Genomic DNA, 44,420 nt, shown 5'->3' with positions numbered 1-44,420 from the left:
GCTAGCAGACCACCCGGCGCTTCAAAAAATGGCGTCGAAACCGAAGGTATGGCGGCAAATTTCAACAGCCTGCTAAACCGACAAAAGGTTATTGCCGGGGTCGGTGGCCGGTGGTGTTGCCTGGATGCCTGGCCAAGATTGCATGGCGATTGGTGGCTATGCCTGATCCATTCAACTAAGCCAGAGCCGAAGCGGTGGTATTGGTTGAATGGTGTTGATGGTCGGTGTTGCCGGTGCTGATCCACTACCAAATAAAACACGGGCCACCCCTACCGACAAAACTGACAAAACCGACAAAAGGCAGTGATTGGGATCGGTGCCGGGTGGTCATGCCTGAACTGATCCCATGCAATCAACCAAGCCTAAGCCGTGGGCGCTGGTAGCCGTCGAACTGGTGGTGGTACGGTTGGCTTCGGTGTTGCTTGGCTAAGCTGTGGCGCTGATCCTGATTGCCTGGATCGGGATCGATGGCCGATGGTAGGTGGTCATGGTGCCAACCGGCTACCGCATTAAATAAAAACAATGGCTTAATCTGATCGAACCGAACGCATAAAAAAAGCCGGTGGCCTTGTTTGGCTTACCGGCTTTTTTGTTGTCTGTTTTTTTGTAATTTTATTTTTTAGTGCCCCATGAGTGCCCCACGGCGCTTTTTATACGTCCGTTGTTTTATATTAACTAATTGATTTATATGGCGTCCCGGAGACGATTCGAACGTCCGACCTGCCCCTTAGGAGGGGGCTGCTCTATCCAGCTGAGCTACCGGGACTTTAAAAAGGGGGTGAATTTTAACACAAAGGCCGGCTATGCTTTTTGTTTTCTAATCTCCTCCCGTTCTAAGGATGCGATGAAATAAGACAGTTTGGTGCGGCTTTTTTTGGAAAGGTTTTCGTAGAAGCCGCCTATTTGCACTTTTGATGTGTTGACACCGCCTTGTTTTACAAAGCGTACGGAAAAGTCGAAATCCATGGTGTAATCGTCGAATTTGATTTGGCAGTTTTTAATGCTGTCGCCTCGCTGAATCCTAGCGCGGTTTGCCGGTAAGTCGATACCGGCTCCGCCTCGGGATAAGTCGAACAAATAACCACTCACGGAGATGCCCGTGCGTTCAGATACGCCGCTGAACGCAATATCAATGGAGCTGATTTCTATGCGAGGCGAGCGTCTGCGCTGGGGATAAAAAATACGTTCAGGCAAGGGCGCCTTGTAATAAATTAAGCCGTTGGAGTAGCCGACTTCGACTTCTGATAGGTTAAGCGATAAGTGAATGCCTTTATGAAAGGTCGACAGCTTTAGGGATTTGATGTTTTGTAAGGCGACATTGCCATCTTTCGGGATTAGTTCGTCAAGAACGACAAGATCTTTATCGGCTTTTAAACCCAGGATAGACGAGTTGTACTCTTCGGGAACGTCATCGATTTTAATCGTGCACAGAGGTGAGCTTGTTTCGATGTCTGATAGTATAGCGATAATCCTGTCGCGGTCCGTGATGAAATTAGGGTTTTCGAATAGAGAAAGCTCGTCGTTCTCCTCCTTAACAGTAATTTTTTCTTCTTTGGCAAACAAGCCCTTAAGTTTATTTAACATGCTGAAGTAGTCCGGGTATTTCGTGCTGGACTCAGTCTACACCGAAATAAGCGTATGAGAAAACAACACGCTCCGCGTGCTGCCGTCCGGGCCGTAGGTTGAAGCGAGTTGTGATTTTCCTCTTAAAACTTGCAACGAGCGTTGAGTATGACGGCTAAGTAAATGGATACTCGCACCGTTTTGTTCGTTTAACGATCGGCATTTCTTGGACAGGGTGGTGATATCTAGCCAACATTGCGACGCATCGGTGGTATCGAGGCTGGCTGCTTTTGCTTTTTCCAAGTAATTTGCCATGCCATCTTGGTCGATCAAAAGCTTCTCGGTAGCGAGAACTTGGCTCAGTTGTTTCGAAAATTGTTCCAGCTGAACGACTAATTCTTTTTTATGGGTAGCGACAGACGATAGCACGGACGGGTCGGTTTTTTGTTTTAGATGCTCGTGCTCCTTGTTCAGCAGTTCGAACAGTTTTTCCGTTGAGCTGCGACCGGCTGTCAATAGCTTTTCTGCGATTGGAAAGGTTTTTTCTATCATAGGATCATGTCGAATTTGAAAATAGTTGTTGTTCTAAATCCATCATCTTTTCTGCAATTATTTCGGGCTTAATCTGGTAACTGCCCGTCCGCAACGCCTCTTTAATGGCGTCCACTCGGTTTCTGTCTACGACCGGGGCAGAGGCGTCTGTATCCGACGCGTTTTTTATATTGTTAGTGATACTGACAGTGTCGGATTTGGGAACGGAGCCCACAGTCTGGTTATTGGTTTCGGTAGCGCTCTTGTTAGCCAATTTTGTTTTTGCTGCGGGGCCGCCGAGGTTTCCAGCATTAACGGATTGAATAGTCATGACGTCATTCCTGTTGTGATTTTGCTGATTAACATAGCGGCATTATGACTCAATCCTTTAGACATTTTCTAAAAATAGACTGTTACCAAGCCGTGGCCGGCGACTGTGGCTTGAATTACCCGTTTCGACGAAATATTTTTTACGCTGATTTGTTGACCTTTGCTGCCGTCCATCATGGCAATTCCCGTGGCGCTGATTAGAAAGCCCGGTTTGCCCGATTGAATGCTCACTTGTTCGCCGCGTTTGACCAGCGTCGGTTCGGTGTAGTGTAGCCTGTTGAGCACCGTGCCGGCGGCAATAGCGCGTGTGGCCTGTTTGTTAACGATATCTTCGGGATTCGTGAGGTAGCCTTGTTGTAGCGTGGCAACGTCTCGCGATTCGCTCCTTAAATGTTCGATGCCGATTAGGTCGTTTCTGCCCAACTGTTTTGCCAGCACTATGACGTCTTTGAACGATTTGACCGAGACGGTACTGTAGATCAACCAGTTGTTTGTGCCGTTACATCGGACGCCGATCGTATTTCTGCCGGGCTCTATTGAGCCGGATTGGGAAAAGATGGCCAAACTTTGATCGCACGCAGGCAATTGCAAACGCGGGTCGATTTGTGTTTCGCTGATTTCGTATTGGCCGTCTGCAGCCAGTGATGATAAGACGAAATTGTGTACGGCTTCGTTTATGTCGTTTAAAGACTGGGTCGAAGAGGCAAAGCATGCTTGGCTGGCAATGAACCATATGCAGAATATTTTGACTGTTTTCATAGTAAATGCCGGTTTTTTGACTTTAGGCGGATTGCTGCAGAATGTGTGCCAGAAAATTATTAAAGTTAATTGATCTAAAGCCGCTATACTTTGGCCGGTTACTTTTTGAGGGGGGGGCTTATGGCGGGAGTCTTAGAAGGGGTTGATCAACGCACCAAGCTGGCAGGTCACAATCGCTTTGAATTATTGCTGTTTAAGCTGGGAAGCCGTCAGCGATTCGGGATTAATGTATTTAAAGTACAGGAAGTGATTCAATGTCCGCCATTAACCCAAATCCCGAATTCGCATCACGTTGTGCGCGGTGTTGCGCATTTGCGCGGCAAAACCATTCCGGTAATGGATTTGTCGATGGCGATCGGAATGCGGCCGTTGTCGCGTGAAGAAGGCGGTTACGTTATTGTTACTGAGTACAATCGCTCTATTCAAGGATTTTTGGTCGGATCAGTCGATCGCATCATTAACATAGGCTGGGAGCAGGTCAAAGCACCGCCCTCCGGCGCCGGAAAGGAAAGCTATTTGACCGCAGTCACCGACGTCGACGGCGAATTGATTGAGGTGATTGACGTCGAGAAGGTCATGAAAGAGGTCATCGGTGGCCGCGAAGAGGCTTCCGCAGAGGCAATCGATAGTGAGGTGACTGGTCAAAACGATTGCGTCTTGATCGTGGACGACTCATCTGTGGCTCGTAATCAAGTTAAACGCGTTTGCGAGCAAATTAGCCTGGATTGTACCGTTCTAAAAGATGGACAGGAGGCCTGGGATCATTTATCCGAGCTGATAGCCGACGGTATTAAAATCACCGATCGCTATGCGATGATTATTTCGGACGTGGAAATGCCGAGGATGGATGGTTATACCTTGGCAAGCAAAATTAAAGCTGACCCGGCGATGCGCGACGTTTACATTATTCTGCACACTTCGTTAAGCGGGGTATTTAATACCGCGATGGTGCAAAAAGTCGGAGCAAATGAATTCCTGGCTAAGTTTGATCCGGATTTGTTATTAAATGCCATTCAGAAGCGCCTAAAGACTCAGCGTCAAGGCTGATTAACCCGAGCGTAGGTTTCGACGGTTCGGGCCAGCACCTATTCTCAAGCGCTAGTTCAATCTTCATCCCGCATCAATTTCTGAACGAGGCGATACTGCTGCGTACTCGAAAAAATCGTCAGAAATTTGACTATTCAGAGGGGCGGCAATAGGCGGAAATTTTTTGCCGCTTTCCTAGCAGTGACGTCAATTGACGTATTTTCGACGACATAAGATAGCTTTCATATTGAATTATAATAATTAAATATTGTTGGCATGGCCTCTGCTAATTTTTTTGCAAACTGGAGGTGGCAAACATGGCAATCAATTTTAATAATGCGTTAGGTATACATCCGCAAGCGCTGATTCTGCGCGAAAAGCGAAGTGAAATTCTTGCAGCGAATTTGGCTAATGCCGATACGCCGGATTATAAATCCCGCGATCTGGATTTTAAGTCTGTCCTTTCAAACGCGATGCAGCATGACGCTCAAGCCGGTTTGGAACGCACCCGGGCCGGACATCTGCAGCGTCAAGGCATGACGCTCGGAGCCGACTTGCTCTATCGTAACCCGCAACAAGCGTCTTTGGACGGAAATACCGTTGAAACCCACATAGAGCAGGCCAAATATGCGGAAAATGCCGTGCAGTACCAGGCTAGCTTGCAGTTCATCAATAACAAGTTTGCCGGTTTGAAGTCAGCCATACGAGGAGAATGATGATGTCGTCCTTCGATATTTTCAATATTGCCGGTAGCGGCATGAATGCCCAAAATCTCCGGCTTAATTTAGTTGCAAGTAACCTTTCCAATGCTAATAGCGTCAGTAGTAGTCTCAGTGAGGTCTATAAATCAAGACAGCCGGTATTTGCGGCCGAATTGAAAAATATTCTTGATCAAAAGAATGCCGCTAGCGGCGTTGACGTTGTCGGAGTGGTCGAAAGCCAGGCACAGCCGATCATCGAGTATGCGCCGAATCATCCAATGGCCGACGAACTAGGTTACATCTATAAACCCAACGTGAACACCGTTGAAGAAATGGCCAACATGATGTCGGCTTCCAGAACTTACCAAAACAATGTCGAGGTTTTGAATACAGCGAAAAACCTGATGTTGCAAACGTTAAAAATGGGTCAGTAAGAGGAATAACTTATGGATACTTCTACGTTAAATAGTCTTTCTTCATTAGGCTTGGCCACCGTCGATACGGCGGCTACACAAAAGAAACAAAGCCTGGGCCAGGAACAGTTCTTGAAATTACTGACCACGCAATTAACCCATCAAGACCCGATGAAACCGATGGAAAATGGAGAATTCCTTGGGCAGATGGCCCAGTTCAGTACGGTGTCCGGCATACAGGACTTACAGGCGTCCTTCAAGGATTTTGCTAACTCCATTAGTTCGGATCAAGCCTTGCAAGCCGCCGGTTTGGTGGGTCGCTATGTGTCTGCGCCAAATCAGGAAGCCTTACTTTCAGCGGGGGGTAGTGTGGTCGGCGATTTCGAAATGCCGGCTAGTTCGAACGATGTGACTGTCAAGATTATCAATCCCAAATCCGGCGAAGTGGTCAGGACTCTGGCTCTGGGCGCTCAAGCGGAGGGTAAGGTCGAGTTTGAGTGGGACGGAGTCGATCAGAACGGTCAATTGTCGAACCCCGGCGTGTACAAGATCGAAGCGAGCGCCCAAATCGACGGTATCAATACCCAATTGGCCACGAATATAAAATCCTTAGTGCAAAGTGTCACCATGGGCTCGGGTAACGCGGGTTTGCAAGTGAATTTAGCCGGGGTTGGCTCGGTCAAGTTCAATCAGCTTAAACAAATTTTATAAGTAAGGAGGGCGTTATGGCCTTTAACACAGCACTCAGCGGATTGAATGCCGCCACCAGCAACATCGCCGTAACAGGGAATAACATCGCTAACGCCAATACCACGGGCTTCAAGCAGTCGCGAACCGAATTTGCCGATGTCTACGCAACCAGCATAGGCGGTGTTAGCAACATTCAACCGGGTGTAGGCGTCAAAGTCGCGAATGTCGCGCAGCAATTTAATCAGGGTAATCTGGCCTTTACCGAGAATAATCTGGATTTGGCGATTAGTGGCGAAGGTTTTTTTACGCTGGCGAAAAGCCCGAGCGAAGTTAACGATTTATCCTATACCCGCGCGGGCGAATTTAAGCTGGATAAAGAAGGCTACATCGTCAATAACCAAGGCAATGCCTTATTGGCTTACAAGCCTAACGGCACCACGATTTCCGACGGCTTTAGTGTGGGTGTGACTCAACCCATACAAATCAATACTTTGACCGGCTTACCTGCCGCATCCGATTCAGTCAAAATGGCCATTAACGTCAATTCGACCGATTCGGTGATTTCAACCCCGCCGTTTAGTCCTAGCGTCAGCGACAGTTATAATAGCCAAACTTCGGTAACCGTTTATGATTCGCTCGGTTCGCCGCATATTCTGTCGACTTATTTTCGCAAAGTCGATGCGGACAATAATGAATGGCAGGTTTATCACATGATGAGCGAGCCGGATTTGCCCGATGTAAAGAATCTGGTGAAGGTTGGGGGTGTGGATTATCAGACCTTGACCTTTGACACGACCGGTAAATTGACCTCGCCTTTGGCGCCCTATGCTTTGGATAGCTACACGATCGATCCTCCGACCGGTGCCGATCCGATCACGATCAGCTCGATGGATTTTAGCGGATCGACCCAGGTAAACCAGAAGTTCAGCGTGAATGAAATGACCCAAAACGGCTTGCCGGCGGGGCGCCTGACCGGCGTCGATATCGACGATGAAGGCGTGATATTCGCGCGTTTCAGCAACGGCGGATCGCAAACCGTGGGTAAAGTTGCCCTGACGCGTTTTCCGAATGTCAACGGCTTGACCAAATTGGGAGATACTCAGTGGGGGCAGGGGGCTAATTCCGGCGAACCGATACGCGGCGAAGCGGGATCTAATAATTTCGGCGGCATCCAATCCGGCGCGGTGGAGGGATCCAATGTGGATTTGTCGGCGCAATTGGTCAATTTGATCGTCGCGCAGCAGCATTATCAAGCCAATGCGCAGACGATTTCTACCGAAAACACCATTATGCAAACCATACTCAATATTTAATTGAGGGAGAGCGGCCATGGATCGAAGTCTTTACATTGCGATGAATGGCGCCAAGCAAAACTTGTTGGCGCAATCGGCTAACGCCAATAACTTAGCCAATACGCAAACGGTCGGATTCAAGTCCGACTATGATCAATTTCGGGCGATGCCTACCTTCGGACCCGGTTACCCGTCTAGAGTCTATGCGATGACCGAGCGGCCCGGAACGAATTTATCGACAGGCAATTTGCAAACGACAGGTAGAGACTTGGATGTCGCCATCGATGGAGACGGCTGGTTTGCGGTAAGAGCGAAGGATGGCAGCGAAGCCTATGCCCGGGCGGGCGATTTGCGTATTACCCCTCAAGGTTTATTGGAAAATGGCGCCGGTTTACAGTTGATCGGTGAGAGAGGGCAACCCATCGCCATTCCCCCTGCACAAAAAGTGGAGATAGGACGTGACGGAACCATTAGTATCGTTCCGCAAGGTTCAAACGCGGCGACACTAGCGCAGATCGATCGCATCAAGCTGGTGAATCCGGGTAACGATAAGCTGGAGAAGCGTGAAGACGGTTTGATGCACTTAAAGCAAGCAGGCGGGCCGCCGATACCGGCGGATGCTAACGTCAAGCTGGTTCAAGGTACGCTCGAAAGCAGCAACGTGAATGCCTTATCCGCCATGGTTGAAATGATTGAGTTGGCGCGTAATTTCGAGCTGCAAACTAAATTCATGAAAAGCGCTGACGATAACGCAAGTGTCTCCGCTAAGCTGATGCAAATGGCATAGTTGCTGCTTCCTTCTAAGTAAGACAAAAAATTGTCACTAGGAGGTTATCATGACAGAGCGCGCATTATGGGTGGCGAAAACAGGACTCGACGCCCAACAGACTAGAATGGCGGTTATTTCCAATAATCTGGCCAACGTCAACACCACCGGATTCAAAAAATCCCGACCATTATTTGAAGACCTGATTTATCAAAATATACGTCAGGTCGGTTCACAAACCACCCAAAATACCGAGTTACCGACCGGTTTGCAGTTGGGTACCGGCGTGCGAACGGTCGCAACGGAGAAAATTCACAGCCAGGGCAACGTCCAGCAAACCGAAAACCCGCTGGACATAGCTATTAACGGCCGCGGTTTTATCCAAATTCTGATGCCGAACGGCGATATTCATTACACCAGGAATGGTTCGTTGAAACTGGATTCCACAGGCCAAATCGTTACGGCCGGCGGATTGATTTTAGAACCCAATATCACCATTCCGCAGGACGCGACCAGCATCAGTATCGGTCGCGACGGTTCGGTTAACGTCGTTCAACCCGGCTCGGCGGCCGCTACTAGTGTCGGCCAGCTTCAATTGGTGGACTTCATCAATCCGACAGGGCTGGAACCGGTAGGGGAAAACTTTTTCCGTGAATCGGTCGCCAGCGGTCCGCCGATTATCGGTACGCCCGGAGAGGACGAATTCGGCTATGTCATGCAGGGGGCCTTGGAAACGTCTAACGTCAACGTGGTGGAGGAGCTAGTCAATATGATAGAGACCCAGCGCGCTTACGAAATGAACTCCAAAGCCATTTCGACGACGGACGAAATGTTGTCGTTCGTCACGCAGCAGCTTTAACGTAGGACGGCTACCATGAAGACTTTTGTATTGCTGGGTGTATCCGTTCTGTTGTTGACGGGGTGCGATACCTTGCCGAAACGCGACCCCGATTTCGCTCCCGTGCTACCCTCGGCTTTGAATCCGCCGGTACAGAATAACGGTGCTATTTATCAAGGCGGTTACGACTTACGTCTATTTGAAGATCACGCGGCGCGGCGCGTCGGCGATATCGTGACGGTCACGCTGACAGAAAACACCAATGCCAAGAAAAATGCCGATTTGGGCACTTCCAAGGATACGTCGATTAGCGTTCAGGCTCCCTATTTGTTGGGCGTGAGCCCGGGCACTGTTTTCGGTCAGGATGTAAAAACCGAGATAGAAACCGCGCAAAGTTTCGACGGCAGCGGCGATGCCCGGCAAAGCAACTTGCTTACCGGTAATATCAGCGTGACCGTGGTCCAGGTGCTGCCGAACGGCAATTTAATGGTGCGCGGAGAAAAACGGGTTACGTTGAACGACGGCAACGAATACATCCGCCTTTCCGGGATCATTCGTCCTATCGATATTGATGTTGCCAACACCGTGCCGTCTTCCAAAATCGCCGATGCCACCATCATGTATACCGGCGACGGCGCTGTGGCCGATTCGAACAAAATGGGTTGGATAGCAAGGTTCTTTAATAGCCCGCTTTTCCCATTCTAGCGGAGAACGCATATGAACAAGATCATACTAGCCGTCATGTTGGCGCTGAGCGCAAGTTCGGTTCAGGCCGAGCGCGTCAAAGACATTGCGAACATTGCCGGCGTCCGTACCAACCAATTAGTGGGTTACGGTCTGGTAACCGGCCTGGACAAATCCGGTGACAAAACCCGAATTACAGGTCAAGCGATGCGTAATATGGTGGGCAAGCTCGGCATGTCGCTGGTGCCCGGTTTCGATCCCAGAGCCAGAAACGTGGCATTGGTTAGCGTGCATGCCGAACTGCCGCCTTTTGCCAAACCCGGACAAACGATCGACGTGACCGTTTCCTCCCTAGGGGACGCGAGAAGTTTGCGCGGCGGTTCGTTGGTTCTGACGCCGTTGCGAGGCGTCGACGGCAACGTTTATGCCGTCGCGCAAGGCAGCTTGGTGGTAAGCGGCTTAAGCGCAGCCGGTCTGGACGGTTCTAAGGTCACCGTCAATAGTCCGCTGGTCGGGCGCATACCCAGCGGGGCAACGGTAGAAAAGGTCGTACCTACGCAGTTCGATCAAGGAAACGACTTGGTTTTTAATCTGAATAGCGCAGATTTTACCACGGCGACGCGTATGGTCTCGGCAATCAACAAACAGTTTGGCGCCGGCACGGCGGAAGCGATCGATGCCACGTCAGTCAGCGTAAGGGCGCCTGTCAAGACCGACCAGCGCGTGGAATTTGCGTCGATGGTAGAAAATATTGACATCACTCCGGATGACGCGCCGGCAAAGGTCGTGGTCAATTCCAGGACGGGTACGGTCATCGTCAACAGTAAGGTTAGGGTGCAGCCGGCAGCGGTTTCGCACGGCAGTTTAACGGTGACGATCAAAGAGAATTTGCAAGTGAGTCAGCCAAATGCGTTTTCACGCGGTAGAACGAAAGTCGTGCCGGATTCGGACATTTCGGTTAAGGAAGAAAATAACCATATGTTTGTATTCAATCCGGGTGTGACGTTGGATGAAATTGTTCAGGCTGTCAATAGCGTAGGAGCGGCGCCGAGTGACTTGGTCGCAATCTTGGAAGCCCTTAAATCCGCCGGCAGCCTGCGAGCCGAGCTGATTGTTATCTAGTGTTGGAATCGGAGGGCGTTTTATGATCCGGATCCAACTGGGAGGTTTTCATGTTAAATACTGATGCCGCGTCCGTTTATACCGACTTTAACGGTCTGGGAAAACTGAAACAAAGCGCGCGAGAACAGTCGCCGGAGGCCATCAAAGAGGTGGCGAAGCAATTTGAATCCGTGTTTTTATCCATGGTTTTAAAAAGCATGCGCGAGGCGAAATTGGCCGATAGCGTGATGGACAGCAAACAGAGCGAATTCTATCGGGATATGTATGATCAGCAAATGGCGCTGCATTTGGCCGGTAAATCCGGTACCGGTTTGGCGGATCTGATTGCCAAGCAATTGTCTCCGAAACAAAAGGCCGACGACGAGGAGAAGATGCAAGCGGGCGATTATTTAAATCGTGCGCTCGGCTCCAGCGCTCAGGTGGTTCGCCGACAGCATCCGACCCCGGTCAAAACGAGCGTTGACACCGATTCGATCGAAGCGCTGGATGCGTCCGGGTTGAGGCGTTTACAAGAAAGTCTGGATCGTCTGGAACAACGTCAAAAGTCTCTGGAAGAACAATGGCGTACGGAAACCGGTGGCGACGAAATTTCTGCGAATAAGCAACTATTCATGAGTCAACTTCTTCCGTATGCTAGACAAGCGGCAAATCAATTAGGCGTCGATGCCAATGTGTTGCTAGCCCAGGCGGCCTTGGAAACCGGGTGGGGGCAATCCGTGATCAAAAACGCGCGCGGCGAAAGTAGTTTTAATCTTTTCAATATTAAGGCCGATAAGAGTTGGCAGGGCAAACAAACGCGGGTATCGACACTTGAGTACGATGGCGGAGTCAGCAAAAGGGAAATGGCCGGATTTAGGTCGTATGCTTCGTTTAAGGAGAGTTTCGACGATTATGTCGACTTCATCAAGTCCAATCCCCGTTATGGCGAAGCCTTGAAAAAGGCGGGTAATGCGGCGCAATACGTTCGAGAGTTACAAAAAGCCGGCTATGCCACCGACCCCCGTTATGCGGAGAAGATTCTGAGCATATATCAAAGCCAAATCGCCAACCCGATACAACAATCTAGCGCCGGTTAGGAGGAAGTATGTCCGTCAGTATTCTGAATACCGCATTATCCGGATTAGCCGCGTTTCAGCGGTCGCTTGAGACCACCAGTAACAATATCAGCAATGTCAATACCGAAGGGTATAGCCGGCAAAGAGCCGAATATGCAACCCGGCCGGAACAGTTTTCGGGTGGTAACTATATCGGGACGGGCGTGAATGTTTCCAACATCGCGCGAAGCTACGACCAATTCATTACCGGCCAGGTACGCTCCAGTAATTCCGCGTTCGGCGAGGTCGACCGCTTTCATAGTCTGTCGGCCCAGATCGACAGGCTGCTGGCGGAAGAGAGCACCAGCATTGCGCCGGCGATGAAATCTTTTTTCGATGCCGTACATGAGGTTGCCGACGATCCCTCGTCGATTCCGGCTCGGCAGGTCATGCTATCGGAAGCGGAAAACATGGCGGCCGGTTTTAACACGATGAATGCGCGTTTTGTCGAGATTCGCGACCAAGTGAATTTCGATATGGGGAATATGCTGCAAGATTTAAACTCTTATGCCAAAGAAATTGCCGACCTGAACGTCAAAATCGTGGCCGATATCGGGCGGGCACGCGGCGAGCAAATGCCCAATGAGTTACTCGATCAACGCGATTCTCTATTGAACAAAATCGCCGGACTCGTCGATGTTTCCGTGGTGGGTCAAAAAGACGGCTCGGTGAACGTGTTCATAGGAAAAGGGCAGTCGTTGGTGCTGGGCGGTAATGCGGCAACCTTGGAGCTAAGAAGTTCGGATACGGATTTTTCACATAAACAAATCTTCCTGGACGGCCAAAATATTTCGAATCAGCTTTCCGGTGGTAGCTTATACGGGAGTTTGCGGTTTAGGGATGAAGTGTTGGATCCTGCCCAACGGCAGCTGGGCATGTTGGCGGCTGGCATCGCGGTGGAATTCAATCGCGTGCATGAAGCCGGTTACGATTTGAACGGTGTGCCAGGCACAGCGTTTTTCGATTTGGATGCGTTTAATCAACCGGACCAAGTCCCGGTGACGGCTAATCCGAACAACCCGTCCGGCGCGTCGATCGGGGCTAGCTACCAGCCTAATAACGTAGCCAATCTTACCGCCGACGATTATCGGCTGGACGTGACGGCGACCGGTTATACCCTGACGCGGCTAAGCGACAATCAAGTGACATCCGGTGCCTTGGGCGGCAACCCAACCCCCACGAATTTCGGATTCGATCTGGATCTATCGGACGGCGCATTGGCCAACGGCGATAGCTTTTTGATCCGGCCGGCTTTCGAGGCAGCCGCAAAAATCAAATTGGCAATCACAAACCCGGAGCAAATCGCGGCCGCCCAAGCGAATGTCACCAATCCCGGGCCGCCGCCGACAGTGTCCGGTTTGCCGGGCGATAACCGCAACGCGTTGGCGTTGGCACAGTTGGAAACCGCAAAAACATTGTCGAAGGGGAATGCGACTTTCGACGACGGCTACGGCCAACTGGTTTCCAAAGTCGGTACCCAAACCCATAGCGCCGAGGTCAGCCGTTCCGCACAGGACACGTTGCTGAAACAGGCCACGGCGTCATGGGAATCGGTTTCGGGTGTCAATCTGGATGAGGAAGCGGCAAACTTAATCAAATTTCAGCAGTCTTATCAGGCGGCGGCACAGGCAATTTCAGTGACGAACACTTTATTCGACAGTTTGATTGGCGCTGTTCGTTAGGAGTTTATCATGCGTATTTCAACCTCATGGAATCACCAGTTGGGCGTTAATGCCATACTGGATCAACAGGCTAAATTGTCGGAAACACAGATGAAGTTGTCGACCGGCAAGAAAATTCTGACGCCATCGGAAGATCCGGCTGCGGCGGTTCGTTTATTGGATTTGGACCAAGTGACCAAACAAACGCAACAGTATCAAGACAATATTGTGATTGCCAGGCAGCGTTTATCCTTGGAAGAAGCCAATATACAGGATGTGGTCGATACCTTGTTTCGGATTAAAGAATTGACCGTGCAAGGCTTGAATGACACTAATACTCAACCCGACAGAGCTGCAATTGCGGCGGAAATAGATCAATTAAAGGAGCATTTGCTCGGGATCGCAAATACCAAAAACGCGAACGGCGAGTATATCTTCGCTGGATACGCTACCGACACCCAGCCCTACGCGAAAGGACCCGCGTTCGATTCGACCGTCGTGCCCGGTAGTCCGGTCGATTCCTATCCTTATTTCGGCGACAATAATCAACGCAGTCTCCAGATAGGGCCTTCGCGTTTCATTACCGATGGCAATTATGGGGAGCAGGTTTTCGGTGCGAGCGATGTTTTACCAACGGATACGGCCCCTCTCGACCCTGCTAACGCGCAGTCGCCTAAAAATTTATTTGAAATTGTCAGCAAACTTTCGGTGTCGTTGACGGACAATAACCCGCAAGACATATCGTTAACCGAATTGGACACGGCTTTAGAGCGCGTCGTTTCGGTACAAACCACTATAGGCGCTAGGATAAATGCGTTAGACGGCCAAGAAAATACCAACGACGGCTATATTCTCGACATGCAATCGCTCACATCGGAAATCGGAGACTTGGATTATGCGGACGCGATTAGCAAATTCAATTTACAAAATGTTTCTTTGCAAGCGGCACAACAAGCCTTTACCAGAGTACAAAATCTGTCTTTGTTCAATTACTTGTAATCGAGTCGGCGTTCGATTTTGGTCATGACTCCCGCAAAATTGGGCCAAATAGCGCCGTCCCTATCCGTATCGGCATGGGTACAGGGCGAGGCGACCAATTTTGATCGATTGCGGGGACGGGTTGTGTTAGTTGAAGTGTTTCAAGTCAATTGTCCGGGCTGCTTTTTATATTGTTTGCCGCGTGCAATTGATTTGTACCGGCGTTATTCGCCGCAGGGATTGGTAGTGCTGGGGTTGGCGACAGCGTTTGAGGATTTTGATAAAAACACCTTGTCCAATCTGCGTCTACTATTGGAAACCGGCGAGGTGATCGGCGAAACGTTGCGGACTTTGACCGCATACGGTCAAGTTGAAAATGGTCGCTGGGCGCAGAAGGTGCCATTCCCGGTGGCCATGGATCGTTTGATTGAAATGGAAAAACCGGTTTCGGAACAAGCGGTCCAGGAATTTATCCGACAAAAATGGCCGGCATTTTCCGGGCAGTCGGCGGACTACCGGAAACAGCTCACGCGACGCGTTTCCGACTATCTGCAAACGCTGGACTATCGCGCGGAAACCTTTGAACGTTTCGATCTGCAAGGAACGCCTTCGCATATACTGGTCGATAAGCGCGGTATGTTACGCGCCTGCCGCTTCGGCGAGTTTCCCGAATTGGAAAGCGGGATCCGGCAATTGATTGCCGAGTGAAGGTATGAAACGGCTGTTTTTTGCCTTATGGCCTGATGAAGCGACCCGGCAAAAATGCCGAAAGGTATTACGAGCTATTCGAGGCCATGGTAGGCCGGTGTCGCCCATGAATTTGCATATAACCCTGGTCTTTTTGGGTAGCGTCGACGAAGCCCGGCAAATAGCGATGAGCCATGCGGCGGCCGATATTATCGTTGCGCCCATGACGCTGAGTTTTAACCGCTTAGCCTATTGGAAAAAACCGGCCGTGGTGTGTTTGACCGCGGAACAAACCGATCCGGCCATGCTGAACCTGGTCGATCAACTGACGGCTGCCGCCGTTAAAAACGAGATTTCAATCGATCAAAGACCTTACAAGCCGCATGTCACCTTGTTGCGAAAAGCCAGTGCCTTACCCGAAATCGAAATCAAGCCTATTTCTTGGCGGGCCGACGGCTTTTGTTTGGTGGAATCGTGCTCCACGCCGAAAGGCGTGGAGTATAGGGTCATAGCGCGGTGGCCGTGCGCAATCGCGCCGGCTCCGGAGGATTTGAATTAGCTGCGTTGTTTTTGCTCTAAAATGGCGCGGCTAAGTTGATAGACCGCCATCGCATATAGGGGGCTATGGTTGTATCGGGTAATCACGTAAAAATTGTGCAGGCCCAGCCACAACTCTTCGCCGTCCACTAATGGATAGCTCAGCAGTTTCGCATTTTCGGTATCGGCCAATTTGGCCGGCGGGACAACGCCCAGTTTACGCAGTTGTCCGACGGTTATATCCGGTTTGACGCCTTGGCTTAGGGCTTTTTTGTAGGAGGTGCCGTCGGCATTGACTTGGTAAGTAATCGGTTCGCCTCGGCGCCAATGATTGGCGACGAAATAATTGGCTACGCTGGCAATCGCGTCGCCGTCGTTATGCCAGATGTCGCGTTTATGATCTTGGTCGAAGTCGGCCGCATAGGCCCGGTAACTGCTGGGCATGAATTGGGAAAGTCCCATTGCGCCTGCATAAGAACCCAAGGGTTGCAAGGGATCCATTTTTTCTTCCCGGCTCAACAATAAAAAGTTTTCCAGCTCTTTCAGAAAAAACTCGCTGCGTTTGGGATAGGCAAAACCCAGCGTGGATAAGGCATCGATTACCCGGTACTTTCCGGTGAACGCGCCGTATTTGGTTTCCACACCGATGATCGCAACGATGATTTCCGCGGGTACGCCGTATTGTTGCTGGACGGCTTGCAAAGCGGCTTCGTTTTTGTTCCAAAACTCCACGCCGCCGGCGATACGCGATTCGGTCATGAAAATCTCGCGGTATTTATACCAGGGTTTGGCTTCGGCAGGTTTTGCCATTGCATCCAAAATGGGCTGCTGAATTTCTACCGATTTAAACAATGCTTGGAGTTCGCGTTCGTTGAAACGATGTTGTTTGACCATCTGGTTAATGAAGCGATTCAAACCGTCGCTGTTAGGTATTTCCGCGGCGGCCGGGCCGGTGCACAATAAGCTGATGGCAACCGGGCTAAAGGATAAGATTTTTTTCAGTTTCATAAGCGTAAGCGAGGATTAGACGGGTAATAATTTACGATGCGTATGTATCGACATCAGGATACCGAAACCGGCCATCAGCGTCACCATCGAAGTGCCGCCGTAACTGATTAGGGGTAGCGGAACGCCAACTACGGGCAGTATGCCGATCACCATGCCGATGTTGACGAACACGTACACGAAAAAGGTAAAAGTCAGGCTGCCGGCCAACAAGCGGGAATACGTGTCCTGAGCTTGCACCGCGATATAGAAACAGCGGCTAATGACCAGCAAATATAAAAACAGCAAACCGACACAGCCGAATAAACCGAATTCTTCGGCGAATACCGCGAAAATAAAGTCGGTGGAGCTTTCGGGTAAGAAATCCAGCTTGGCTTGCGTACTGCCCAGCCAGCCTTTGCCGTTGACGCCGCCGGAGCCGATGGCGATTTTGGATTGAATGATATGGTAGCCGGTTCCCATGGGATCGGCTTCCGGGTTGATGAAAGTCAGTACCCGATTACGTTGGTATTCACGCATGAAATGCCAAAGCACCGGTGTCAACGAGGACAAGATCACTATGCCGCCGAGCATCAGCCACCAGGATAGACCCGCAAAAAACAGGACGGCGGCGCCGGAGCTGGCCACCAGTAACGAAGTGCCCAGATCCGGCTGTTTGGCGATCAATACAACCGGCACTATCAACAAGATGCCGGCCGCTAGTATATTTTTAGGCTTGGGTGGCAGCGAATGCTCGGATATGTACCAAGCGATCATCATCGGTGCGGAAATCTTGGTGAATTCCGACGGCTGAAAGCGAAAAAAGCCCAAATCCAGCCAGCGTTGGGCACCCTTACCGATCTGTCCCATGACCATGACGGCCACCAACAACAAGATGCAGACCGTGAATAAAGCCACCGAAAACGATTGAAACCGGCGCGGATTGACGTGCGCCAGCCCTATCATCAACAGCATGGCCAGTCCCATGCGGCTGGCATGGCGTATTAATAGCGCGGTATCCTGGCCGCCGGCGCTATAAAGGATCACAAAGCTCAACGCGCAAACCATTAACAGAGCGAGGAATAACGGAATGTCGATATGCAGCTTTCTGAGTAAGGTGCCGAGTAGCGACGGTGACTGAAATTGCTCGATACGCATTTCAATTTTCATGCGATGGTTCCTTTTTCGGGCTCAGGTAAGCTTTGATCACTTCTCCGGCGATAGGGGCGGCCACCGAGCCTCCGTGGCCGCCGTGTTCCGCGACTACCGCGACTGCTATTCTGGGGTCGTGTACCGGGGCAAATGCAATAAACAAAGCGTGATCGCGCATTTTGAAGTCGATGGCGTTTTCATTGTATTTTTCTTCCTGTTTGACCGTGAATACCTGTGCGGTTCCGGTTTTTCCGGCGATTTGGTAATTAATACCGGTCGCTAGGCGCCGCGCGGTGCCGCGAGAGCCATGTATCACATTGGTCATCGCATAGATAATTTTGTCTACGTTTTTTTTATCCAGATTGATTTTGCTGTCCGGCTCCAATTCCGGCGGTGTGGCGTAGTCGGGTGTGATGATTTCCTGAACCAAATGCGGCGTAACGATCTTACCGTAATTGGCTAAAGTCGCCGTGGCCCGGGCCAGCTGTAACGGCGTGACTTGGGTATAGCCCTGACCGATACCCGTGATTACCGTTTCGCCGGGATACCAAGGTCGGTTGCGGTGACTTCTTTTCCAATCCTTGGATGGCATCAGGCCGCTGACTTCGCTGACCAAATCGATGCCGCTTCTTTCTCCGAATCCAAAGGAGTGCATGAACTCGGACAATCGATCGATGCCCAGTGCCAGGGCCAGTTCGTAAAAATAGACGTCGCAGGATTGAGTGATGGCCTCGTTCATGTCGACCGTGCCGTGGCCGCCTTTGCGCCAATCGCGATATTTATGGCTGGAATTAGGCAATCTGAAATAACCGGGGCAGTACAAACGGTGCGTGAAATCGATCACGCCGTATTCCAGGCCGGCCAATGCGTAAAAGGGTTTGACCGTCGAGCCGGGCGGATACAAACCGCGTAAGGCACGGTTGTAAAGCGGTTGGTCGGGTGAGTCTTTCAGCGCTTTATAGTCTTTACTGGAAATGCCGGTGACGAAAGGGTTGGGGTCGAATCCCGGTTTGCTGACGAAAACGAGCACGCCGCCGGTTTTGATGTCGATGGCGACCACGGCGCCGTTATATTCGCCTAGCGCATCGGAAGCGATTTTTTGCAGGTCGATGTCAAGCGTTAAATAAATATTGGAACCGGCAATGGGCTCGACGGTGGAGAGCGTGTTGACCGCCCGTGCCTGGGCGTTGGTTTCGATTTCTTCGTAGCCCGCGATGCCGAGCAAATGCGATTCGTAGGACTTTTCGATACCGATTTTTCCGATGATATCGGTGCCGCGGTATTTGGCGACCGGAATGGACTTCAATTCGTGCTCATTAATGCGGCCGACGTATCCTACGACATGAGCCGCTAGCTCCCCGTAAGGGTAATAGCGTACTAAACGGGCGTATACATCGACGCCGGGAAAATAGGGCCTTACTACCGCGAACTTGGCGACATCCTCGTCCGATAGGTTTTGTAACAACGGCGTCGACGTAAAGGATTTATTGCGTTTACGCTGTTTTTGAAATTGCTCGATTTTCTCGTCGGGGATATCCAGCAATCGTTGCAATTTCGCCAGCGTGCCATCCATGTCCTTGATTTGCTCGGGGATAAGCTCCAGGCTGTAGGTCGGCACGTTTTCCGCCAGCATGCGGCCGCGGCGGTCGTAAATAATGCCGCGAGTCGGAGGCAGGGCGGAAATTTTAATGCGGTTGTCTTTGGATAGCGTCGCATAATGTTCGTGCCCGACCACTTGCAAATAAACCAGTCGAACGGTCAGGCCGGCTATCATCAGGATAATCAATACAAAAGCCGCTACGATGCGGCTCAAAAATACCCTGCTTTCGGATAGCGGGTCTTTGAATGCGAATTTTCTGTCCATGTCTAGCCGCTAATACGAGCCATGACCCGGATTGCGCGAAGCACGTGGAACACCAACGGCCATGCCAGCGTGCCGGATAGGACCGGATACCAGAACGACAAGGGCAGCCTATTGGCGGCCTGCATGCTGGCCATGCCGAACAAGAGGCCTTGCCCGCACATCAGGCAAAACAAGACAAATAGGCACTGTTGCAGCAATGGGAATTGGCGCAAACGTCGATGTTCTTGAATGCTTAAGAAGCTGACGATGGCGTAAATCAACGCATACTGGCCCAATAAATGTCCCGTTAACACGTCGGTGAACAAACCGACCCAAAAAGCCGAAAACACGCCGAAGCGGTCGGGCAGGGCTATCGACCAGTAAATCAATACCAGAACCACCCAATCCGGGTTGAATACATCGAGGCTCGGAAAAATAGACATGGCGCGCATTACCATCGCGGCGGCAATGGTGCCGACGAAACAGAAAAAGGCTATCGGGTTAAGGGCTGACATTTAGCTGTTTATTTTCGATAGATTCCGACGTAAGGTTGGTATCGTCTAAAACTATGGGAGTCGAATCGCTCCAAACGATCAAAAATTCCCGGCTGCTTTCGAGTTTGGCTTTAGGCGTCGCATATATATTGGCAAACGATTTGTCGGGCCTGCTTTCGAATTTGTCGACAACCGCTACCGGATATCCGGCCGGAAACACACCGCCTAAACCGGATGTGACCAAAAGGTCGCCCGGTACGATGTCGGCATTTTTGGCTAAAAAAGGCAAGTGCAGACGGTTCGGCTGACCGGTGCCGAAAGCGATGGTGCGCAAACCGTTTCGATTGACTTCCACCGGTATCGCGTGGTCCGGATCGGTGATCAGCATGACTTCGGAACTGGATGGCAGGGTGCGCACCACCTGGCCGACAATGCCGTTGGCATCGAGCACCGGTTGCTCGGGATGCACGCCGAAACGAGAACCTTTGTTCACTATCACGGTGTGCTCGTAAGGCATGAGTTTGACCGACAGCAATTCGGCGATCAGGACTTGTTCGCCTAATTGGAATGAGTTTTCCAACAGCATCCTTAGGCGAATGTTTTCCCGTTCTAAGGCGGCTAGCTTCAAAAGCTTGGCATTGTTAATGAATTGTATGTCCTTCAATCGCTGATTTTCTTTTTGCAGTTCGACGTACGAAGTCACCGTTTCGGAAAACGCTCTGACGCTATCGACCGGAAAACTGGCGATGACTTGCAGCGGATAGGTAACGAACGACAGGATGGAACGCACTCGATTCAAATAGTGTGTCCGAAAATCGGCGACCAACAATGTGATCGAAACTATTACCGCTACTAATAGCCTGGTGTTTAGCGATGGGCCTTGGGCAAATAACAGTTTTATGGCAAAACCTCTAAAAAGAATGTAACGACTTAAGGGTGTGTCGACGAATCTAAATTAACACTAAACATAGCAACAAATTTCCGGATGTCGTTGCGGCTCCATAAAGATTGATGCATAAAAAAAGACAACTCAACCATCGAGCTGCCTTTATTTTACAGATTTGGCGTACTGATTGAGAGGACTAAATCTATTCCAGTGAGAACGCCGACGCTCCTTTTTTATCGAGCATTTCCAATACCATGCCACCGCCTCTGGCCACGCAGGTCAGAGGATCGTCGGCAATATGCACCGGCAGCCCCGTTTCTTCGGCGATCAGGCGGTCTATGTCTTTTAACAAGGCGCCGCCGCCGGTTAACACGATGCCGCGGCTGGCCACGTCGGCGCCTAATTCGGGCGGTGTCTGTTCCAATGCGACTTTGACGGAACTGACGATACCGGATAGAGGTTCCTGCAGAGCCTCCAGAATCTCGTTGCTGTTCAGCGAAAAACTGCGCGGAACGCCTTCGGCCAGATTGCGGCCGGTCACTTGTATTTCCATGACTTCGTTACCCGGATAGGCCGCCCCGATTTGATGTTTGATTTTTTCGGCGGTGGCTTCGCCGATAAGCGTGCCGTAATTTCTACGCACATAACTGATGATCGCATCGTCGAAGCGGTCGCCGCCTATCCTGACCGACGCCGAATAAACGATGCCGTTCAACGAAATGACGGCGACCTCGGATGTGCCGCCGCCGATGTCCAGCACCATGGAGCCGTGAGCGGTATCGACCGGCAGACCGGCGCCGACTGCCGCCGACATGGGTTCTTCGATCAAATACACCTCGCGGGCGCCCGCCATCGCCGCCGATTCGCGAATGGCGCGCCTTTCCACCTGCGTCGAACCGCACGGCACGCATATCAAAATGCGCGGACTGGGGCGCAACAACTTGTTTTCATGTACTTTTTTGATGAAGTAGCGCAGCATGCGCTCGGTGACGGCAAAATCGGCAATCACGCCGTCTTTCAAAGGACGTATTGCCGTGATATTGCCAGGCGTGCGGCCCAACATGCTTTTGGCTTCCGCGCCAACGGCCGCGATGGTTTTTTGTCCGCGTACTTTGTCTTCTTTAATAGCGACTACGGATGGCTCGTTGAGGACGATACCTTGGCCAGGCACGTAAATCAGCGTGTTTGCCGTACCTAGGTCGATAGATAAATCGTTAGAAAATAGGCCCCGAATTCGTTTGAACATGTTTACACCAAAGCGCACAGAAATCCCCATACTTTAACAATCAAGCGGGCAGTAGAGCAAGATATAAAGTATTATATTTGGATTAATTAACATGGAGCTTGAATGATGTCGTTGACGGCTAGTGACGTAAAAAAAATCGCCTACCTTGCCAGGTTGGGCATAGACGAACAACAGATAAACGGTTACGCCAATGATTTGTCAAATATCCTGGATTTAATGACGCAAATGGGCCAGGCCGACACCGCGGGCGTAACGCCGATGGCCCATCCGTTAGACCAAATGCAGCGTCTGCGCGATGATCAAATCACCGAAAGCAACCAGCGTGAACATTTCCAAAGCATCGCGCCGCAAACCGAAGCGGGATTGTATTTGGTTCCTAAAGTTATCGAATAAATAAAGATTATGTATAACAAAACCCTGACCGAACTGGCAGCAGGGCTGCACAGTAAAGACTATTCCAGTGTCGAGTTGACGCAGGTGTTCTTGAATCGTATTCGTCAACACCAAGACTTGAATGCCTTCATCACCGTCAGCGAGGAACGCGCTCTTCAGCAAGCGCAAGCGGCGGATCGGAGCTTGTCTGCAGGCAATGCTTCCGCCTTGACCGGCATACCTATTGCGCAGAAGGATATTTTCTGTACCCTGGGTACCAAAACCAGTTGCGGTTCCAAAATGCTGGACAATTTCATCGCACCTTACGATGCGACCGTGGTCGAGAAATTCAACGAGTCCGGCGCGGTGATGCTGGGCAAATTGAACATGGACGAGTTTGCGATGGGGTCGTCCAACGAAACCAGTTACTACGGTCCGGCGCGTAATCCGTGGGATACCGACTGCGTGCCGGGCGGTTCGTCCGGCGGCTCTGCTGTCGCAGTGGCGGCGCGTTTAACGCCGGCCGCCACCGGCACCGATACCGGCGGTTCGATTCGGCAGCCGGCGGCTTTGTGCGGCATCACCGGCTTGAAACCGACCTACGGTCGGGTATCCCGGTACGGCATGATCGCGTACGCATCGAGTTTGGACCAGGGCGGGCCGATGGCGCGTAACGCCGCAGATGCCGCTTTGCTGCTGCAAGTCATGGCGGGCTTCGATTCCAAAGATTCGACCAGCGTCGATCGGCCGGTTCCCGATTACAGTGCAAGCCTGAACGGCGATCTCAACGGCTTGAAAATCGGCTTGCCCAAGGAATTCTTCAGCGATGAATTGGACGACAATATCGGAGCGGCGATTCACGCCGCCGTAGCCGAGTACGAAAAATTGGGCGCCCAAATCAAGGAAGTTTCGATGCCGAATCTGAAGCTGGCGATCCCGGCCTATTACGTGATCGCCTCGGCCGAATGCTCCTCCAATCTGTCGCGCTACGACGGCGTGCGTTTCGGCTACCGCTGCGAAAATCCGGCCGATTTGACCGATCTTTACACGCGCTCGCGCGGCGAAGCCTTCGGCGCCGAAGTCAAGCGCCGTATTCTGATGGGGACTTATGCGCTGTCGGCCGGTTACTACGACGCCTATTACTTGAAAGCGCAACAGGTGCGCCGTCTGATCAGCGACGATTTCAAGCGGGCCTTGTCCGAAGTCGACGTGTTGATGGGGCCGGTCTCGCCGTCCACCGCGTTCCGCATCGGCGAAAAAACCAGCGATCCGGTGCAAATGTATTTGGAGGATATCTATACGATTGCGATCAACCTGGCCGGCTTGCCGGCGATGTCGATTCCGGCCGGTTTCGTCGGCGGTCTGCCGGTCGGTTTGCAAGTCATCGGCGATTATTTCTGCGAATCCAAATTATTGAACATCGGCCACCGTTACCAGCAGGTGACGGATTGGCATCGACAAATACCTAAAGGTTTTGAATAAGCCTCATTTTCCGAATAACAAAGGAAATACAGCATGAACTCACAATGGGAAGCCGTCATAGGCTTGGAAATTCATACCCAACTTTCCACTAAATCGAAAATCTTTTCCGGCGCATCGACCGCTTACGGCGCGGAACCCAATACCCAGGCCTGCGCGGTCGACTTGGGCTTGCCGGGCGTGTTGCCGGTCTTGAACAAGGAGGCCGTGCGCAAGGCCGTGACATTCGGTTTGGCCATCGATGCCGAGATTGCGCCGCATTCGGTGTTCGCCCGTAAAAACTATTTCTATCCGGATCTGCCGAAAGGTTATCAAATCAGCCAGTACGAACTGCCCATCGTCGGCAACGGCCATCTGGATATCGATGTCGACGGCGAAACCAAGCGCGTCGGCATTACCCGTGCGCATTTGGAAGAAGATGCCGGCAAATCCTTGCACGAAGACTTTCACGGCCTGACCGGCATAGACCTGAACCGCGCCGGTACGCCGTTGCTTGAAATCGTTTCCGAACCGGACATGCGTTCGGCCAAGGAAGCCGTGGCCTACATGCGCAAGCTGCACGAACTGGTGCGGTATCTGGAAATCTGCGACGGCAACATGCAGGAAGGTTCGTTCCGCTGCGATGCCAACGTTTCTGTGCGCCCTAAAGGCCAAGCAGAATTCGGTACCCGTACCGAGATTAAAAACATCAACTCCTTCCGTTTCGTCGAAAAAGCCATCAACTACGAAATCGAACGCCATATAGACATACTGGAAGGCGGCGGCAAAATCGTGCAGGAAACCCGTTTGTACGACGCTAACAAGGACGAAACCCGTTCGATGCGCAGCAAGGAAGAAGCCAACGACTACCGCTATTTCCCCGATCCGGATTTACTGCCGGTGGAAATCGAAGAATCGCTGAAAGATGAAATTCGTGCAACCTTACCCGAATTGCCGGACGCCAAGAAAAGCCGTTTCATAGCCCAATACGGCATGGACGGCGAAAGCGCGGCGACCTTGACTTCTTCGCGCGAACTGGCCGACTTTTACGAAAAAGTCGTCGCCGAATCCGGCGGTGAAGCCAAATTGGCCGCCAATTGGATGACCGGCGACGTGCTGGGCGCGTTGAACAAGGCCGGCCTGGAAATCGGCGATTGTCCGGTCGATGCAGGCCGATTGGCCGGCTTGTTGAAGCGTGTCGCCGACAACACCATCTCCGGCAAGATCGCCAAACAGGTGTTCGACAAATTGTGGAACAGCGCGGCGACGGCCGATGAAATCATCGAAACCGAAGGCTTGAAGCAGATCACCGACACCGGCGCGATCGAAGCCATCGTCGACGAAGTGATCGCTAAGAATCCGGTTCCGGTCGAACAGTACTTGGCCGGCAAGGATAAGGCGCTGATGGCCTTGGTCGGCCAGGTCATGAAAGCGACTCAGGGCAAGGCGAATCCCGGGGAAGTGAATAAGATGCTGGTGGCGAAGTTAAAAGGCTAGGGTGCCTTTTGATCCGGCTTTGTCGAAAATGTAGGTCGGAATAAGCCGTTAGGCTTTTCCGGCATAAGCAGTGTCGCTATCGCGACGGATTGATTTGAAGTCGGTTCTCGGACCGACGGCCGAGGATACTTTCTTTTGCATCGCCAAAAGAAAGTATCCCAAGAAAAGGCGACCCGGATGCCGCGTGACTCACTCGGCACATCCATGTGCCTCGCCCTACGGGTGCGATGCATGCAAATCGGCTATCCTGCCGATTTGTCCTGCGCGCCGAAGGATTTAAACAGGATTTTCCGAAGGGGCTTCCCAGCCCCACGAAAAACGCGATGCATCCCTGCATCGCCCCTAACGGGCTAGTCCGCTCAAACCCTCCGGTGCTCGGCGCGGCATAACGGGAAAAAACTAATCCAGCCTATCGGCTATGCTGGCCAATAGGTTGCTATTCACAAGAACCGCTAGGGGAAATTATGGACTTACAAGGAATATCTTTTGGAGACCGTGTTGCTGAGAATGAGGCAGACAAATTAGCTACTTACTTTGTAAAAACAGAACAATGGGAGTCATTAAAGAATGGTGAAGTAGATGTCGTATTTGGTCCTAAAGGTTCTGGTAAAAGTGCGCTTTATACTTTGCTTTTAAACCAAGATAATTTATTCACCGATAAAAATATTATTTTAATTTCTGCTGAAAAACCAACTGGTAAAACAGTTTTCTCAGACATAACTAGTGAACCTCCGACTAGCGAAAATGAATTCATAACTCTTTGGAAAATATACGTTTGTCAGCTGATTGTCAATAAATTGCTTGAAAATGACCTGTGCAATGACGAGGCTGAATTTGTGATGAATAAATTGAGAGAGGCTGGGTTAATTGATGATCAAAATACTTTACAAAAATTAGTTAACAAGGCTTTGCGTTTTGCAAAAAGACTTATTGATGTAGAGTCGGTTGAAGGCAGGGTTACCCCAGACGGCATTACTGGAAAAATAACTTTTCGCACACCTTCGGATGAACTTGAAAAGAAAGGTTATGCCTCAGTTGATGAGCTTATAGAGAAGTTAAACGTTTACCTTAAAAAAATTCAAATAAATATATGGGTTTTGTTTGACAGACTTGATGTTGCATTTGATGAGTCATTAGATCTTGAGAAAAACGCACTGAGGGCATTATTTAAGGTATATAGAGACATTGAAGAGTATACAAATATCAGACTCAAAATATTTCTACGAGATGATATATGGAAAAGAATCACAAATGAGGGTTTTCGCGAGGCTAGTCACATTACTAGATCAACTACAATTTCATGGTCAGATAGGAATTTAAAAAATCTTATTATATCTAGGAGTTTAGATAATAATAAGTTATTGGAGAGATACAACGTTGATAAAGATGAAATATTAAGTGATTACACTCGACAAGAAGAATTCTATTACCAATTATTTCCTAAACAAGTTGAGGCTGGAGAGCGGCAGTCAGATACCTTTAATTGGATTAAAAGTAGAGTTAAAGATGGTTTAAGCAACATAGCCCCTCGTGAGCTAATCCATTTTTACAACGAAGCTATAGCTAACGAGAGAAAAGAGCAGAATATAGGAAATCATAACATAGAGAGCCCTAATCTAATTAGTCGACAAGCTATCAAAAATGCTACTAATGAAGTTTCAAAAGTCAGAACTGAACAGACTATATTCGCTGAACATCCTGATTTAAAGATCTATGTTATGGCTTTGGAAAACTCTAAAGCTGAACATAATTTAAAAACATTATCTAGATTATGGAGTGTTGATGAAAAAAGATGCGAAGAAATTGCAAGTTATTTATCTGAAATAGGTTTCTTTGAATTAAAGCCTGCAAAAACAGAAAAATTGTATAAAATCCCTTTTTTATATCGATATTATTTGCAAATATCTCAAGGTAAAGCATATTAATCGGGATCGCAGCTTCGATTTGCGTAGATAAATCGGACAAATGTTTGTGGCTCTATGTGAAATACCGTGGGTAAGTAAACTGAAGCTTACCGCATAAGAAGTAGATCATATTGCTGAAATTATCGATATTTCGATAGCCTCTGGCTCGTCGTTTAGCGAGTTGAACCTTGTGATTGATGCCTTCAAGAATGCCGTTGGTCAGACGAGATTCGACGAAGTGAACAATTCCGTTCCAATGCGAAATAACGGTTTTGGCAAAGGCTTGGAATGCCGGGATGTTGGCGGCATTGACTTCGGCGCACCATTGCGCCAAAAAGGCATGAGCGCTGCGTTTGTCGGGCATACGCCAATATTGCACCGTATAAAGCAAAAAAACAGCGTGCAAAAATGCGGCGTATTTTGGACTCCATTTTTTTCATCCCATCTCAGGTGCAAATAATATCGGTTTGAACGCTCGTCAGTTGCCATTAATTCCGGTTAAAAATAGCGCTGATTACCGGTATGTGGGATTTTGACTGCAGGTTGCCACATCCAGATACCGCCGCCAGCCTTCGAAATCGTCAACATCCCATTGTTCCGGTAATTCGTAAACCTTTAGTTTTGCCCGAGAAGCTCTGATCCGGGTTTCGGTCATCACGTTTTGGTTTCCCCAGACCATGTTTCGGAACAAAGTCGGCTGCGGCTCGTTCAGACCGACTAAAACATAACCACCGTCCGCAGCCGGTGCGAACACCGCGTCGCACCCGTTTTTCAAAGCCAACAGCGCCGAACGCAAGTCGCCGGCACTCAGACTCGGGCAATCGCAACCGGTCAAGATGGCGTGACGGCCTATTGAAAGCGCGTCGCTAAACGCATGCAGCATTCTTTCGCCGAGATCGTTACCGTGCTGGGCGGCAAGGGTCAGAGGATAATCCCGAGCGCATTGTTTGAAGAAAGGGTGTTCGGTATCGGGTGAGCAATAGAGCCGGACCTGGCATAAGGGTGCTTCGAAGGCCCGGGCCAGCGTCAGCTCGGTCAACCGGATATGCGCCGAAACGGCTTGTTCGGCGCTCAATGCCGGCTGCAATCGGGTTTTGACTTGACCCCTTACCGGCGCCTTGCAGAAGACCAGTAATACGCTGTCGGAAAACTGATATTGCATGTCACCGCTTACGCAGAGGTTCGAACGGTAAGGTGAGCATATGAATAAGGCCCAGTTCGCTTATATCGCGAAAATCCTTTAAGCCGATCGGCATTTCGGTCTGAGGCTGGCGGGACTCGGCGCAGTAGGTTTTGAACAATCTGTCCCAGCACGATATCGAAAAACCGTAATTACTGTCGGTTTCCGGTTGAAAGCTGGAATGGTGTATACGATGCATGTCAGGCGTTACCAGTAGATAACGTAATCGGCGTTCGAGTCGTTCAGGCAGATAAACATTGCCGTGGTTGAATAAGGCGCAGCCGTTTAGGATCATTTCGAAGGCGATGACCGTCGCCGGCGCCACCCCAAGCAAAACGACCAGAACGGTTTTGTATAACATGGACAGCATGATTTCAAGCGGATGGAAGCGTATCGCCGTGGTGGTGTCGAAATCCAGGTCGGTGTGATGGACCTGATGCATGCGCCAGAACCAGCGCCAACGATGGGCCGCAATATGCTGGGCGTAGATGGCAAGGTCTAATAACAGCAGGCTGAGCAATACGCTGAGCCAAGCCGGCCCCGCTACCAGATTGAACAATCCAAGACGGTGTTCGGCCGACCAGCTTGCCGCCAGCCATGCTGCGGCGCCTATGCTGATACGCATGACCGCGACATTCAAGGCGGCGAGTCCCAGATTAATCGGCCAGCGCTGTAGGCGTTTTTGACTCAAGGAACGCTTGGGGCTAAACATTTCCCAGCCTGCCATGATGGCTAGAATCAATAAAAAAACGCCGAAACGTAAAAGTGCTTCCATGGTTAACTCCGGTAATAACGGGCAGCCAGCTTATCAGGGTCCGCGCCGAAAAAATACGCCAAGCGCAACCGCCACATCAGCAACACGGTTTTCAACACGCCGTGATTTTGCCAGCGCCGGGCGGAGGTGGTGACTTTGTCGTGCAAACAGCATGGTTTGCCTATTTTTTTCAGACGGTCGCTGATGGCGATGTCTTCCATCAGGGCGATTTCGGGGAAGCCGCCGACCGCGGCAAATACCTCGCGGGTTACGAAGAGTCCCTGATCGCCGGTGGCGATGCCCGTCAGACGCGAGCGCCGGTTCATCATGAAAGCGATGAGTCGATAAATGGCTTGGCGATTGTCGAATCGAACGTCGAAACGTCCCCAACGGTAGCCGCGTTCGACCGCTGTCAGTATTCGATGAACGGCTTGCTCCGGCAATAATGTATCGGCATGCAGAAACAATAGGATATTCCCGTGCGCCTTGCCGGCACCGGCGTTCATTTGCCGGGCGCGCCCTTTTTCCGAAACGAGCAGTTGATCGACCATGGTTTCGGCGAAGGCGGGATAACCCTCGCTGCTGCCGCCGTCGACGAGGATGAGTTCGCATAGCGGACGCAAGGCTTGTAAAGCCGGAAGTATGCGGTTGAGCTGATAGGTCTCGTTTAGCACCGGTAGGACGATGCTGATCTTGGGCTTCATGAAGCTTGTTTTTCCAGCGCGCCGCCGCAACTGCTGCCCTGGCCCGCGGTACAGCCGTAACAGTGCGCCGCCGTCGCAATCGGCGCGCCGGTCAAGTCGGCCGGCGACAACTCGGAAATATGCCGCCTGTTGCCGGCCGCTAACGGCATTGCCAACATTTGGTTGAAATCGCAATCGTAGACGTAACCTTGCCAATCGATGCTGAGGGTGCTGCGGCACATCAGGTGTTCCAGGTTGTCGGCGTTGAAGCTGTCGTGTAGTAAGGTTAAATACTGGCCGAGCCGGCCTTGGCTGACCAATAGACTGCCGAAACGTTGGATGGGCATGTTGGCAAGCGCGTAGAGTTTGTTAAATACAATGCCGTAATCTTGCCGTAAATGTTGTTTGTAGGTTAGTTCCAGCTGCTGTTGATCCGGCGGCAATACGGCGCCTTGCGGGTTGAATACCAGGTTCAGTTTTAATTGACCGTGTGGCCGGCCATAACCCAGTGCATTCAATTTTCTCAATGCGGCGATACTGGCATTGAATACGCCTTTGCCGCGCTGTTTGTCGACGTTTTGTTCCAGATAGCAGGGTAGGGAAGCGATGATTTCGACTTGCTTTTCAGCCAGAAACTCGGCCATTCCGGCATAATCGGGTTCCTCCAATATCGTCAGATTGCAGCGATCGATGACGCTTATGCCCTTGCCGCGCGCCTCGGCCACCAGTTCACGAAAGCGCGGATGCATTTCCGGCGCGCCTCCGGTCAAATCCAGGGTTCGAATGTCCGCGGTTTCGGCAAAACGCATCACTTGCCGTAGCGTTTGATTGCTCATCAGTTCGGTACGTTTGGGCCCGGCGTTGACGTGGCAATGCACACAGCTTAGGTTGCAAAGATAACCCAGGTTGATTTGCAGCACTTCCAGCGCTTTACGGAATATGGCCGGAAAGTCGCTTTCGATCAATAACGGTTTGGTGTCATGCATGCTCAATCCTTGGAAAACCAAATGTCGCCGTAGTATGCCAAAACCCGGCTATTGCTGTTATCGGTGTCGGTCATCAAGGCGACGGCATCGATGTAGCGGATATCTTCTCCGAGCAGGTTTTTAAGATCGGCCAAGACGTTACGTTTTTCGTGCCGCCAGGTATTCAAAGGTGCTTCCGGTCCCCGCACGGCCAACATCATCGCATGGCGGCCGGCAAAGGCGTTGGGCCAGACTTGGTTTTGAGCCGAGTTACCAGCCCAGACGTAATTGATGGCGCGGGTCCGCCAAAACGCCCAGCCGCCGCTGACGACGACGTAAATGCGGGCGGCGTAATCGTCGCCGCTCTTGCTTTGTTCGTCCAATCCGGGTAAGCGGTTTTCGATGCGCCATGACCAGTTTAGCCACGGTGTTTGCTTTAAGTCTATCCGTTGTTCCTTGAATAGGCCGGAAGCGGCATCTCGGCTTTCGGCCCGCAAAACCGTCGTGCCGTCGAGCTTATATAATGCGTACGACGTTTCCGCCTTGAAACGTTTGCTTTCCCAATCCGCCAGATTATCATGGCTGAAGTCGCCGATGGCTAAGCGGCTTTCATCTGCTGGCAACGGCATTTGTACCAGTGCGAGCAAAAGGACCGATATCAATTTCCAGCGGCTATTTCTTGCTAAAAATGCGGCTTGATCCGAGCCTGGGCAATCGTAGGAGCTGTTATTCATCGCTGGAAGCGGGTTGCAGACGTTTCGACACTATCGGCATCAAAGATAAAAAGCCTAAAAGCGTGAGTGCCAGTATGGTTTCGCCGGAAAGCAGTTGATCGAGGCGCTCGATTCTGCCTAACGATTGGCCCAGATTGGCAAAAATGAAGCTACCCGGAATGATGCCGATAAAAGTCGTGAGCAAATAGGTGCGCATCGATACCGAGGTGAAAGCGGGCGCTATGTTGACCAGCCAGAAAGGAAATAATGGTACCAGCCGCAAGAATAACAGGTAATTGAAGGCGTCCGACTGAAAGCCATCCAGTATTTTTTGCGACAAGGCGCTGCTTTTTAAGCGTTCTGTCGCCCAGTCCGCAAACAAATACCGCGCCAACCAAAATACCGCGCCGGCGCCTATCGTCGCGGAGACCACGATTAACACGGTACCGGCCCAACGCCCGAACAAAAAACCGAGAAGTAACGATAGTACGGTGCCGCCGGGCAGACTTAAGGCCGTGGACAGACTGTAAGCCATACCGCAAGCGAACAACATCGCGACGTAATGTCTATCGGTAAACTCGGTCAATGCCAGCCTATGTTCGCGGATATTGTCGAGACTCAAGGTCTCGGGGCCGCCGAATAGGAAAAAAGCCATGATCGCTATCAGGATTAGCCAAATGATCTTGTTCTTTTGCATGAATCGCTCCTTCTAGACTGAAAAACAACGGAAGATATATCGACAACTTTACCGGTAATAATTCCCAAATCCGGTTAGGCGACACAGCGGCGATTCGTGTCGGCTCGCCGCCTGTCACCATTTATGCCAAGGCACCATCGAGCGCATCGATTTCGTAGCCGGGTTTGCCAGTTGGAGTGGCGACCGTAGCGGTAAATCGGCAGGTTACGACAATCCTTGCATTGGTGTTGCTTCGTAACGTTGATGCTATCGTTTTCGGGGCCGATTCGCGCGCCGGCAAAATTCGTTACAACTTTAAATGTCTTAGTCTCAGTGCATTCAAGATCACCGATACCGAGCTAAAACTCATCGCGGCGGCGGCGAGCATAGGCGACAGCAAAATGCCGAACAATGGATAGAGCAGGCCGGCTGCTATCGGTATGCCGGCGCCGTTATAGAAAAATGCGAAAAAAAGATTTTCGCGAATATTGCGCATGGTCGCCCGACTGAGGCGTATCGATTTTGCAATGCCCAATAAGTCGCCTTTGACCAATGTAATGCCCGCGCTTTCCATCGCGACGTCCGTTCCGGTACCCATGGCAATGCCGATATGAGCCCGAGCCAGGGCCGGAGCGTCGTTAATACCGTCGCCGGCCATCGCGACGAATCGGCCTTTGGATTGGAGTTGTTCGATAATTTCGACCTTTTGTTCGGGCAACACTTCGGCATGTATCGAGTCGATTGCCAATTGGTTGGCGACGGCCAAAGCAGTTAGCTGATTATCGCCGGTTAACATGACGATTTTGATGCCGTCCGCATGTAATTCGTTAATCGCGTTCACCGTCGTGTCCTTGATCGGGTCGGCGACGCCGATGAGGCCGGCCGCTTGCCCGTCTATCGCAATCATCATCACGGTAATGCCTTTAGTCCGCAGTATTTCGGATTGCCGGAATAATTTTTCCGTCGAAATGTTCAGTCTTTCGAACAATTTAGTATTTCCGGATACGACGGTACGGCCGTCGACTTCACCTATGACGCCTTCGCCGGTGTACGAGCGAAACTGTAAAGGCTCGATCAATTCGAGTTCGCTCATTTTCGCGCCTTTGATCACGGCATCGCCCAAAGGGTGTTCGCTGGCCTGTTCCAAACTAGCAGCCAGGCGCAATATTTCAGTTTCTGCGAAATCCGATACCGAGACTACCTTTACCAGCTGCGGCTTGCCTTCCGTCAGTGTGCCGGTCTTATCCACTACCAAGGTGTCGACTTTTTCCATGAGTTCCAGGGATTCGGCATTCTTGATCAAAATGCCTGTGGTTGCGCCACGGCCGGTACCCACCATAATGGATAAGGGTGTCGCTAGGCCCAGTGCGCAAGGACAAGCGATGATTAAAACGGATACCGCATTGACGATGGCATATGTCAGCCTGGGCTCCGGGCCGATCAGGAGCCAAATTGCGAATGTGATCAGGGCGACCAGAATGACGCTGGGCACAAAGTAGGCGGCTACTCGGTCAGCCAATCGCTGCATCGGGGCTTTTGAGCGCTGTGCTTTAGCGACCATATCAATGATTTGGGCCAATACGGTATCCGAACCGACTTTGTCGGCTCGCATCAGCAGACTGCCTGTGCCGTTGATGGTGGCGCCGATCACCGAGTCATTAGGCATTTTCAGGTTTGGAATAGGTTCGCCTGTGACCATGGATTCGTCTACATGGCTTTCACCACTAATGATTTTGCCGTCGACCGGCACTTTTTCTCCAGGGCGTATGCGTAGCGTATCTCCAACTTTTACGTGTTCCAATGGAATGTCTTCTTCCGTACCGTTGTCTTTGACTAGCCGTGCCGTTTTAGGGGCCAATTCCAACAACATCCGGATCGCGGCATTGGTTTTGGACCGGGCATGCAGTTCCAGAACTTGTCCAAGCAACACTAGGGTAGTAATCACCGACGCGGCTTCAAAGTAAACCGCAACCAGACCGTTTGGCATGCGCATGACAGGCGGAAATAAGTTAGGCAATATCAAGGCCACCACACTGTATGTCCAGGCCACCAGTACGCCTAAGGTAATCAGCGTGAACATATTCGGATTTCGATTATGAATCGATTGCCAGCCTCGCACGAAAAAAGGCCAGCCGCCCCACCACACCACCGGCGTCGCCAACAAAGACTCGATCCATTGTAGGCTTCGCATCGATAGCCACTCAGGCAACCGAGCCGGAAACATATCGGCGAACATGGCCAGTACGAATACGGGTAGCGTTAAACATGCGCAAAGCCAAAATCGGCGGCTCATATCCGATTGTTCGCTGCCTTGGTCCGGACCTTTTACTGTTTTTGGTTCCAGCGCCATGCCGCATTTGGGGCAATGTCCCGGATGCTTTTGTACGACTTCGGGATGCATCGGGCAGGTATATTCAGTCCCGGTGCCGGGGGTCGGATCAACGACGGGTGCCAATTCCATCCCGCATATCCGGCAAATGCCCGGCGCATTTTGTAGCACGTCGGGATGCATCGGACATGTGTAGTTTTGTGCGGTGTTTGCTATTTCGGTCGTGCTGTGTTTGTTCATACGGACCTCCGCCTGCACTTGTGATCAATTGCGAATGCGTACTGCGATGCTTTGTCTATCAACCAAATTCGGCCGAAGCAGCAGCGTCTGTCATTTAGAAGAAAGTCACGTGCTTTCGTTCCACTTGTTACTGATCAGACGCAATGGCCGCCTTCGGTTTCGTGCCACTGCGTCGCACATTGCAACGATTAAATTCGAATTTAGCCGTGTATGCCTAACGCAATTCAGCCAACAAACGTTCAATCATGTTTTCAGCTTGCTGCCGATAACCGCCGCCGAACAAGTTAAGATGGTTAATGATGTGATAAAGATTATAGAGAGTCTTGCGAGTTTTATAGCCGGTGTCTAAGGGATATTCGCTTCGATAGGCTGCATAAAAATCCGCTCCGAAACCGCCGAACAATTCCGTCATTGCGATATCGGCTTCGCGGTCGCCGTAATAACAGGCAGGATCGAATATGACCGGGTTACCGGATTCATCGGCCGAGGCGTTGCCGCCCCAGAGGTCGCCGTGCAGCAAGGATGGGTGAGGGCGGTAATCGCTGAAAAAGGCCGGGATTCGTTCGAGCAGCTTTTCGCCGCTGCGCTGCAGGCTGCCGGTATAACCCTTGTCCGCGGCGAATTCCAATTGTTTTCCGAGCCGTTGCTGTTGCCAAAAGCCGGTCCAATCGTCGTTGCGGGCGTTGTGCTGCGGCGTGGAACCGATGGTGTTGTCGATATGCCAACCGAAAAACGGTTGAGTTTGGCGGTGCAGCCTGGCTAACTTTTCTCCGAAAAGGCCGCTGCTGCCGCGCAGACCGGTCAGCTCGATGTATTCGAGTACCAGATAGGCTTGGCCGCCACATAGGCCGTGGTCTATGACTTTCGGAATTCTGACTTGTCCTAAACCGGCTAACTCGTCTAGCCCGGCGGCTTCGGCGGCAAACATGTGAGCCAAAGAGACGCGGTTGGTTTTGACGAACCAATCGGCGTCGTCGCATTTCAAACGATAGGCGGCATTGATATCGCCGCCGCCGATGACGTTTAGCCGCGGGTTTTCCAACTTAAGCCCGCTGATTTGGCGCAGGCGTTGAATCAGGCTGTTGGAAAACGACATGGTTAGACTCCTATTGGCTCCAGCTGTCACGTAAGGTGACGGTGCGGTTGAAGACCAGTTTACCCGGTTTGCTGTCGATGGCATCGACGCAAAAATAGCCGGTGCGCTCGAATTGATAACGGGTGTCGGGGCTGGCGCCCGCCAGGCTGGCTTCTACCCGGCAATCGGTCAATATTTCCAAGGAATCGGGGTTCAAGGCGTCGAGGAAATTGTCCAAGGTATCCGGATTCGGATGGGCGAACAATCGATCGTACAAACGGATTTCGGCCGGCAGCGCGTGTTGCTCGGATACCCAATGGATGACGCCTTTGACTTTGCGGCCCTCCGGGTTTTTGCCCAAAGTGTCCGGGTCGTAACTGCAACGCAATTCAACGACGTTGCCCGCAGCGTCTTTAACGACCTCATCGCATTTGATGACGTAGGAACCGCGCAAACGGACTTCCCCGCCCGGTACCAAGCGCTTGAAACCTTTCGGCGGATTTTCGGCAAAATCGTCTTGCTCGATCAACACCACTTTAGAAAACGGCACTTCGCGCACACCCATTTCCGGCTTCTGCGGGTGGTTGGCGATGCGATAGGTTTCGGTTTTGCCGTCATCCCAGTTTTCGATGACGACGCGTAACGGCCTCAATACTGCCATGGCGCGGCTCGCGCTTTCGTTTAGGTGTTCGCGAATGCAATTTTCCAACGCCGTCATTTCGATCCAGGAATTCTTTTTGGTTACGCCTATGCGCTCGCAAAAATCCCGAATCGCTTCCGGCGGCACGCCGGCGCGGCGCATGCCGGAGATGGTCGGCATGCGGGGGTCGTCCCAGCCCGACACGCGTTTTTCGGTGACCAATTGCAGTAATTTACGCTTGCTGACGATGGTATATTCCAATTGCAAGCGCGCGAACTCGATTTGTTGCGGATGACAAGGCGTTTGCAGTTTATCCAAGACCCAATCGTACAAGGGCCGGTGGTCTTCGAATTCCAAGGTACAGATGGAATGGGTGATGCCTTCCAGTGCATCGGAAATGCAATGGGTGTAATCGTACATCGGATAAATGCACCAGGCGTCGCCGGTACGATGGTGGTGCACGCGGCGGATGCGGTAAATCACCGGATCGCGCATGTTGATGTTGGGCGAGGCCATGTCGATTTTAGCCCGCAATACGTATTGGCCGTCGGCGAACTCGCCGGCGCGCATGCGGCGGAACAGATCCAGATTTTCTTCGATTGTGCGGTTGCGATCGGAACTATCCTTGCCCGCTTCGGTTAAGGTGCCGCGGTCTGCCCGCATTTGTTCTGGCGTGGAGCTGTCGACGTAGGCGTCGCCTTGTTCGATCAATTGCGCCGCGCATTGGTATAGCGTTTCGAAATAATCGGACGCGTGGTAGATGCCCGCCCATTTAAAGCCCAACCATGCCACGTCGTATTCTATGGCTTCCATATATTCGACGCTTTCCTTTTCGGGATTGGTGTCGTCGAAGCGTAAGTTACAGGTGCCGTTGTTTTCTTCCGCCAGCGTGAAATTCAAACAAATCGATTTGGCATGACCAATATGCAAATAACCGTTCGGTTCGGGCGGGAATCGTGTGGCAACTTTACCGTCGTTTTTGTTGTTAGCCTTATCTTCGGCAATGATGTGTCTAATAAAATTAGCTGGAACGTTGCTTTCGCTATTGGACATGTGTCGATGTTGAAATTGGAAAATGAAAAATGAAGGAGCGCGGCGTCTGATCGCGTTTTTAATATTCTAACGAGTTTGGCATGTTTTCGGAAGGAGTGCCATTGTCGGTAAAATCGAACTTTTACCGTATAAGCATACCTAATGGACAGTTTGTTTTCTGAAATTATTAGCACTCTTGGCTAACGAGTGCTAAAATCCAATCAATGTAGTTGTTACATCTAAGTAGAGGTGACTATGAATAATATGTTGGCGTTGCCGGTAAATTTATCAGTTGGGACATTCGACAGTTATTTAAGCGTAGTGTCGCAAATGCCAAAACTGACTGCCGAGCAAGAGTACGACTTAGCTGTCCGTTACCGCGACGAGGGCGATCTCAACGCGGCGCGCGAATTGATCATGTCCAACCTTCGCTTCGTGGCGCATGTGGCTCGGGGTTATGCCGGCTATGGTTTGCCTATGGCCGATATCGTTCAGGAAGGCAATATCGGGTTGATGAAAGCGGTCAAACGATTCGATCCCGATATGGGCGTACGCTTGGTGTCGTTTGCAGTGCATTGGATCAAAGCCGAGATTCACGAGTACGTGATCAAAAATTGGCGTATCGTCAAAGTGGCGACGACTAAGGCGCAGCGTAAGTTGTTCTTTAATCTGCGTAAATTCAAGAAAGACTTGAGTTATTTGACGCCGAACGATGCCGAAGTGATTGCTGAAAATCTGGACGTCGACGTTAGAACCGTTTACGAGATGGAACGGCGCCTGGATGGTCGCGACATTAGTTTAGAGCCTTCCGATAACGATAGCGAAGATAACAGCGTGGCGCCGATTGCTTATCTGGAGCAGCATAATGCCGACCCTGCGTTATTACTCGAAAACAGCGATTGGCAAGGGCGTAAGGAAGAAACATTGATGGAAGCGATTGAAGGTTTGGACGATAGAAGCCGAGATATTCTAACAAGCCGTTGGCTAACGGAAGATAAAGCAACGTTGCACGAATTGGCTGAGCGTTATAATGTTTCAGCGGAACGTATTCGACAATTGGAACAGAATGCGATGAAAAAACTTAAAGCGGCCGTGGTGCTGGTTGCTTAATCTGAAACGTAAAAAAGTGCTTGCCAAGGTGATTTTTGTTTCTTATAATGCGCATCTCTTTGCCGGGGTGGTGAAACTGGTAGACGCGCCGGATTCAAAATCCGGTTCCCGCGAGGGAGTGTCGGTTCGATTCCGACCCTCGGTACCATCTACTCGTTCGGAGTAGTTCAAAGAAATTTAAAAACCCGCTAATCGTAAGGCTTAGCGGGTTTTTTATTGTCCGTAGAAGTTCAACGGGGTATGGGGACATACACCCAAAACAGTGACACGATTAGTGATACGCGCTAAATTATGGCCGAATCGTATCACTCCGTATCACTTTCGGTGTCACTCTATGGCCAGAAATCTCAATAAAGACACGGTCTACAGGGCTGCCAAGCCTAAAGACAAAGACTACACCATCAATGACGGCGAATGCCTGTCACTGTTAGTCAAATCCAACGGTTCCAAACTTTGGCGCTTCATTTACCGGTTCAACGGAAAGCAAAACCGTTTGGGTTTTGGTTCGTATCCGGAAACATCCCTGGAAAATGCACGTCGTAAAGCCGAAGCCGCCCGCGAGCAATTGGCCAACGGCATAGATCCCAGCGAAACACGAAAGGCCGACAAGGCAGCCAAGCAAGATGCAGTCGAACAAGAAAAACGCCTGGATGCCGGTTTGCCGCTGATTAACAGCTTTGAATATGTCACCCGTGAATGGCTGGCGTCGACCGCTCACACTGTCCGCGACATTACCCATCAAAAAAAACTCCGCCGATTCGAACTGTATGCATTCCCGGCAATCGGCCAAAAGCCGATTGGTGAAGTAAAGTCGCCGGATATCTTCGCTATCGTGCGGCCGCTAATCACCAAAAACCAACTGGAAACGGCACATCGGGTGCGGGCCGACATCAGCGGCGCCTTTGCCTATGCCATTGCTCACGGCTATACAGACTACGACCCAGCACAATCGGTAGGCGCTCAAATACCGGCACAAAAAGTGAAACACAACGCAGCCATTACCGAACCGAAAGAAGTCGGCCAACTGCTTCGGGACATAGCCCACTATCAAGGCACGTTTGTTGTGCAATGTGCTTTAAGGCTATCGCCTTACCTATTTCAGCGGCCGGGCGAAATTCGGCAAATGGAGTGGAAAGACATTGACTTGATAGCCAAGGAATGGCGTTACTTTGTCACCAAAACAGAAACGCAACACATAGTCCCATTATCGTGCCAGGCGGTAGAAATTTTGGAATCCATCAAACTGCTGACCGGTAACGGCCAATATGTTTTCCCGTCCAGTCGTGGAGACGGTAGGCCTATGTCAGACGGCACGATCCGCACCGCATTAAAGACGCTTGGATATCAAAGCGACCAAATGAGTGCCCACGGTTTCAGAACCACTGCATCGACGTTACTTAATGAACAGGGCTGGTCTCCGGATGCGATCGAGCGGCAGCTATGCCACATGCCGAAAGATCAGGTGAGGGCGGCATATAATCGAGCGCAATATTTGAACGAACGCCGGCGGATGATGCAGGCATGGGCTGATTATCTGGATTCGCTCAAGAATGGAGCGCAGGTCATCCAATTTCAAGCACGCCAGGCATAGTAAAATGCCACCTTATATCGAGCAGAGGAACAAAATATGATGCCACCATCGTTTCGACTACTCTTGGCTGCCTTCATACTTATTGCATTGACGAAAAACGATGCATTCATTCTCGCCTTTTTAGCCATACTGGCTTATATCGTAGTATCCGGAGTGATCAATATTTTGCGAATACTATTTTTCTAGTGCCGGACTCATTAAGAGAGCACGGTCAAAAATTTACCAAGCCCGTACGCTGGGCGGCAGACTTGGGCGAAGGGGAATATTTGTTCTACGCGGAAGACTTCGAACTCGTCGACGCCGTTTATATTCCATAAGCTGGCGACGCGCCAATACCACCAAAAACATGGCGCTTCGTGCAGGTACGGATATTTTTCCAAAAATGGCGGATTAAGTTCAGCCGGTTTACTGTATTCAAATGTCAAATATCCGGACTTTCCAAATATCAAATCCACAAAAGATCAAGACTGCGGCAACATGCGCGGCGACTGGGTGAGAATAGGCGGTGATTTTTCCAAGGTAATACAGCGTGAAAAGTCCGCAAAAGAAGAAGCCAGACGCCAATAATACCCACACAGATACCCGTGTATCGGCTTTAGGTTGGAGCGGGCCGCTACCGCCGCCTGCCGCGTTAGAACAATTCAATAGCATCATAGACAACGGCGCTGAGCGCATCTTTAAAATGGCCGAGGCCGAACAAGCCGCACGCCAGGCCAGAGAAGCCGAAGCCGCTCAGTACGAAATCACCAAACTGGACGCCAGACAGTCGGCGCGGCCAATGGCTAGGGTTTACGATTGCCATATCAGCCGTTATCGCCGCATCAGCAACCGCCTATTTTGGCGCGCACCCCGCAGTATCAATCGCCTTGGTAGGTGTCCCCATTCTTGGGATCGTCAAGGCCATCATTAACAGTCGAAGCGATAGGTAGCATTAGCTACCTAAACTGGATTACCCTTTAACAGCTGGTCACGTTCGGCCTTGCTGAGCGTGTTCAACAGGTTGGCGGCCATTTGGAGCGTAGACGCGGCCGGCGGGTTGATGTAGTGCTTAAAACCAATGGTGGCCACGAACGTGGCGCCGCAGTCTTTGGTATTTTTGCACTGGCAATACAGATCGGCAACGGTTTTGGCGTCGTTTAGATTGTTGCGCGAGGTGATGCGGGCTTTTTGGTGGCAATTGGGGCAATAAACAGTCATGCGAATTCCGGTTGACGGTTGGAGACTTGAATTGTAAAAGCTTTAGTGCACTGGGTATTTAAGAAAAAGCCATGAACGAACAAAGCAAACTCAAAGCAGGCGATTTCTGTGAAGGCGATTTGGGAGAAGGTGGCGTATTGATCGATATCTACGACCCGTCATTACCAAACGCTTTACGAGAGATGGCCGACACTTACGATCCGCCGGCGAGATTTGTCGTCAAGCAAGGCGACGGCGAATACGATTTATTTTCCGAGGATGGCGAAGAATTAGACCTAGTTTGGGACTGTTTTTAACCTTGCCTTTTGCCTAATCGAAAATTATGATTTTCAGTATTTTCGCTGTCACAGACCGGTGAAACACCCGTGAAACATGGGATTGACACAAATAAGGGCAAGCTATGAAACCAATCAAACTATATGACGAACGAATTGGCGATATGACTTTCAAGCACATCTCCCATAACAAAACAGATAACCCGGGCCGACATGCCGACCGGTATAGAGTGATTAAAGCTTCTCGGAGCCGTCGTCTTTATATGCACCGTTGCCCTATGTGTGGCTCCCAATTCGAAGGCATTCAAATGGCGGTGACATGCTCCCCTCGCTGCCGTAAACAACTACAGCGTCTGCGGTCTGGCGACAACAAATGATTGATCCGGATGAACGCCTTTTATGGTGCTAAATCTCATCACCATAACCAAAGATTTACCCGGGCTGATAGCGTGCCCTCATCGAATAGGAAAAGCCCTCGACATGATATAGAATGAACATCGATGAACGTCATTGAACACCACAACACGCCATGATTCAACTACCGCAACCAACCGAAGAGCTGCTATTACATGCCGCATCCGCATCGGGCGAAACCCCGATTCAATTTCTAGACAAATTGCTATCCGAATACCTGGAAGAAATGGACGATATCAAAGCCGCCCAAGCCGCTAAGGAAGAACAAGGCGGTATTAGCCTAGAAGAATTTCGGGCCAAGCATGGCGTATAACATCATCCTCAAGCCCAGCGCCCAAAAATCAATCCTAAAACTACCAAAAACCGTTCAAACCAGAATCCTAGATGCCATTCAATCGCTAGCAGAAAACCCATTGCCGAATGGAGCCAAAAAACTGCGCGGACCTACAGACCTTTGGCGCATCCGCATTGGAGACTACCGCGTGATTTATTCGATTGATGCCGGCATTCTGGAGGTCCATGTGCTGGTTGTCGGTCATCGCTCTTCCGTCTATAACTGATTCCGATGGATGATCCGGCCGGCCGGGCGACTGACCTGACTCGATGTAAGCTTATGCTCACATGTACTTGCTTTTCAAAATCAAGCATAACCTTAAAACCACCTAACGCAGCGCAGCCCACAGGAACAGGCCGACGACGAAAGCCACGGTGGCACCGGTCCAGAACAGGATATTAGCCAGCCAAAACACCGTCCAAAAGTAAGGCGCAATGGGAGGGCTGGAAAGCAGGAATAAAGCGGCCAATATCATGGCGGCCACCGCATGATCTTGCCGTCTGCTGGGCAAGCCTAAATACCATCTCTTTAATCTGCTAAACATCACCGATCCCCTCACATAGCGCAGGCAAAAGCATTCCGGCATCGTTGCAGAATTATCCGGAAACCAAGCCAAACGCAAGTGGAAAATAGAACAACAAACCAACCGGCAATGCCAGCTACCCTGCATCTTGGCCGTTTGGTTATAATCGACTCGACCGGATAGCCCGACGGGGCGAACGCAGGCATCGCTAACCTGTTTCCGGTTAACCTTTCTTGGCGGCTTTCACTTTTAGCGGGGTGAGTTTTGACAACTCAAATTCAAGCATTTTTTGATATTGATTCGAAAGAATTTGTAGAAGCACTTTCACAAAATATTCTTGAAACTCAACAAGAAATTCGAGCTGAAATATCGACATTCACTGAAAACGATAAAGAAAAAATTAAAATTATAGAGTCACTATACAAATCAATATTTAGTGATGCTGTATCAAGCCATGAAAAGCGCGGCGGAGAGTTTTCAAATCACATACAGAAATCAGAAAAGAAAGCTATTAAAAAAGGATTTTCAATAAAAGAAATACGATTATCAAGATTGGTTTACGTAAGCGGACTTGCAACAGGCTATTTTTGTGAGTCGAAAATTTATGAAGCCATTCGTATGTTATCTATAACAAATAAATACCTTGGTGAGTACCAAGGTGTTATTGGTTGGAACAGTATTTTTAATTACAAGCCAGGATCTTCATGCCAGAACTCGTTCAGACGAGACACATTAATAAAGCTGATTTTCGGAATGTCAAAGTCTGCATACAAATGCTCTATAAAAGACATTGATAAATATTCAAAGATGCTATTTCATAGCCTATCTAATAATAAAATTTATTGTCCTATAGAAAAAATCAAACAATATTTAGTCGAAGCACATGGCGCAAAATCTTTAATTGAAAACAATGAATATAACAACGCTGAGATTGTTCCAAATGAAGATAAAAACGATATGTTGCTAATTATTTTAGGTATAGCAATTGATAAGTTCGACTACGACCTAAATAAAAAATCAAATAAGGCAACTGGAGAAAATTCGGAAGTATCTATGTAAGTATTGGTAGCACTATAAGCAATGATACTATCAAAATAGTCTTAGCAGGCTGTTGATTTTATCGCCCCCGCAATCCGCATTGATTCGCTGAGCCAGCCGCTAGATTAACTTATAAAGCATTG

The 44,420-nt window shown here is 50.5% G+C and carries 46 protein-coding genes, 2 tRNA genes and 1 pseudogene; 26 read left to right on the top strand and 23 right to left on the bottom strand.

Annotated elements, in window-relative coordinates; genetic code table 11:
- Positions 1 to 689: 689 nt before the first annotated feature.
- The 5 genes from ACW73I_RS19185 to flgA form a co-directional block, all read right to left on the bottom strand.
- Positions 690 to 766, bottom strand: a tRNA-Arg gene (locus ACW73I_RS19185).
- A 35-nt stretch (positions 767 to 801) separates the two neighbouring features.
- Entirely contained in the window at positions 802 to 1,584 is a 783-nt protein-coding gene (locus ACW73I_RS19180; protein WP_458031040.1) for a flagellar brake protein, read from the bottom strand.
- Positions 1,585 to 1,620: 36 nt separating this feature from the next.
- A complete protein-coding gene (locus tag ACW73I_RS19175; RefSeq protein WP_458031039.1) occupies positions 1,621 to 2,115 on the bottom strand; it encodes a flagella synthesis protein FlgN in 495 nt (164 codons plus the stop codon).
- Positions 2,116 to 2,119: 4 nt separating this feature from the next.
- Positions 2,120 to 2,425 (bottom strand): flagellar biosynthesis anti-sigma factor FlgM, encoded by a 306-nt coding sequence (flgM, locus tag ACW73I_RS19170; RefSeq protein ID WP_458031038.1) that lies wholly within the window; start codon positions 2,423 to 2,425, stop codon positions 2,120 to 2,122.
- Positions 2,426 to 2,493: 68 nt separating this feature from the next.
- On the bottom strand, positions 2,494 to 3,183 hold the full coding sequence (gene flgA / locus ACW73I_RS19165; RefSeq protein ID WP_458031037.1) for a flagellar basal body P-ring formation chaperone FlgA: 690 nt from the start codon (positions 3,181 to 3,183) through the stop codon (positions 2,494 to 2,496).
- A 120-nt stretch (positions 3,184 to 3,303) separates the two neighbouring features.
- Between flgA and ACW73I_RS19160 the strand changes: the two genes are divergently transcribed.
- The 14 genes from ACW73I_RS19160 (at position 3,304) to thpR (ending at position 15,694) form a co-directional block, all read left to right on the top strand.
- A complete protein-coding gene (locus tag ACW73I_RS19160) occupies positions 3,304 to 4,230 on the top strand; it encodes a chemotaxis protein CheV (protein WP_458031036.1) in 927 nt (308 codons plus the stop codon).
- A gap of 296 nt (positions 4,231 to 4,526) precedes the next feature.
- Positions 4,527 to 4,925 (top strand): flagellar basal body rod protein FlgB, encoded by a 399-nt coding sequence (flgB, locus tag ACW73I_RS19155; protein ID WP_458031035.1) that lies wholly within the window; start codon positions 4,527 to 4,529, stop codon positions 4,923 to 4,925.
- A gap of 2 nt (positions 4,926 to 4,927) precedes the next feature.
- Positions 4,928 to 5,344, top strand: coding sequence for a flagellar basal body rod protein FlgC (gene flgC / locus ACW73I_RS19150; protein ID WP_458031043.1), 417 nt, complete (start codon positions 4,928 to 4,930; stop codon positions 5,342 to 5,344).
- A 12-nt stretch (positions 5,345 to 5,356) separates the two neighbouring features.
- Entirely contained in the window at positions 5,357 to 6,034 is a 678-nt protein-coding gene (locus tag ACW73I_RS19145; protein WP_458031034.1) for a flagellar hook assembly protein FlgD, read from the top strand.
- 14 nt (positions 6,035 to 6,048) lie between these two features.
- Positions 6,049 to 7,326: a flagellar hook protein FlgE gene (gene flgE, locus ACW73I_RS19140; RefSeq protein WP_458031033.1), complete on the top strand. Its 1,278-nt coding sequence runs from the start codon at positions 6,049 to 6,051 to the stop codon at positions 7,324 to 7,326.
- A gap of 16 nt (positions 7,327 to 7,342) precedes the next feature.
- A complete protein-coding gene (gene flgF / locus ACW73I_RS19135; RefSeq protein WP_458031032.1) occupies positions 7,343 to 8,092 on the top strand; it encodes a flagellar basal-body rod protein FlgF in 750 nt (249 codons plus the stop codon).
- Positions 8,093 to 8,141: 49 nt separating this feature from the next.
- Positions 8,142 to 8,930 (top strand): flagellar basal-body rod protein FlgG, encoded by a 789-nt coding sequence (flgG, locus tag ACW73I_RS19130; protein ID WP_458031031.1) that lies wholly within the window; start codon positions 8,142 to 8,144, stop codon positions 8,928 to 8,930.
- Positions 8,931 to 8,945: 15 nt separating this feature from the next.
- The gene (flgH, locus tag ACW73I_RS19125; RefSeq protein ID WP_458031030.1) at positions 8,946 to 9,614 is read left to right on the top strand and encodes a flagellar basal body L-ring protein FlgH; all 669 of its coding nucleotides are present in this window, start codon (positions 8,946 to 8,948) and stop codon (positions 9,612 to 9,614) included.
- A gap of 12 nt (positions 9,615 to 9,626) precedes the next feature.
- A complete protein-coding gene (locus ACW73I_RS19120) occupies positions 9,627 to 10,715 on the top strand; it encodes a flagellar basal body P-ring protein FlgI (protein ID WP_458031029.1) in 1,089 nt (362 codons plus the stop codon).
- Between the two features lie 50 nt (positions 10,716 to 10,765).
- Positions 10,766 to 11,791, top strand: coding sequence for a flagellar assembly peptidoglycan hydrolase FlgJ (gene flgJ, locus ACW73I_RS19115; protein WP_458031028.1), 1,026 nt, complete (start codon positions 10,766 to 10,768; stop codon positions 11,789 to 11,791).
- Between the two features lie 8 nt (positions 11,792 to 11,799).
- A complete protein-coding gene (gene flgK, locus ACW73I_RS19110; RefSeq protein ID WP_458031027.1) occupies positions 11,800 to 13,491 on the top strand; it encodes a flagellar hook-associated protein FlgK in 1,692 nt (563 codons plus the stop codon).
- 9 nt (positions 13,492 to 13,500) lie between these two features.
- The gene (gene flgL, locus ACW73I_RS19105; protein WP_458031025.1) at positions 13,501 to 14,469 is read left to right on the top strand and encodes a flagellar hook-associated protein FlgL; all 969 of its coding nucleotides are present in this window, start codon (positions 13,501 to 13,503) and stop codon (positions 14,467 to 14,469) included.
- Positions 14,470 to 14,493: 24 nt separating this feature from the next.
- Positions 14,494 to 15,156 (top strand): TlpA family protein disulfide reductase, encoded by a 663-nt coding sequence (locus tag ACW73I_RS19100; protein ID WP_458031024.1) that lies wholly within the window; start codon positions 14,494 to 14,496, stop codon positions 15,154 to 15,156.
- A gap of 4 nt (positions 15,157 to 15,160) precedes the next feature.
- Positions 15,161 to 15,694, top strand: coding sequence for an RNA 2',3'-cyclic phosphodiesterase (gene thpR / locus ACW73I_RS19095; RefSeq protein ID WP_458031023.1), 534 nt, complete (start codon positions 15,161 to 15,163; stop codon positions 15,692 to 15,694).
- Here the strand turns inward: thpR and mltB are convergent.
- The 6 genes from mltB to ACW73I_RS19065 all read right to left on the bottom strand — a co-directional run bounded on the left by mltB (position 15,691) and on the right by ACW73I_RS19065 (position 22,277).
- A complete protein-coding gene (gene mltB / locus ACW73I_RS19090) occupies positions 15,691 to 16,680 on the bottom strand; it encodes a lytic murein transglycosylase B (protein ID WP_458031022.1) in 990 nt (329 codons plus the stop codon). The two genes, thpR and mltB, sit on opposite strands and share 4 nt — an antisense overlap.
- 15 nt (positions 16,681 to 16,695) lie before the next feature.
- Positions 16,696 to 17,826 carry a rod shape-determining protein RodA gene (rodA, locus tag ACW73I_RS19085; protein ID WP_458031021.1) on the bottom strand — a complete coding sequence of 377 codons (1,131 nt, stop codon included), beginning with the start codon at positions 17,824 to 17,826 and terminating at the stop codon, positions 16,696 to 16,698.
- The gene (mrdA, locus tag ACW73I_RS19080; protein ID WP_458031020.1) at positions 17,816 to 19,672 is read right to left on the bottom strand and encodes a penicillin-binding protein 2; all 1,857 of its coding nucleotides are present in this window, start codon (positions 19,670 to 19,672) and stop codon (positions 17,816 to 17,818) included. The genes rodA and mrdA overlap by 11 nt, the downstream gene beginning before the upstream one ends.
- Before the next feature lie 2 nt (positions 19,673 to 19,674).
- Complete coding sequence (gene mreD, locus ACW73I_RS19075) at positions 19,675 to 20,166, bottom strand: rod shape-determining protein MreD (RefSeq protein ID WP_458031019.1); 492 nt, start codon at positions 20,164 to 20,166, stop codon at positions 19,675 to 19,677.
- Positions 20,153 to 21,040: a rod shape-determining protein MreC gene (gene mreC, locus ACW73I_RS19070; RefSeq protein ID WP_458031042.1), complete on the bottom strand. Its 888-nt coding sequence runs from the start codon at positions 21,038 to 21,040 to the stop codon at positions 20,153 to 20,155. The genes mreD and mreC overlap by 14 nt, the downstream gene beginning before the upstream one ends.
- 193 nt (positions 21,041 to 21,233) lie before the next feature.
- Entirely contained in the window at positions 21,234 to 22,277 is a 1,044-nt protein-coding gene (locus tag ACW73I_RS19065; RefSeq protein WP_458031018.1) for a rod shape-determining protein, read from the bottom strand.
- A 105-nt stretch (positions 22,278 to 22,382) separates the two neighbouring features.
- Here ACW73I_RS19065 and gatC point away from each other — a divergent pair, with 105 nt between their 5' ends.
- The 4 genes from gatC (at position 22,383) to ACW73I_RS19045 (ending at position 27,529) form a co-directional block, all read left to right on the top strand.
- Complete coding sequence (gatC, locus tag ACW73I_RS19060; protein WP_458031041.1) at positions 22,383 to 22,670, top strand: Asp-tRNA(Asn)/Glu-tRNA(Gln) amidotransferase subunit GatC; 288 nt, start codon at positions 22,383 to 22,385, stop codon at positions 22,668 to 22,670.
- Between the two features lie 9 nt (positions 22,671 to 22,679).
- Positions 22,680 to 24,131: an Asp-tRNA(Asn)/Glu-tRNA(Gln) amidotransferase subunit GatA gene (gene gatA / locus ACW73I_RS19055; RefSeq protein WP_458031017.1), complete on the top strand. Its 1,452-nt coding sequence runs from the start codon at positions 22,680 to 22,682 to the stop codon at positions 24,129 to 24,131.
- 33 nt (positions 24,132 to 24,164) lie between these two features.
- Positions 24,165 to 25,604 (top strand): Asp-tRNA(Asn)/Glu-tRNA(Gln) amidotransferase subunit GatB, encoded by a 1,440-nt coding sequence (gene gatB, locus ACW73I_RS19050; protein WP_458031016.1) that lies wholly within the window; start codon positions 24,165 to 24,167, stop codon positions 25,602 to 25,604.
- Positions 25,605 to 26,068: 464 nt separating this feature from the next.
- On the top strand, positions 26,069 to 27,529 hold the full coding sequence (locus tag ACW73I_RS19045) for a P-loop ATPase, Sll1717 family (protein ID WP_458031015.1): 1,461 nt from the start codon (positions 26,069 to 26,071) through the stop codon (positions 27,527 to 27,529).
- Positions 27,530 to 27,581: 52 nt separating this feature from the next.
- Here the strand turns inward: ACW73I_RS19045 and ACW73I_RS19040 are convergent.
- The 10 genes and pseudogenes from ACW73I_RS19040 to ACW73I_RS18995 form a co-directional block, all read right to left on the bottom strand.
- Positions 27,582 to 27,878 (bottom strand): annotated as a pseudogene (locus tag ACW73I_RS19040) (ISL3 family transposase); the annotation flags it as partial.
- Positions 27,879 to 28,022: 144 nt separating this feature from the next.
- Positions 28,023 to 28,670 (bottom strand): TIGR04282 family arsenosugar biosynthesis glycosyltransferase, encoded by a 648-nt coding sequence (locus ACW73I_RS19035; protein ID WP_458031014.1) that lies wholly within the window; start codon positions 28,668 to 28,670, stop codon positions 28,023 to 28,025.
- A gap of 1 nt (position 28,671) precedes the next feature.
- Complete coding sequence (locus ACW73I_RS19030) at positions 28,672 to 29,463, bottom strand: sterol desaturase family protein (protein ID WP_458031013.1); 792 nt, start codon at positions 29,461 to 29,463, stop codon at positions 28,672 to 28,674.
- A gap of 2 nt (positions 29,464 to 29,465) precedes the next feature.
- Positions 29,466 to 30,146, bottom strand: a complete 681-nt coding sequence (locus tag ACW73I_RS19025; RefSeq protein WP_458031012.1) for a TIGR04283 family arsenosugar biosynthesis glycosyltransferase — start codon at positions 30,144 to 30,146, stop codon at positions 29,466 to 29,468.
- On the bottom strand, positions 30,143 to 31,111 hold the full coding sequence (gene arsS, locus ACW73I_RS19020; RefSeq protein ID WP_458031011.1) for an arsenosugar biosynthesis radical SAM (seleno)protein ArsS: 969 nt from the start codon (positions 31,109 to 31,111) through the stop codon (positions 30,143 to 30,145). The genes ACW73I_RS19025 and arsS overlap by 4 nt, the downstream gene beginning before the upstream one ends.
- A 2-nt stretch (positions 31,112 to 31,113) precedes the next feature.
- Positions 31,114 to 31,824, bottom strand: a complete 711-nt coding sequence (locus ACW73I_RS19015) for a DUF3047 domain-containing protein (protein WP_458031010.1) — start codon at positions 31,822 to 31,824, stop codon at positions 31,114 to 31,116.
- Positions 31,817 to 32,500 (bottom strand): TVP38/TMEM64 family protein, encoded by a 684-nt coding sequence (locus ACW73I_RS19010; RefSeq protein ID WP_458031009.1) that lies wholly within the window; start codon positions 32,498 to 32,500, stop codon positions 31,817 to 31,819. The genes ACW73I_RS19015 and ACW73I_RS19010 overlap by 8 nt, the downstream gene beginning before the upstream one ends.
- Positions 32,501 to 32,786: 286 nt before the next feature.
- Entirely contained in the window at positions 32,787 to 35,048 is a 2,262-nt protein-coding gene (locus ACW73I_RS19005; protein WP_458031008.1) for a copper-transporting P-type ATPase, read from the bottom strand.
- Positions 35,049 to 35,262: 214 nt separating this feature from the next.
- Positions 35,263 to 36,144: a fructosamine kinase family protein gene (locus ACW73I_RS19000; RefSeq protein WP_458031007.1), complete on the bottom strand. Its 882-nt coding sequence runs from the start codon at positions 36,142 to 36,144 to the stop codon at positions 35,263 to 35,265.
- 10 nt (positions 36,145 to 36,154) lie between these two features.
- Complete coding sequence (locus ACW73I_RS18995) at positions 36,155 to 37,816, bottom strand: glutamine--tRNA ligase/YqeY domain fusion protein (protein WP_458031006.1); 1,662 nt, start codon at positions 37,814 to 37,816, stop codon at positions 36,155 to 36,157.
- A 234-nt stretch (positions 37,817 to 38,050) separates the two neighbouring features.
- On the opposite strand from ACW73I_RS18995, the gene rpoH reads away from it, so the two are divergent.
- The 4 genes from rpoH (at position 38,051) to ACW73I_RS18975 (ending at position 41,406) form a co-directional block, all read left to right on the top strand.
- Entirely contained in the window at positions 38,051 to 38,905 is an 855-nt protein-coding gene (gene rpoH / locus ACW73I_RS18990; protein WP_458031005.1) for an RNA polymerase sigma factor RpoH, read from the top strand.
- Between the two features lie 61 nt (positions 38,906 to 38,966).
- Positions 38,967 to 39,053: transfer RNA gene (locus tag ACW73I_RS18985), tRNA-Leu, on the top strand.
- A gap of 186 nt (positions 39,054 to 39,239) precedes the next feature.
- A complete protein-coding gene (locus ACW73I_RS18980) occupies positions 39,240 to 40,496 on the top strand; it encodes a tyrosine-type recombinase/integrase (protein ID WP_458031004.1) in 1,257 nt (418 codons plus the stop codon).
- A gap of 529 nt (positions 40,497 to 41,025) precedes the next feature.
- A complete protein-coding gene (locus ACW73I_RS18975; RefSeq protein WP_458031003.1) occupies positions 41,026 to 41,406 on the top strand; it encodes a DUF2335 domain-containing protein in 381 nt (126 codons plus the stop codon).
- Between the two features lie 29 nt (positions 41,407 to 41,435).
- On the opposite strand, the gene ACW73I_RS18970 is transcribed toward ACW73I_RS18975, so the two are convergent.
- Positions 41,436 to 41,693, bottom strand: a complete 258-nt coding sequence (locus tag ACW73I_RS18970; RefSeq protein ID WP_458031002.1) for an ogr/Delta-like zinc finger family protein — start codon at positions 41,691 to 41,693, stop codon at positions 41,436 to 41,438.
- 71 nt (positions 41,694 to 41,764) lie between these two features.
- On the opposite strand from ACW73I_RS18970, the gene ACW73I_RS18965 reads away from it, so the two are divergent.
- The 3 genes from ACW73I_RS18965 (at position 41,765) to ACW73I_RS18955 (ending at position 42,942) form a co-directional block, all read left to right on the top strand.
- Positions 41,765 to 41,989, top strand: coding sequence for a hypothetical protein (locus ACW73I_RS18965; protein WP_458031001.1), 225 nt, complete (start codon positions 41,765 to 41,767; stop codon positions 41,987 to 41,989).
- A 508-nt stretch (positions 41,990 to 42,497) separates the two neighbouring features.
- On the top strand, positions 42,498 to 42,695 hold the full coding sequence (locus ACW73I_RS18960; protein WP_458031000.1) for a hypothetical protein: 198 nt from the start codon (positions 42,498 to 42,500) through the stop codon (positions 42,693 to 42,695).
- On the top strand, positions 42,685 to 42,942 hold the full coding sequence (locus ACW73I_RS18955; protein WP_458030999.1) for a type II toxin-antitoxin system RelE family toxin: 258 nt from the start codon (positions 42,685 to 42,687) through the stop codon (positions 42,940 to 42,942). Before ACW73I_RS18960 ends, ACW73I_RS18955 begins: the two co-directional genes overlap by 11 nt.
- A gap of 102 nt (positions 42,943 to 43,044) precedes the next feature.
- On the opposite strand, the gene ACW73I_RS18950 is transcribed toward ACW73I_RS18955, so the two are convergent.
- Positions 43,045 to 43,260, bottom strand: coding sequence for a hypothetical protein (locus ACW73I_RS18950; RefSeq protein ID WP_458030998.1), 216 nt, complete (start codon positions 43,258 to 43,260; stop codon positions 43,045 to 43,047).
- Positions 43,261 to 43,503: 243 nt separating this feature from the next.
- Between ACW73I_RS18950 and ACW73I_RS18945 the strand changes: the two genes are divergently transcribed.
- Positions 43,504 to 44,298 carry a hypothetical protein gene (locus ACW73I_RS18945; RefSeq protein ID WP_458030997.1) on the top strand — a complete coding sequence of 265 codons (795 nt, stop codon included), beginning with the start codon at positions 43,504 to 43,506 and terminating at the stop codon, positions 44,296 to 44,298.
- Positions 44,299 to 44,420: the final 122 nt, after the last annotated feature.

The sequence above is a fragment of the Methylomonas sp. MgM2 genome, assembly GCF_054172045.1.
Note: the sequence above shows the minus strand (reverse complement) of the source record. Positions and strands in the feature narration are given on the sequence as shown.

Coding starts and splice junctions, on each gene's coding strand:
- ACW73I_RS18950 (WP_458030998.1), bottom strand. CDS start 43,260: ATGTTTAGCAGATTAAAGAGATGGTATTTAGGCTTGCCCAGCAGACGG.
- flgE (WP_458031033.1), top strand. CDS start 6,049: ATGGCCTTTAACACAGCACTCAGCGGATTGAATGCCGCCACCAGCAAC.
- flgL (WP_458031025.1), top strand. CDS start 13,501: ATGCGTATTTCAACCTCATGGAATCACCAGTTGGGCGTTAATGCCATA.
- ACW73I_RS19065 (WP_458031018.1), bottom strand. CDS start 22,277: ATGTTCAAACGAATTCGGGGCCTATTTTCTAACGATTTATCTATCGAC.
- flgH (WP_458031030.1), top strand. CDS start 8,946: ATGAAGACTTTTGTATTGCTGGGTGTATCCGTTCTGTTGTTGACGGGG.
- flgG (WP_458031031.1), top strand. CDS start 8,142: ATGACAGAGCGCGCATTATGGGTGGCGAAAACAGGACTCGACGCCCAA.
- ACW73I_RS18955 (WP_458030999.1), top strand. CDS start 42,685: ATGGCGTATAACATCATCCTCAAGCCCAGCGCCCAAAAATCAATCCTA.
- ACW73I_RS19035 (WP_458031014.1), bottom strand. CDS start 28,670: ATGCAATATCAGTTTTCCGACAGCGTATTACTGGTCTTCTGCAAGGCG.
- rpoH (WP_458031005.1), top strand. CDS start 38,051: ATGAATAATATGTTGGCGTTGCCGGTAAATTTATCAGTTGGGACATTC.
- ACW73I_RS19145 (WP_458031034.1), top strand. CDS start 5,357: ATGGATACTTCTACGTTAAATAGTCTTTCTTCATTAGGCTTGGCCACC.
- ACW73I_RS19120 (WP_458031029.1), top strand. CDS start 9,627: ATGAACAAGATCATACTAGCCGTCATGTTGGCGCTGAGCGCAAGTTCG.
- flgF (WP_458031032.1), top strand. CDS start 7,343: ATGGATCGAAGTCTTTACATTGCGATGAATGGCGCCAAGCAAAACTTG.
- ACW73I_RS19005 (WP_458031008.1), bottom strand. CDS start 35,048: ATGAACAAACACAGCACGACCGAAATAGCAAACACCGCACAAAACTAC.
- ACW73I_RS19010 (WP_458031009.1), bottom strand. CDS start 32,500: ATGCAAAAGAACAAGATCATTTGGCTAATCCTGATAGCGATCATGGCT.
- gatA (WP_458031017.1), top strand. CDS start 22,680: ATGTATAACAAAACCCTGACCGAACTGGCAGCAGGGCTGCACAGTAAA.
- ACW73I_RS19045 (WP_458031015.1), top strand. CDS start 26,069: ATGGACTTACAAGGAATATCTTTTGGAGACCGTGTTGCTGAGAATGAG.
- ACW73I_RS19160 (WP_458031036.1), top strand. CDS start 3,304: ATGGCGGGAGTCTTAGAAGGGGTTGATCAACGCACCAAGCTGGCAGGT.
- thpR (WP_458031023.1), top strand. CDS start 15,161: ATGAAACGGCTGTTTTTTGCCTTATGGCCTGATGAAGCGACCCGGCAA.
- flgA (WP_458031037.1), bottom strand. CDS start 3,183: ATGAAAACAGTCAAAATATTCTGCATATGGTTCATTGCCAGCCAAGCA.
- ACW73I_RS18980 (WP_458031004.1), top strand. CDS start 39,240: ATGGCCAGAAATCTCAATAAAGACACGGTCTACAGGGCTGCCAAGCCT.
- mreD (WP_458031019.1), bottom strand. CDS start 20,166: ATGTCAGCCCTTAACCCGATAGCCTTTTTCTGTTTCGTCGGCACCATT.
- ACW73I_RS19015 (WP_458031010.1), bottom strand. CDS start 31,824: ATGAATAACAGCTCCTACGATTGCCCAGGCTCGGATCAAGCCGCATTT.
- ACW73I_RS18970 (WP_458031002.1), bottom strand. CDS start 41,693: ATGACTGTTTATTGCCCCAATTGCCACCAAAAAGCCCGCATCACCTCG.
- ACW73I_RS19100 (WP_458031024.1), top strand. CDS start 14,494: ATGACTCCCGCAAAATTGGGCCAAATAGCGCCGTCCCTATCCGTATCG.
- ACW73I_RS19025 (WP_458031012.1), bottom strand. CDS start 30,146: ATGAAGCCCAAGATCAGCATCGTCCTACCGGTGCTAAACGAGACCTAT.
- ACW73I_RS19000 (WP_458031007.1), bottom strand. CDS start 36,144: ATGTCGTTTTCCAACAGCCTGATTCAACGCCTGCGCCAAATCAGCGGG.
- ACW73I_RS18995 (WP_458031006.1), bottom strand. CDS start 37,816: ATGTCCAATAGCGAAAGCAACGTTCCAGCTAATTTTATTAGACACATC.
- ACW73I_RS19180 (WP_458031040.1), bottom strand. CDS start 1,584: ATGTTAAATAAACTTAAGGGCTTGTTTGCCAAAGAAGAAAAAATTACT.
- flgC (WP_458031043.1), top strand. CDS start 4,928: ATGTCGTCCTTCGATATTTTCAATATTGCCGGTAGCGGCATGAATGCC.
- flgK (WP_458031027.1), top strand. CDS start 11,800: ATGTCCGTCAGTATTCTGAATACCGCATTATCCGGATTAGCCGCGTTT.
- rodA (WP_458031021.1), bottom strand. CDS start 17,826: ATGAAAATTGAAATGCGTATCGAGCAATTTCAGTCACCGTCGCTACTC.
- arsS (WP_458031011.1), bottom strand. CDS start 31,111: ATGCATGACACCAAACCGTTATTGATCGAAAGCGACTTTCCGGCCATA.
- ACW73I_RS19175 (WP_458031039.1), bottom strand. CDS start 2,115: ATGATAGAAAAAACCTTTCCAATCGCAGAAAAGCTATTGACAGCCGGT.
- gatB (WP_458031016.1), top strand. CDS start 24,165: ATGAACTCACAATGGGAAGCCGTCATAGGCTTGGAAATTCATACCCAA.
- mrdA (WP_458031020.1), bottom strand. CDS start 19,672: ATGGACAGAAAATTCGCATTCAAAGACCCGCTATCCGAAAGCAGGGTA.
- ACW73I_RS19030 (WP_458031013.1), bottom strand. CDS start 29,463: ATGGAAGCACTTTTACGTTTCGGCGTTTTTTTATTGATTCTAGCCATC.
- mltB (WP_458031022.1), bottom strand. CDS start 16,680: ATGAAACTGAAAAAAATCTTATCCTTTAGCCCGGTTGCCATCAGCTTA.
- ACW73I_RS18960 (WP_458031000.1), top strand. CDS start 42,498: ATGATTCAACTACCGCAACCAACCGAAGAGCTGCTATTACATGCCGCA.
- gatC (WP_458031041.1), top strand. CDS start 22,383: ATGTCGTTGACGGCTAGTGACGTAAAAAAAATCGCCTACCTTGCCAGG.
- flgJ (WP_458031028.1), top strand. CDS start 10,766: ATGTTAAATACTGATGCCGCGTCCGTTTATACCGACTTTAACGGTCTG.
- flgM (WP_458031038.1), bottom strand. CDS start 2,425: ATGACTATTCAATCCGTTAATGCTGGAAACCTCGGCGGCCCCGCAGCA.
- flgB (WP_458031035.1), top strand. CDS start 4,527: ATGGCAATCAATTTTAATAATGCGTTAGGTATACATCCGCAAGCGCTG.
- ACW73I_RS18965 (WP_458031001.1), top strand. CDS start 41,765: ATGAACGAACAAAGCAAACTCAAAGCAGGCGATTTCTGTGAAGGCGAT.